Origin of the sequence: Lewinella sp. IMCC34191 (assembly GCF_003390935.1) — a bacterium.
Classification (GTDB): domain Bacteria; phylum Bacteroidota; class Bacteroidia; order Chitinophagales; family Saprospiraceae; genus Neolewinella.
In genome coordinates this window covers 230,687-288,357 of sequence record NZ_QNQZ01000007.1, presented here as the reverse complement: position 1 = coordinate 288,357, position 57,671 = coordinate 230,687, and the positions used below count along the sequence as shown (strand labels likewise).

The following is a 57,671-nucleotide window of genomic DNA, read 5'->3' as shown; positions in this document are numbered from 1 at the left end:
TGAGTATGATTTCGGCCCCGACTTACGATCCGCGTTCGCTACGGATCGGGCGCGATCGTGGCCGCTCCTTCGTCGAGCTACAACAGGATACGCTCCAACCGCTGCTCAATCGGGCAATCAATGGCAAGTATCCTCCGGGAAGCCCTTTCAAAACACTGGTGGCGCTCATCGCCATGGAAACCGGAACGCTGGAGCCCGATCGGGGGATACAGTGCTACGGTGGATTCACGAGCGGCGGGAGAGTACTGCTCGGATGCCACAACCACCCCTATTGCCGATCGGTGGAGGATGCTATCGCCCAGAGTTGCAATGCGTATTTCGTCACCGCCTGGCTGGAAAACATCAATCGGTACGGTAGCCTGACGCCCGAACAAGGCCTCGACGAGTTCAACGAATATCTGTACCAGTTCGGCTTGGGTGAAAAACTAGGGATCGACTTTCCCGGGGAAATCGCGGGTAATGTACCTACCTCCGAATACTACACCAACCGCTTCGCCGAGGATCAATTCTGGCGGGCGATCTGGATCCGTTCGCTGGCCATCGGACAGGGCGAGTACGAGCTGACCGCCCTGCAAACCGCCAACATGGCCGCCGCCATCGCGAACCGCGGCCACTGGTACACCCCCCATCTGGTACGCGAGGTACAGGAAGGTAACCAGGGTTCGGTGCGCGCCATCGAACCCGAACGACACGACATCGATATCCGTCGCGAATACTTTGAAACCGTCGTGCGGGGTATGCGCAAGACCGTCACCGAAGGCACGGCGCGGGTGGCCGACGTGCCCGGCATCGAGATTTGCGGTAAAACGGGAACGATTCAGAATACCTACGGTGACCACTCCAGCTTCGTGGCCTTCGCCCCGGCGGACGACCCCAAAATTGCCATCATGGTCTACGTGGAAAACGGGGGCTTCGGGGGCTCCGTTGCCGCTCCCATTGCCAGCCTGATGATCGAGAAATATCTCCACGGAGAGATCGCCGACAACCGCAAATGGGTCGAGAAGCGCATGCTGGAAAAGGACATGACCCAGCGCGGCGAAAGTACGATCCGCGTCAAGTAGCACTACAAATTTTCGTCGGAGACCGAACGTCTGCTGTATGACTTACGTTATATAGATGTAAATCACGTGACTACGGGGTTTTACATATATCTTATTTTATCATACGTAGGAGACGTTTCTCCTCACCAAAAATTTTTAGTTATGGATACCGTCAGCAATGAACAGACCAAAGGCCTCAATAAACTGATCACCACCCTGTACGACGGGGAGAATGGTTACAAGGAAGCCGCCGAAGAAGTAGACAGTGTGTCACTCGCTACCAAGTTTCGCGAGATGAGCCAGCAGCGCTACAATTTCGGTCATGAGATTAAGCCCTTCATCACCCAATTGGGCGGTAAGGTAGACAAGGGAGGCAGCACCGGCGCAGCCCTGCACCGTGCCTGGATCGACATTAAATCTGCCTTAGCCACCCAGGACGAAGCCGCCGTGCTTCAGGAGTGTATCCGTGGTGACGAAGACGCCGTCGAAACCTACCGGAAAGTCCTTAACAATACCAGCTACAGCAGCGATGCCCGCCAGGTCATTACCCGCCAGTTAGAAACACTGGAGCGTAATGTTGCCGAGCTGAAGCAGCTGAAGCAGACCTACAAGAATGTATAAGGGTAACCACCCTTTCATTTAGCGTAAGCCCCCTTTGCCGATGGCAAAGGGGGCTTCGTTGTTTATAGGCTTGAGCTTTCCGCATTATCTTGTCGCGCTAACCAGCCCCACGTGACGGATACCGCTATACTTCTTATTCATTGTTCCGACCAGCCCGGACTGGTCGCTCAGGTTACGGAATTCGTACATCGCAACCGGGGCAACATCATCAACCTCGATCAACACGTCGACCGGAACATCGGCCAGTTTTTCATGCGTATAGAGTGGGAGCTGGATGATTTCCTGATACCCCGCGAAAAGATCAACGATTACTTCGAAACACTGATCGGCAAAGCTTACGGGATGCAGTGGCAGTTGCACTTTAGCCGGCGCAAACCCAAAATGGCCATCTTCGTCAGTAAGGCAAGTCACTGTTTATACGACCTGCTTCAACGACATGGCACCGGTGAATTCGACTGCGACATCACTGCCATCGTGAGTAATCACCGCAGCCTGGAAGAAGTCGCCGGCCGCTTCGGCATCCCCTTTCATTACGTACCCATTACCAAGAATAATAAAGCGGAGCAGGAAGATGCCACGAATCGCATCCTGACTGAGTCGGAAACGGACCTGATCGTCCTGGCCAGGTACATGCAGATCCTTTCGGATGACTTTTGCCGGAAGTGGTCGCACCGGATCATTAATATTCACCATTCTTTTCTTCCCGCCTTTAAGGGCGCGCGCCCCTACCAGCGGGCCTTCGAAAGAGGAGTCAAATTGATTGGTGCAACGAGCCATTACGTAACCGCCGATCTGGACGAAGGTCCCATCATCGCGCAGTCCGTCGAACCGGTCACCCATCATCACACGATTGAAGACCTTAAGCGGATCGGCAAAGACGTGGAGAAGCGGGTGCTCAGCCAGGCCGTTTATCTTCATTTGCGTCACTTGATCCTGCCCTTTGGCAATCGTACGATAATTTTCAACTGATATGCTGGAGGCAACCAATATCCGTAAAAGCTACGGCGACCTGGACGTACTCCGGGGTGTCGATCTGAGTATTCGCGCCGCGGAAGTGGTCAGTATTGTCGGTAAAAGCGGGGCCGGGAAGAGTACCCTATTGCACATTCTGGGCACCCTCGACCGACCGGACACCGGGCAGTTGACCATCAAAGGGGAAGACGTATTCGGAATGCGCGACGCTCGCTTGGCGGCCTTCCGCAACGAACGGATTGGGTTCGTTTTTCAGTTTCACCACCTGCTGCCGGAGTTCACCGCCCTGGAAAATGTATGTATCCCCGCGTACATCGGCAACCGAGACCAGCAGCTCGCCGAGCAGCGTGGCCGGGAACTACTGTCCTACCTGGGGCTGAAAAACCGCTCCGACCACAAACCGCGACAACTCAGCGGCGGGGAACAACAGCGCGTGGCCGTAGCCCGGGCACTCATGAACGAGCCGGCCATAGTCTTCGCTGATGAACCGAGCGGCAATCTGGACTCCGCCAATTCACGCGAGCTACACGATCTCCTGTTCCGCCTGCGCGACGACTTCGCGCAAAGCTTCGTCATTGTCACCCACAACGAGGAGCTGGCCAGCATGAGTGATCGCCGCTTAGAAATGATCGACGGAATCCTCGTATAGAACCCTAAGTTATCGACGACCAAAGCGGCTAATCGAGAACCGCTCCCACCCCAAAGCAATGGAATCCACCAAGCCGTCAAATAAGGATACGCACGAGCAGGTCACCCCCGGGGAGGGCGGTATCGGGCAGTGGTTCCGGGAATTTCTGGACGTGCGTGAAGGAAGCGACCGGGAATCGGCCGTTGCTTCGATTACGAGTGGCAACCTCATGCGCGGCAGCAACGCCTGGATGCTGGTTTGCTCCATCATGATCGCCAGCCTGGGCCTTAATCTCAATTCCGGCGCGGTCATCATCGGCGCCATGTTGATCTCCCCCCTGATGAACCCGATCCTAGGAATCGGTCTGGGCGTAGGCACGAACGACCGGAATATGCTGATCAATGCCCTGAAGAATTTCGGGGTAGCCGTAATGATCGCCTTGATCACCAGCTTTGTTTATTTCCTCTTTACGCCGCTTGATATCTTCACGCCGGAGATGCGATCGCGGACGGAGCCTACCGTTCTGGACGGTCTCATCGCGGTGTTTGGCGGACTGGCGGGTATCATTTCCGTCACCCGACTTGATAAAACCAATGCGATTCCGGGCGTAGCGATCGCCACGGCCTTGATGCCCCCGCTCTGCGTGTCCGGATACGGTTTGACCGTCGCCATTGAAACGGGCGGCGACTTCACCATCTTTTGGCGATCGTTCTACCTGTTTTTCCTCAACTCGTTCTTTATTGCCGCCACGGCCTACCTGATTATTCGGTTGCTGCGGTTTCCCTTCCGGAAGTACATGAACCGTCGGGAAACCAGGCGCAGCCAGTACGTTATAGCCACGATCAGTTTCCTGATGATCATTCCGGGTTATTTCATCCTGGCGGACGTTCTGGACCGGCAACGGGTCGACCGCTCCGTCGATAAGTTCACCGAACGGTATTTCCCGATGAGTGCCAGTTCGTCCATCTTCGACCGGCGAAACCCCAACGAACCTAAGCTCATTTTCCCGCTGATCGACCGGCCCATCCCGACCGACAGTTTGCAGATATACAGTGAGATCCTGCAGTCGCCTCCTTACGACGTATTCGGTGCCCGGGTGATCGTGGATACCAGCTTCAGTCCCTCCGAAATAGCCGGCATCAAAGGGGAACTGGCCACGCTGGATGACATCAACAACCGCATCCAAAACCTGGAAGAATCCGAGATCAACCGGACACGGCAGCAACAGGAGGTAATCGCGGATCTACGTGGATACCGTATGGACTCCATCGATTTTCTCGACCTCAGCCAGCAATTGATGGTGTTGTTTCCGCAGGTGAATGGCGTGCGCCTCGCTCAGGCTCAAAGCGTGGACCGATTCGGTCCGGATGATGAAGCGCCCTACACGGAGCGGATACCCCTGGTTAGTGTGCGCGGCAGTGCCTCCCGGCTCAGTATTAGCGATCTCAACCGGATGAATGAATTCATCCGACTTCAACTCAAGTTAGATACCCTCATTATTATACGAGAGGCCGAATAGCGACCGGCAAACAAGACATGGGAATGCTGGTTTCACCCCTATGGGTGACGAAGTACGCGATCTCGGTTCCATATTTACGGAAGCCTGGAACCATTTTTTAGAGGCGATTCCGGGAATCATCCTGGCGCTAATCATAATCCTGGTCGGACTTTTCCTGGCCAGAATCATCGCCCGGTTCTTCGGCAGCCGAATTCTCTCCAAAATGGATGACCCGCTGATGGGTCGATTCCTCGTCACTACCCTTAAGGTGCTCATCATTATCGGGGCCATCCTACTAGGCTTACGCGCGGCCGGGCTTGGTGGTATTGCCACCGCGCTCTTCAGCGCTCTCGGGGCCAGCGCCGTCATATTAGGTTTCGCATTCCGGGACATCGGAGAAAATTTCATCTCCGGCATCATTCTGGCCTTCAATCGCCCCTTCAATATAAATGACACCATCGCCGTGGTCGACCACTTCGGCAAGGTCAAAAGCTTGCAGTTTCGCTATACCCACATTAAGACCTTCGACGGGAAGGATGTCTACATCCCTAACTCCGACGTACTAACTCAGCCCGTCCAGAACTTCACGTCTGATGGATACATTCGTTATGATTTCACCGTCGGGATTGCCTACGAAGACGATATACAGGGGGCAAAGGATGTAATCCAGACGGTTCTCGATACGCACTATCGTATTACCCGCGATGCGGAGCACGAGAGCTTCGTGGCGGAGGATGAGCTAGCCGCCAGTACGATCAACCTTAAGGTGTACTTCTGGCTCGACACGAAAGACTTCCGGGCGGGTGCGCTGCAGGTGCGGGGGGAGGTCATTCGCGACATCAAGAACGCCATCGATGCCAACGATTACAACCTCCCGGCAGACATCACCGAAATCAAGCTGTACGGCAGCGAACGCGATATTCCCATTCGCGTGGAGTTCGACGATACGCCCAATTCCGAAGCGGAAAACCTGCCCCCCGAAGAACGGCAGAATAAGAAAAGCCGTTCCCGCGGGCGCGAGAACGGCTGATTCTGATGCGGTAGCTTAGCTACCGGTAATTACCCAACGGCAATCTGACGAACCGGCTTGGTAGCCTCCTCCCGCTTCGGCAGGACGAGGCGCAGGATACCATCGGTATAGGTGGCCTCGATGGCTTCGTCATTAATCACTTCGTTGTTCAGGCGAAACTTGCGGGTAAAATCGCGCAGTTCGAATTCATTACGCAAGTACTCGGGGCGAGTTTCATCGCCGTTTTTCTCAGTGGTGTAGGAAACCTCCAAGACGCCCTCAAAAAAATCAACGTTAAAAAGCTCCTTCTGGCGGCCCGGAGCCAGCATTTCCAGCTCGAACTGCTTATCCCGCTCGATGATATTTACGGCCGGCCGGCGCGTTTGCGTGGCCTGGGTCAGCGCGTCATCGAAGAAGCGGAAAGAAGAAGGGAAGCGGTTATACTTGATCATTTTCATGGTGGTAAACTGATTTAATTGGTTTACCGCCTCAATTTCAATTCTCGTGCCAGATCAAAAGACCGAAACGAAAATGACTAAATGTCAGTACATTTTTCTTTTCGCATGACTTTTTGACATCATGCGATTTCCACCCTCCGAATCCGGAAAATACTATGCGACCGGTCCGCGACCCTTTGGAAAAGGTATAGTCAGGACCTGATCCGGATAGATCTTGTTGGCATCTTCCAATATATCGGTGTTCGCCTGAAAGATATGCTTGTATGCCAGGGGATCTCCGTAATAATCCTTGGCGATCTTACTTAGGCTGTCCCCCCGTTTGACCGTATACTTATCGTAATAGGCGGTATTGGCTACGGTAATGTCGGCTTCAATATCCGATGGATTTTCACCGCCAATCCGCTTGATTTCGTCCCACAACAGATCCTTTTGCCGTTGGGTATCCACTTTAGCGCCCATGCGGAGTTTACCGGCCTCTTCCTTTACGAAGGCGTTTTTTGCGTTGAGCTCCTCGGTCATATTGAGGACGCTGCTATATTTTTCCTGTAAGGTCATCGTGGTAAGCTTGGTGCTCTGTCGCAACGGCGGCCTACCCTAGTTGTTCTCGAGGTCAATCAGTTTTTCCACCTCCCAGTTTGCCCGCAATGCCTCCACCTCAAAGCGCTGTATCGACTCGGGCTGGGTTCCGAACCGCAGGTCACCGGAATCGAAACGTTGGTTGTTATTGCTATCGTAGATGAGTTCTACCAGGTACGTCCCGGGAGGCAGGCTTTCATATTCGGCTACGTAATCGAAGCGTTCCTGAATGTACCTGCGCGTGCCGACGATCACCTCTCCGCTCTCGTCGATCAGACGAAGGATATAGCTCACCGTAGGGTTGATGTTTTGCATGGTCACCGTAAGGCTTCCGAAAGCTTCCAGCGATGCTACGTTCAATGACCGCGTAATGGAGTCCGTATTGGCGGCGCCGTACCAATCCGTGACCGCGCCGGGTAACAATTCCAAATAGTAAGGAGAAGCCTCCGACCATCCCGCCCGGATGCGTAATTCGGCGGGGTAAAGCGTGTCGATCGTGTAGTTGAAGGCAACCGGCTCCGGTAAAGTATCCCGATATAAGCGCATCCGCGAGGTATCCACCGAGGTCAGTGGCCGGTTGAATACGAGCCGGATTCCCTCCCCCGGATTAACCTTTCCGGAGGTTCGATCCACGGTAGTCAGCGGCAATACGGGAGCATCGCCGACTTCGCCGCTGATGTACACCGTATCCGAGTAGAGGCTATCGCGGCCCAGGAGAATCGTGTCGGGCGCCGGCTCGCGGTAGAACAGCCGGATTGTATCCCCGAAGTCGTTGCGCAGGTATTCCCGCCCCGAACTCAGGTCGACTTTGACCGCCGCCTGGTTCATGCCAAGCTTGATGAGGCCGTACTGCCCGGTAACGACTTCGGTGGCCAGGGCGGGAATAGGAATGGGGGAAACGCGCAGCTCGTCAATCGTATTATCACCTTCGGTGACCACCAGGATGCTGTCGCGAAAGCCCACCGCCAGGGGAGGAAAAACCCCGTCGTAGTCGGGGTAATAGCTGGTGGATCCTGGATTGCGCTGCAGGGCGACCACCCGGTACCGGCCCGGGCGGATATTACCGATGGTGTAGGATCCGTCCTCACCGGATATCGCGAAATAGGTTGGATTTTCGGTATAGACGGCCGTATCCGACAGATTATCGAAGAGGGTAACGGTAATGTCTTCCAGCGGCTCACCGGTAAACTCATCGACCACCTGCCCACTGACGGAGGCGGTATCGAGAATGGGTCCGGTGGCAAAAACGAAGCGGAGGTTTTCCGTGGGGTTTCCTTCGTTCAGGTCCTTGATGGCCGAGCCGATATTAACCACGTAGGTCACGCTATCGCGCAGGGGAACATCCTCGAGCGAGATTTCGAGGGTCCGCCGGCGTAGTTGGGGTCGGTGGTCGGCGTCAAGCTCCAACGGAGGACTGATAATGATTTCCTGCTGGAAGTCCAGCTCCACCCACTCATCGAAAGTGAGTTCGATCCGTTCGGGTCGGAAGTTGGTCTGGAAGTTCGGAGTTGATTCTTCGGGTATCAACACCGGACCGAGAGAGTCGATGTCTCCGCCCCGCGGGGGAGTTGGCGTCGCGCACCGCTGCAGCCCAAAAAAGGACGAAGCGAACATAACGACGACGAAGAGCAGCAACGAACAGGTACGAAACAAGGATCGGAAGCTTTTGGGAGAGCTAGAAGGACACTTCAGCACGCTCGAAGGTTGGCGGTCATTCTACCTGCGCTCCGTCGCCCGAATAGGTATCGACGGCAGCCAGTACGGCATAATAGCCGGAAGCCACCAGGCACACGCCACGCCACAACGGACTGGGTTCGGGGTAATACCATACGTTCATCACCGCCGATACGATAAAGGCGACCGTTGCCACCAGGGTCAGGATCCACCAGCGCCCTCCGCGCGAGGGATAGGCGAACAGAACGGGGAGAAAATGCATCAGGGCGAAGGCAAGCACCAACCCGATCATCGCCCACCCCGGCAACCAGGGGACGACAAACACCAGGACGTAGACCACCATATTCCACAGGGCGGGGAAACCGACAAAATGCTGACCCGAAGCGCTGACCATCCCTTCCTTTCCGTAGTAAAGGGCGGCGGAGAGAAGCATGGCAAAGCAGCAGAGCAAGCGAGGCCAGTACGCCAGGTCAATGGCCTCGTAGAACAGATAAGCGGGTAAGATGGCGTAGGAGAAAAAGTCGATGACATAGTCGATCGTCTTGCCGCTTACCCGGGGCAGCACCTCCCCTACCCTCGCCATCCGGGCGAATGTGCCGTCAACTCCGTCGATCACTAGCGACACCAAGATATAGCCCATGGCCAGCCGGTAATCGCCATCCGCAACCGCGAGTAGACCCATGAAGGCCGCGAGCAGTCCCGTAGCGGTAAACACGTGAACGGACCAGGCGGCAAATTTTTGCATACGAAGGCGAAGTGGCTGAAGGATGGCTCAAGATAGGCTTTTAGCCGCCTTCCGCCGCTGGCGGGCCGCTTTGCGCTCGGCCTTGGCCGCCTTCTTTTCCGCCTTACGCTTCTCCTTTTCCGTCATCTGATAACCAACGATATGGAGGTCGCTTTTCTCCCGCAGTACGATCGCGGCCGCCACCGAAGTCACCAGCGGGCCCAGTATCGTACCGACCAGCGGAATCTTCAGCAATAGAAACAGCGGCAACCCGAGCCCCATGCAAATACCGATGTAGTTTTCTCGCAGGTGCCGGATACTTTGCTGGATCGTCAGTTCGAATTGCTCGTTGTAGTTGTCCGCAATAGCGTATCCGAGGATGGTCGACTGGACGCCCAGGGCGAAGATGCCTTCCAACGAATCGGGGAGTACCCCGTCGCCGATGCCGATCAAGATCTCCTGCAGGATCACCGCCATGAAGGAGACCTGAATCATGCGGACCTGCGCGTTTAGGAAGGGTTTGAATTTATGGGCTTCCTCGACCTCTTTATCCAGGATCACCCGCAGCGTCTGCCGCATAAAGTGGTAGATGACCACTTCGAGCAGGACGAGAACTACCCAGTTGAGTACGCCGTCGGATAGGCTTTCGTAGGCTTCGGTCAGCCACTGCCACAGCAGCGATTCACTACCGATGGCCATTGCCGTAAGCGGCTGGTCGGCGTGCTCCTGCAACCATTCGAACACCTCACCGACCATAACCAGGCCCACCAGGACGCCTACGATAACCAGGCCGCGCGCGACCCACCCGTACTGGCGCAGACCCTCCCACAGCCGGTGGTTAATCATGAACCGCCAGGCGCGGGGGAACGTCATGAGCGTATAGAAGAACTCATGAATTCCGTAACGTAAACGCGTCAACCGACTGTCGTCCATTTAGCTGCCGCTTGTGTTCTGACAACGCTCGAGCGCCTCGAGCAGGCGCTCGTTTTCCGCCTGCAGGCTTTGCAGTTCGCTGATATCTACGGCCTCGGTTTCCCCGTTGGCGGGTTCGTCGTAGCGTTCTTCTACCACTTCGCGGTCTTCCATGCCCAGCCACCCCTTCACGTTGGCTACGGGATCCTCGCCATTATACAGGGAGGCAGCCACGTAAATTACGGGTAAGGCAAACAACATAAATAGTAGAAACCGGCTAAATACGGTCAATCTGGTTCTTGGCATGGCTTACTAATTTGTATCAAGATAAGGGCGGCGAGCGCAGGTACAAAGTTAACTCTACCAATGGCGGCTCTGTCAGGACGAGTATCTAACACCCCGGCACCGGATTGCCCATTCCCCGGTCGGATCTCCTTTCGTGGAGCCATAATAGAACGACCCTCCCGGGAATTGGTTAGGCCTTCCTCCCGGCCGGTCTGGCGCACACTCCGCATCACTCATTGTTACCTCAGCCGAAAAAGGTGGGGCATGCACCAATCATTTGTCCCTCGGATGCCTTGTATATTGTCCCACTAATAACCATAGCCCTTGCCGACCGAAGCCTTCATCTACGACGCACTCCGCAGTCCGCGCGGTCGAGCCGCGTTTCCCGCCGATCTTTACGAAGTTAAGCCCATTGAACTCCTAGCCCAGTGCCTGCGCGCCTTTCAGCGGCGTAGCGGACGGGACGACCTGCCGGCTGAAATCGACGACCTGGTCATCGGCTGCAACACGCCGGCCGGCGACCAGGGCTACAACATCGCCCGGGCGGCCTTGCTGTACGCCGGTTGGGGGCAGGCCCGGGGCGGACTCCAGATCAACCGCTTCAACACCAGCGGACTGGAAGCCATCAATCTCGCCGCGGCCCGTATCACGGCCGGTTACGGGGAAACGATCATCGCCGGGGGGCTGGAAGTCATGTCGCGGGTACCCACCTATCTCAATAGCGGCCCGATGATGAACGACCCGGCTACGGTCATCAACAGCCACTATATCCCCCAGGGGGTGGCGGCCGACCTGGTAGCCAGCACGCACGGGTTGCAGCGGGAAGACCTGGATCGTTACGCGCTGAACAGTCACGCGAAGGCAGTGGCGGCCCGGGAGGCGGGCCACTTCGATGCCAGCCTGGAAGCGATCACGGACCAAAGCGGCCTGCCGATCCTCGCGGAGGACACGATCCCGGACGATAGCCTGGACATGGAAACCCTGGCCACCTACGGATCGCGCTTCTCGGAAATGGGGCTGGCCGGCTTCGATGAAATGGCGCTGCATCGATTCCCCCTCGTCGATCACGTCGATCACCGGCACACGAAGGGCAACACCAGCCCACCGGCCGACGGCTGCGCGCTGTGCCTACTCGGCAACCGGGCCGCCGGCGAACGACTTGGCTTTAAGGCCCGCGCCCGTATCCGTGCGGTCGCCATGTCCGCCGTGGATGCGACGCTACTGACCGGTGGGGTGAATGCTTTCAACTTGGTGCTCGAGCAGGCCAAACTGACCCAGAAGGATATCGACCTGTTCGAGTTCAACGAGTCCTTCGCGGCCCCCGCGATCCGCTTTCGCCAGCGGCTGGACATCGACGAGGACAAGATCAACGTCCTGGGAGGAAGTATCGCCCTCGGTGAGCCGCTCGGTGCCGTGGGCGGCATGATGCTGTGCCAGATTCTAGACGAGTTGGAACGCCGCGACCTTACCATCGGCAGCCTCACCATTGACGCCGGAGCCGGGCTGGCCGTTTCCACTATTATCGAAAGACTATGATCCACTACCGCAAGGATACCGACAACATAGCCACGGTCATTCTCGACATGTCGGGCCGATCGGGCAACCTGCTCAACCACGAGATCGTGGCGGCTTTCGCGCCCGTGATCGAGCACCTGAAAGAAGAGAAACAGGCCGGCAAACTCAACGGCGTCATCATAACCAGTGCCAAGCAGGACTTTCTCGAAAGCGGCGACCTCGACTACCTCTACCGTCTTGAGGATCCGGCCCGGGCTTTTGAGGCATCCCAGCAGCTAAAGCAGTTCCTGCGGGATCTCGAGGTTCCCGGCGTTCCCGTTGCCGCGGCCATCAATGGCGATGCGTTGGGAACGGGTTTCGAACTGACGTTGGCGTGCCACTACCGGATCGCGATCGCTGATTCCAAAATGCGCCTCGGGCACCCCGAGGTAAAGATTGGCTTGATTCCCAGCGGCGGGGCGGTCATTCGCCTGATGTGGCTGCTCGGGATCGAACGGGCCTATCCCCTACTGCTGGAAGGGCGGCGGTACAGTCCGCAAGAAGCGCTAAAGGTCGGCCTGGTCGACGAACTTGCGGAAGACAGGTCGGACATGCTGTCCAAGGCAAAGAAATGGTTGTTGGAGCACCACGACGTTCGGCGCACCTGGGACGATCCCGACGGCAAAATCCCCGGAGGAACAGCTGCCGACCCGAATTTAGGCCACCGAATCCGTCTGCTTACCGCCCGTTTATCGGCCAAAACAAACGACCTCTATCCTGCCAAGAGAGCCATTATCGACTTGTTGGCCGAAGGCAGCAAACTCGATTTCACCACCGCCTACCGGCTCGACAGCCGCTACTACGCCCGGGTAGCTACCGACCCGGTGACGAAGAATATGATCTCCACCTACTGGTTCGACAAACAGGCCGTGCGTGGGGGTGTCGGCCGGCCTAAAGGGTTTGGTAAATTCCGTGCGCGCAGGGTCGGGGTGATCGGGGCCGGCATGATGGGTTCCGGCATCGCCTTCCTGTGTCTGCGGAATGGGTTCGATGTTATTTTGAAAGACGTGAGTCAGCCGATTGCCGACCGCGGCAAGGAATACGTCGCGGATAAAATAGATGAGTACATCGAGCGGGGAACCTTCCAGCCGGAAGAACGGGAGAAGCTGCTCGACCGGATCACCACCACGAATAACAGCGATCTGTTCGATAACTGTGACATCGTCGTGGAAGCCGTATTCGAAAACAAATCGGTAAAGACCAAGGTGACCCGGGAGGCGGAGGAGCATCTTGACGAATATTCCATTTTCGGCACCAATACGCTTTCCATCCCCATCACGGAACTGGCGAAAGAAACCCTGCGCCCCGAGAACTACGTCGGCCTCCACTTCTTCTCGCCCGCCGAGAAAACGTCGGTCGTCGAAGTGGTCAAGGGTGAACAGACCAGTGATGAAACCGTGGCCCGGGCTTTCGACTTTGCTATCTCCATCCGTAAGCTGCCGATCGTAGTGAAAGACAGCTGGGGATTCTTCGCCGCCCGCGTGCTGAACACCTATATCCTGGAAGGGGTCACTATGCTTAACGAAGGCTATCCCGCTGCACTGATCGAGAATATGGGTCGCCAGGCCGGCATGAAATCCGGCCCGCTGGCGATGGCCGACGATCTGGGCTTAAAGCTCGTAATGCGCTACGAGCAACAAGCGGCCGATCACTACGGTAAGCGGTACAAACAGCACCCCGCCGTACCGGCCCTCATCAAAGTTAAGGACGACCTCGAGCGAAGTGGCAAGAGTAAGCGGGCGGGTTTTTACAACTACGAGCTCAACGGCAACAGCCGGCTTTGGTCGGATCTGGAGAAGCATTTCCCCGTGACGAAAGATGACTACGACCGGCGGCGCATGAAGCATCGTTTCCTATTCGCGCAAGTGATTGAAGCCGGCTGGTGTCTGCAGGAAGGCGTGATCGAGCATATCGAGGCGGCCAACCTGGCCAGCGTATACGGATGGGGCTTTCCGGGCTACACGGGCGGTGTAATGCGCTACATCTACAGCTACGGGCACGAGAATTTTCTCGACCGTTGTGCAGAACTGAAGGAGCGGTACGGCCAACGGTTCACGGTGCCACGCTACGTGAAAGAATTAGATATGGACAGCCTGACGCCAAAACGCTTATGATATATCCAAATTTTTAGCTCTATAGCCCAAAAATAGACGGGATTTCGTAAATTTGGTAGCTCACCCTCTACTGATGATATCGACCTCTCTTGAGTTAGGTAAAATTTTGGAAACCGTTCCCCTTCCAGGTTTCATTGCCCTGCAGAACGGTAACATCGTCTACGCTAACCGCTCCATGCTTGCCGTCGCCGGACAGCCGGATATGGTGGAGATGGACCGTACGGTATTTGGTCTGGGCATCTTTCACAATCCGGCGGAGTACCGCGGCTTCTTGCAAAGCTTTAAGCACGGTGGCAGCACCCGACGCCTGGTTCTTCCCGTTGGCCGCTTAGCTAATGCCCGTAAACCTCTGGTGCTGTTTGCGACGCGGGTCAAGTACGAGGATCAACAAGCGCTGTGCGGCATCGTCAGCCGTACACGCGTCGACGAGGAACTGATCCGAGACAAAGAGGACGACGAATCGGATGTCATTATAGATAAGATCGATTGCTACGCCATGCGGACCGATGCATCCGGAAAGGCAATCTTTATCAACTTGCCTCTACTGGTAGAGTTAGGACTGGACCGATCGCAACCACTCCCTCATCTCACCGAAATCGATGCGGAGCAGAACGCGCTGGACATCGGTAATCATCTGAGGACGGCAATGGCCCGAGGATCGGCCAGCTACCAGACCTCGTTTCAGCGGAAGAACAATACCCTGGTTCCGGTGAAGGTCACCATTAAGCCTATCCGTAAGATCCAGTACAGGGATCAGTTCATGATCACGGCGTATAATCTGACCCAACGCATATCGGAGGAACGCCAGCGGGAGTCGCTGGAGATCGAGCTGGAGAAAATCACCACGCAACTCGAACGCCGAAGTGTCCTGGTGAACGAGAAGTTCAGTGGCCAGCAATCGTACAAAATCGTCAGCCAAAGCCCGCATTACGCGAAGGTCCTGCAGCAGATCAATCAAGTAGCCACTACGGATAGTACGGTTCTTATTACGGGCGAAACGGGAACCGGCAAGGAGCTGATCGCGCGGGCCATTCACGCGCGCAGTATTCGTGCCGCCCGGCCGCTCGTCATCCTGAACTGCGGCGCTCTGCCGGCGGATCTGATCGAAAGCGAGTTGTTCGGCTATCGAAAAGGTGCCTTTACGGGTGCCCGGGGCGACCATCTCGGTCGATTCGAACTCGCCGACGAGGGGACGCTTTTTCTGGATGAGATCGGCGAGATGCCTATGTTGTTGCAGACTCGACTGCTGCGGGTGCTGCAGGATGGTGAGTTCACTCCGTTGGGCGCGAAGGAGAGTATCCAGACGGACGTGCGCATCATCGCGGCAACCAACCGCAATCTGCGCGAACGGGTGACAGAGGGGACGTTCCGATCCGACCTATACTTTCGTCTGAACGTGTTCCCTATCCATAGTCCCGCCCTGCGGGAAAGGCCGGAGGACATATCCGCTCTGGTAGAACACTTCATCGAAAAGCACAGTCCTCCGGGTGGCCGTAGGTTTAGTGTACGCCCCGAAGATATAGCGCGCCTACGCCGATATCCCTTCGAGGGGAACGTTCGGGAACTGGAAAATATCATACAACGGTCGCTGATCGTCAGTGACGGTGAGTTCCTGGAAATATCACTGGACCGAGCGGTGCCACGAAACAACGATGGGACCTCAAATAAGGAAGCCCTTACGGAACAGAATGTCCTGACCTTTGAGGAAATGCAGCGGCGGCATATCCGGTCCGTTTTGGAATTGACGGAGGGAAAAGTGAGTGGTAAGAACGGGGCGGCGGAACTTTTGGGACTTAATCCACAAACGCTATTCAGCAAAATGCGCAAACTGGAAATTAACCGGCAGTCTGATCGGGACCGTTCATATTAACCGTTTCGAAACTGATAAAGGCCAATTTACCGTCCATGTAAACCGGGCGGTAGAGCACCGTTCTCGCCTGATTGTCGTCGGTGAGTTCCTCCAGGGTAAAGTCAATACGCTCGACCAGGCTTCCGCCCCGAATTTTCTTGACTGCCTTACGGTATTTCTCCAAGCCCCCAGGGCTTACGAAGTCGGATATGCGCTTATTCACGTAGTGGTCGCGTTCGTGTATGTGCCCGCGCATGTGATTGACGTTGATCATACGCTCATCCATGTCCAACAGTCCCGCATCCTGCTGCAACACCGTCAATGCCTGAGCATACTGTGCAATAATGGCGGTCGATTCTTGTCTCTCTTCCTCCACGGTCGTGAAGTCATGAATAATGACCATGACCTGACTGATTTCCGTGCGCTGGTCGGTGACGTCAATCGTATCGGCAATAGGAATGACTTCCAACTTCGTGTAGACGGTTCCTTCGACCTCTGAAGTCAGTGATATGTCCAAATTCGTCACCACATGCTCGTCGAAGCTGGCGCGCAGACACTCGTTGAAGCGGACCTTCTCTTGGTCCGTTCCGATGAGGTCGGTAAAGTATTTACCAATCAGTTCCTTTGCCTGCTGGCCGGCCAGCGGACGGTTGATCTCCTCGATGCGGCTGTTTTCGCGCATGATGGCGATCGTTTCCTCCGTATTATCAAAGATGGCCTCGTACTTATTGGCCATATCGGTCAGTCGACGGCGGGTACGAACCAGATCATTGATGTCGACGAAGGTGATTACGATGCCTTCCACTTCGTCCTGTTCGGTCAGATAGGGCAGCATGCGAAGAAGGAAAAAGTTACCCTTTTTGTCCTGTATTTCCTGATCGTGGCGGATGTTGGTCTTCAGGACGTTGCGACTCAGCGACTCGAGATCCAAATCTTCGAACGGACTGGAGAAGGAGGTGAGCGGGCGCCCCAGGTCGGAATTGTGCAGATCGAATTGCTGCCCCACTCCCGGGGTAAAGCGCCGAATGCGGAGTTGATTATCGACGAAGATCGTACTGATCTGGGTACTCTTCAGTAGGTTGCTTACATCGTTGTTGATGTTATTCAGCTCTTCATTTTTCCGTTGGAACTCGTTGTTTACGGTGTACAACTCCTCATTGACGGATTGCAGCTCTTCGTTGGTGCTCTGCATTTCCTCGTTAGAGGCCAGGAGCTCCCGGTTGCTGGATTGCAATTCTTCATTGGTGGCCTCCAGCTCATTGTAGAGCTTCTGACCGCGCTGTTCGCTGGACATCAACTCTGCTTCCAGCTTACGGATCTTCTCCTTTAGCCGGCGGTCGACGGAATACACCTCTTCACCGTCGGATCTTCCGGCGTCGTGATCTTCATCGACTGGAAAGAACTCAAGCATGGCTACGGGCTGCTCTTCCTGGGCAAACTCGGTGAGACTGAAGCGCACCCGGACGAAGCGTGCTTCCGCACCGGTGTCGGCCACGTTGATCCGCTCGAAAATACCCGAATTCCCGGTTCGGAGTACACGGTCTACGCCGGAGGTTAACAGGCTTTCCGCCTCTTCGCTGACCATCGTATGTAACGACAGCATCGCATTGAACCGGGGTAAGCGCAGCATGCCGTTAAAGTCTCCGTTCAGATACAGTATATCGTACTGCTTATTTACAAAGAGAGTAGCAGGCGCGTATCGTTCCGAAAGGTACCGGGCATAATAATCCATAGTCGCTAGAGGTACGGTAGTCTTTTTGTTTTCCAGATCCAAGGAGCCGCCGTTGTCAGCCCCCGTAAGGTCCGGAGTTATAACAGCTATTCCACTGCCGGGGCGCGAAGATAAATTTTCAATGGCTGGTGTTACAAATTTTCCGGTTGAGTTCTTGCCGCCCATCCGCTTCCGGTACAGCTTCCACCTTCTGTCAATGGTTGTAAAGGCCGACTGCAAACCCCCAAGACTTTCACTCGGTCCGAGCATCAGGCAGGCGGACGGATTTAAACTAAAGTGAAAATTGGAAAGGATCCGCTGCTGGGCCTCCCCGTTGATGTAGATGAGAAAGTTCCGACAAGACAGAAAATCGATGCGAATAAATGGAGGGTCATCGAGCAGATTCTGCACGGCGAACAGAATGTTCTCCTTCAGTTCCGGACGCACCCGGTAGCCGGGCGGCTCGGCTATAAAGTACCTTTGCAGGTAGGGTAAGGGGACATCACCCGCTATGGAATCGTCATAAACACCGGTGGCCGCGGTAATAATGGATTTTCGGTCTACGTCCGAACCAAAGATCTTATAGGTATAGTCGAGGTTATTCGAATCCAGATAGTCTTGCATCAAAATAGCGATGCTATAGGCCTCCTCACCGGTGGAACAGGCAGGAACCCAAATGCGGACTTCCCGATCCTGAACCTGGCTGAACAACATCGGAATGACTTCTTCCCGGATAAGGGTAAAGGCGTCCTGATCTCGAAAAAAGCGGGTAACGCCGATCAGGAAACTCTGCCTGAGGATTTGCAATTCCTCCTCGTCGTCCATGGCGAAGTGAACGTACTTCTCCAGGTCGGAGAACTGCCGGATCAGCATTCTTTTTTCAATACGCCGCATGATGGTAGCCGACCGATAGCGATTGAAATCAATTCGCGCGGAGAGCTGAATCCTTGTCAGGAGATTGGTGATCAGGTCACTCTGCGTGATTGGCTCAAGCCGCTCTTTTACTTCGTTCAGGGTAGAATTACTACGCAGAATCATGGCTAGCCGCGTGGCCAACTCCGCCGGAGGAAGGACCACATCCGCCAATCCCTGACGCAGAGCCGCCTTGGGCATACCGTCGAACTGGGCTGAATCCGGATGCTGAACCATCACTAAACCGCCCCGTGATTTGATTTCCTTGAGGCCCCGGCTGCCATCGGTGCCCATTCCGGACAAGATTATAGCAATGGCCTCCTCCTCTCTCGACTTAGCCAAGCTGAAAAAAAAGTCGTCGATAGGCAGGTAAAGGGCATCGGCCTTTGCCGCTCGTGGAGTAGTGCGTATAGTAAGTTGCTCGACCTCAACGTCGACCTCAGGCATCTTAACGTATACGGTATTTGCCTCGGGTACGGTCAGGCTATCCAGCGACTCTACGTTCAATCGAGTGGCCCGTTGAAGAATGGCGGTCATGGAACTCGCGTGGTCCATGGAAAGATGTTGGACCACTACGAAGGCTACGCCTAAGCCCGTTGGTAATTCGGAGAAGAAGGACTCCAATGCTTGCAACCCACCGGCGGAGGCTCCTATTCCAATAATTCTCACTGCCATAAGGAGTCAGAATTTACGTGTTGTAAGTCGATTACCATGAGAGAACACAATAGTAGCAAACATTCCCTTACCGGTCGGCTAGAAAGAATGAGCCCCCCTCGCTAAAATAGAGCGAAGGGGGGTCTCATCATTAGGTATGTCTCAAAGCTGTGTTTAAAAGTGTCGCGTTCGGGCTGGATTAGTATGTATAGTTTGTCCAAATTGCCTGCCACCGGTGGAGGTAGCGTCCGTCTTTACACGTATCGCTGATCATCATAGCCCCCAGTTTAACCTGGTAGGAAATGACTTCGGGAAGCAGCGCGTTGTGCAGAACTTCCAATTCCTTTCTGAATTCACCGTCGGCGCGTTCAAGTTCCCGGCGAAAGTAAGCCAGCTTCTGTCGCGTGATCCGCCAGGTTTGCAGTAATTCGGAACGCAAAGCCTGAGGCATGGGAATATCTTCAGCCATGGCTACCACTTTTGCGGATTGGCTGTCCAGTCGGTTGATATAGGCGATGGTTTTGTTTTGAAAGTCGGGAGAGGTGTCTTGAAATACGGACATAAGGGCAGTGTTTACGTCCATCATAATCGCAAATACCGTGCCACTATTCTAACAAACTGGTTATCAGTTTCTTACAAATTAGTTAAATTTATCAAAGACACAATTTGTTAAATCTAATGAGATGACACAGCGAAAATTATTATATGTCGTTATTTATTAAATGAGATGATTCCGCCTGCTCTTTGTTCTCTGCCCCTAGATATTCATCGGCAGACAGGTCGGATAGCTCAATGACTCGCTGCACCTCCTTTGCTTTTCGCTGCAGGCTTTTCGCCTGCTCCTTCAAGTTCTCGGCGGTAGATGACTGGCCGTGCGCCTCCATTTTTTGGGCCATCTTGTTGAGTAACAGGTTGCTTTCCTCTAGGCCCCGCATCACCTCCCACATGCTTTTCTCTACATTATCCTTTATGCTGGCCAGTAAGGATTCGGCCGTATGCGCGTGCCCCGTATGGCAGCGATAGCGCAGCAGTTTCCCTTCTTCGAATTGCGTTAACGCACCGTGACATTCCGGACAGGCTAAGGCGGAAGGCTTGCCCTGTTCCAGGATTCCCATATTTAAACCATTTTTTCCTTTAGCAATCTCGAGTTCAATCTCCAGCAGCTTTTCTTCCGAAATTCCGATCTCCCGCTGTGACTCCACGATTTGCCGGCGAGACACCTCCCCTATTTTCTTCCCTATGTCTGCCGCAGAGAGTACGTAGTCAACGTCAGTGTACCGCATTACGCCCTGCGGCATGTCCGGAAACATAGCTTCCTCCGGATCCTGGACGATTGCCGTTCCACCATACCGCTTTATGGACCACATGCCGGAGGTTCCGTCGTTCAATGCACCGCTCAGGACGACACCGATCACCCGCTCTTGGTAGGCATTGGCGGCAGAACGAAACAGCGTGTCCACCGCCGGCCGGAACCGGTTTTCCCGGGGACCCTTGGAAACGATCACCATCCCGTCCTCAACCATTAAGTGCCGGTCGGCGCGGGCGACGTAAATCGTTCCGGGCATGATGGGTTCCTGATCCTCCGCTTTCTTGGTGTGAAAAGAGGTATGATTGGCCAGTACCTTGTGCAGGTTACTTTTGGAATAAGCGGGGATGTGCTGGACGACGAAAACGGCGACTCTCGCATCTTCCGGTATGTTCTTGATGACTTCCAGGATAGCCTCCACCCCGCCGGCCGAAGCACCTATCACGACAATGTTCCGGTAATTTGCGTGCAATTGCGACATAAAACAGTTTCAGGTAATAAGGTGGAATAATAAAATTAACAATTTCTTCCGTATTCCTTCGGACCTAGTCTATGTACCTATGCGTCAACATCCATCATGTTCCCTCAAACTGCATAAATGCGCGTTCGCGAAATTACCCTTTTCCCGCTACGAATCAAGCTGATCGAGCCTTTTGTTATCTCGCTTGGGCCGCTCACCCACGCTGAGAACCTGTTCGTGCGGATCCGTACCGACACCGGTATGGAAGGCTGGGGTGAGGCAAGCCCCTTTCCCACCATACACGGCGAAACATTGGACGGAGCGCTGGCCATCGGACGCTTTCTGGGTCGCCTGCTATTGGGGTCTCCGATCAATAACCACTCCGTAATTACCACCACACTCAACCGCGCGATTCACGGAAATTACGCTATCAAGTCCGCTTTCGATATGGCCCTCCATGATTTGGCGGCCCAGGAGAGCCAGCAACCGCTTTACCGGTACCTCGGAGGGACTGAAAACCGGGCTTTGCTGACCGACTATACCGTTAGTCTCGGCTCCAGCGAGGAGATGGCCGCCGCGGCGCGCAAAATCGTCGACCTAGGGTTCTCGGTCGTGAAGGTAAAATTGGGCAGGGGGGCCGAAGAAGACATCCGACGCATGGAAGCGATATCCGCAGTTGTCGGACGGGATATTCCCCTGCGTATCGACGCCAACCAGGGATGGACCTTTGAGGAAGCCGTGGTAGCACTTAGCGGAATGGAGCGATTTAATATTCAGCACTGCGAGGCGCCGATCGACCGTTCCGAATGGACACAATTACCTGCGCTCCGCCGCAAAACTTCCATCCCCCTTATGGCGGACGAGAGCTGCTGGACCGACGGGGATGCACGCCGCTTGTGCGCCATCGATGCGGTTGACCGGATCAACATCAAGCTTAGCAAATCCGGCGGATTATACACTGCCGGTCGCATAGTAGCCGGCACTACCCTCCCCCTGCAGGTGGGTGGATTCCTGGAGTCCCGACTGGGATTCTCTGCGGCCGCTCACTTCGCCCTTAGTGATCCACGGATTACGTTTTACGATTTCGACACTCCCCTCATGTTCTCCGAGGACCCGGTGGAAGGTGGTATAATATACGGAGAGGGCGGTTCGGTCCGCGTTCCGGAGACCCCGGGACTGGGCGCCCGACTACGCCCGGAATATCAACTACCTTCGCGCTCGCAAAATATCATACAATGAACACCCGTCAGGAAAAAGACAGTATTGGAACGATTGATGTTCCAGCCGACCGCTACTGGGGCGCCCAGACGCAACGCAGCTTCACCAACTTCGAAATCGGAGGACAGCAAATGCCCATCGAAATTATCCGGGCATTTGCAATCCTTAAGAAGGCGGCCGCCCGCACCAATGCTTCCCTGGGGGTGCTGGAGAATGACAAAAGTGACCTCATCGGCCGGGTAGCGGATGAAATACTGGCCGGTGACCTGGACGACGAATTTCCGCTGGTCGTTTGGCAGACCGGCTCCGGCACGCAGTCGAATATGAACGTTAACGAGGTCATCGCCAACCGCGGCCACGTCCTTTCCGGCGGGGCGTTAACCGATGCTAAGAAGGTCCTGCACCCCAACGACGACGTCAACAAGAGCCAGTCCAGCAACGACACCTTCCCCACGGCAATGCATATTGCCGCGTACGAGATGGTCATTACGAATACCATCCCCGGGGTAGAGCAACTTCGCGACACGCTGCGGTCCAAGTCCGAAGAAATGGAGTCCGTGGTCAAGATCGGCCGGACCCACTTCATGGATGCTACTCCCCTTACGCTGGGCCAGGAATTCAGTGGCTACGTCAGCCAACTGGATCACGGCCTGAAGGCACTACGGAACACCCTGGATCACCTGGCCGAACTGGCGCTGGGTGGTACGGCGGTGGGCACCGGCCTCAACACCCCAGCGGGATACGCGGAAAAGGTTGCCCAAGAAATTGCCGACCTGACGGGCCACCCCTTCCGCACCGCGGAGAACAAATTCGAAGCACTGGCCGCCCACGACGCCATCGTCGAAGCACACGGAGCCCTCAAGACCCTGGCTGCCAGCCTGACCAAGATCGGCAACGACATCCGGATGCTCTCCAGCGGACCGCGCTCCGGGATCGGAGAAATTAATATTCCCGCCAACGAGCCCGGCAGCAGCATTATGCCCGGCAAGGTCAACCCCACGCAGAGCGAAGCTCTGACCATGGCGATGGCCCAGGTGATGGGTAATGACGTAGCGATCAACATCGGGGGAATGACCGGCCACTTCGAATTGAACGTCTTCAAGCCGCTCATGATCTTCAACTTCCTGATGAGCGCCCGGTTGATCGGCGATGCCTGTCGGAGCTTCGAGCAGAACTGCGCCGCCGGGATCGAGCCGAATCGCAACCGCATCAAGGAGCACGTGAATAACAGCCTGATGCTCGTAACCGCACTGAATACCAAGATCGGCTACGACAAAGCCGCGACCATTGCCAAGAAAGCCTACGCAGACGAAACCACCCTCAAGCAAGCCGCGTTGGACCTGGGCTACCTGACGGCAGAAGAGTTTGATGCCTGGGTTCGGCCGGAGAGTATGATCTAGTCCCTTAGCCCAACCTACTGATTACTACCGTACTAACCATGTCCTTCCTATTTCCTTCCTTTCTATGGGCCCTGGGCTTGGTTGCCGTTCCGGTGATCATTCACCTGTTCTATTTCCGGAGGTTTCGGAAAGTCTACTTCAGTAACGTGCGGTTTTTGCGGGAAGTGAAAGAGGAAACCAGCATGAGGAGCCGGCTGCGCAATTTGCTGGTCCTGCTGCTACGGTGCCTGGCGGTAATTGCGTTGGTTCTGGCCTTTGCCCAACCCTTCATTCCGCTGGAGGAAGGCGTCCTGCAGGGAAGCAAAGCGGTCAGCATCTACGTCGACAATAGCTTCAGCATGGCCGCCGAAAGCGACCGCGCCCCCCTTTTGCAGGTAGCTCGCGACCGCGCCCGGGACATCGTGGAAGCGTACGGACCGGAAGACCGTTTCCAGGTGCTCACGAATGCTTTTAGCGGCCGAAACCAACGGCTCGTAGGAAAACAGGAGGCGTTGGATGCCATCGAGGAAATACGCGTCGGCCCGGAAAGTCGACTCCTCAGCCGGGTGCTGGCGCGCCAGAATTCCGTTTTGACTACCGGTAACGCGGAAAACCGGATCGTATACATGATTTCCGACTTCCAGCGGAACATCACCGACCTGGAACAAGCCGACAGCACCTTGTCCGTCAACCTGGTCCCTTTAAAAGCCGTGCAGGAGCGGAACGTGGCCATCGATTCGGCCTGGTTCGATGCGCCGGTTCCCCAACTTAACCAGAATAACTTGCTGCTGGTCCGGGTCAGGAATTACGGTGACGAAGATTTGGATAACGTCCGGTTGAGCAGCAGCTACAAGGGTCAAAGCAAACCGGAAGGGACCCTGCGCATTCCCGCCGGTGGGAACGTGATAGACAGTGTCTATCTAAACATCAGCCAGCCTGGTTCCGGATCCGCCCAGTTGCGTATTACCGACTACCCAGTAGAGTTTGACGATGTATACGAGTTGGCCTTCCGGACCATTGACCGGGTTCGGGTACTGCACATCGACGGAGACAATAGCAGCGACCGCAATCTGAGTGCCGCCCTCCAGCTGGCGGTTTTCCAGGCTACGGAGGTTACCGCTCAAAATATAGACTACGGGAACCTGGGGAACTACGATCTGCTCATCCTGACCGACCTGCCTTCCATTGCCAGCGGACTGGGAGAACAGCTCCGGCAATACATCAACGGCGGAGGTAACGTCCTGCTCTTCCCGCCCGCTAATGCCGATCTGACGACTTATAATAACTTCCTTTCCGTGCTACCCGCCGACGAATTGCAAGCTTACGAGGAGCGCCAGCGGGAGGTCAGCGGACTGAACGATGAGGAGTTCATTTTCCAGAATGTGTTCCAGGAGCGGCAGAGCGCCCTCAACCTGCCTTCTTCGCAGGGTAACTATCCGCTTACCCGCTACGGAAACCGCGGCCAGGAGGCATTGCTTACTTACCGTGACGGAAGTACGGCACTGGCCAAGTATAGCAGCGGCGATGGTAACCTGTATCTGAGTTCCGCACCCCTCGACCCCCAAGTCAATAACATTGCGCTGAACGCCGAAGTATTCATACCCATGCTCTACAAAATGGGGATCAGCAGCGGGCGCCGGCGGCCCCTGGCCTACGTCATCGGTCGGGACGAAGTGGTGGAAACCAGCCGACGCCAATCATCAGCGGAGATCGTATACAAGCTCAGGGGGCCCGGCGGGGAATTCATTCCGCAGCAGCGTGTCATCGGCGGCCGCGTCGCCCTCAGCCTCGGCGGTCAGGTGCCGGAAGCTGGGGTTTACGAACTGGTCATCGACGAGGAAACCGTGGAATCCTTCGCCTTCAATTACGACCGCACGGAATCCGATCTGAACTATTCGACGGAAGGTGACCTGCAGGACATTCCCGCGGTTACGGTGCTCGATGCCGACTCCCAGGCGGCCCTCGTCAGTGATATTCGCGAGCGGACCGAAGGCAAGCCGCTCTGGCGTTACTTTATCTGGGCGACACTCCTTTTCCTACTGGCGGAAGCACTGGTCCTCCGGTTTTGGAAAGTGTAACGACCGGACGGTCGGCTAAAGCTCCGGGCCGGAAGGATTATGCGATTTATGGCTAAATGATACCTTTGCCCCGCCATGCTCCTCCGCTCAGTAACCATCACCGACCCTAACAGTCCCTTTCACCGAAAAACGGTGGACGTGCGGATCGAATCCGGAACAATCAAGGAAATCGAGGCAGGCTTGGAAGCCGGCGAGGGCGAGGAGGTTTTTCACCGGGAGGGCGCCCGGTTAGCCCCCGGATTCGTGGACATAGGCGCTTACCTCGGTGACCCCGGTCATGAGGAGAGGGAGGATATCGACAGCCTGGTCGCCTCCGCACGGGCGGGGGGATACGTGGCCGTAGCCGTACTACCCAACACCGTGCCCGTGCGGCAAACGGTTGCGGATATGGCGTACCTCCGTAGCCGTAATCAGGGAAGCGCGGTTCATCTTCTCCCCCTGGCAGCGCTGAGTCACGATACCGACGGCCGAGACCTGACCGGGATGATGGAACTCAACGAAGCCGGTGCCGTGGCCTTTACCGACGGCCCCGGACGATCGCTTGCCGGCAGCCTGCTGAAGCGGGGCCTCGAATACAGCAAAGGCTTCGGTGGCCTGATCATAGAAAGTCCGTACGACAGCGATCTGGCAGAAGACGGACAGATGCACGAAGGAAACACCAGCGTTCAGTTGGGCCTGCGGGGTATTCCGACCATGTGTGAAACCATTCCGTTACGTCGTGCCCTTAGTATCCTTACCTACACCGGTGGCCGGCTGCTGTTGCACCTGATCTCGAGTGCGGAATCGCTCCGCTTGATCCAGGATTATGGCACCGACCCAACGGGGCTAACGGGTTGCACGGTCGGCGCGCACCACCTGAGCTTTACCGAGGAAGAACTCCAGGGTTTCGACCCCAACTTCAAAGTACTTCCCCCCATCCGCGGCGAGGAAGACCGGCGTGCCCTGCGACAGGGGGTGCTGGACGGAACCATTACGGCGGTGGCAAGCAACCACCGGGCGCTCCACCGCGAGGAAAAGGACCTGGAATTCAGCTATGCCGCTTTCGGCGCGCTCGGACTGGAAACCGCCTTCCGGCAGCAATTAGCCTGGGTGGATGGCGAGGATGAACTCGATCGGCTGATCGCGGCATTCACCTCCGGGCCGAGGGGCTTGCTGGGACTGGAGCCCGTCCGCATCGCTCCCGGAGAGGCAGCTGCCCTCACCCTCTTCGCCACTACGGGTACCGAACGCTTCACGCAAGCCGATCTGCGGGGAAAAACCCGTAACAGCCCCCTGCTCGACCGCGACCTTCCCGGCATGATTCTGGGAACGGTGAACAACGACCGCCTATGGACATCAGCGTAGTCGTTCCCTTATTCAACGAGCAGGAGTCGCTCCCGGAGCTTACCTCCTGGATCGACCGGGTGATGCAGGCCCACGATTTCAGCTACGAAGTATGGCTGGTCGATGACGGAAGTACCGACGACAGCTGGCGCGTTATTACGGAGCTCGCCGCCGCCAACGACTGCCTGAAGGGCATCAAGTTTCAGCGCAATTACGGAAAAAGCCCGGCCCTTAACGTCGGCTTTCAGTACGCGAGCGGGGACGTGATCATCACCATGGATGCAGACCTGCAGGACAGCCCCGACGAAATACCCGCCCTGTACCGTATGATCAAGGAGGATGGCTACGACGTGGTATCGGGCTGGAAGAAGAACCGGCAGGACCCGATCGGCAAGACCCTGCCTTCCAAGTTTTTCAATTACGTGACAAGAAGGGTAAGCGGCATTCGGCTGCACGATTTCAACTGCGGCCTGAAAAGCTACCGGCGCAACGTGATCAAGTCGATTGAGGTGTACGGCGATATGCACCGCCACATGCCCCTCCTGGCGAAGTGGGCCGGCTTCCGCAATATTGGCGAGAAGGTAGTGGAGCACCGCCCCCGAAAGTACGGGACTTCCAAATTCGGGCTCAGCCGTCTGGTAACGGGCTTTCTAGATCTCCTCTCCCTGATGTTCGTGGGTAAATTCGGTAAGCGGCCGATGCACCTCTTCGGAACGATCGGCACGATCATGTTTCTGATCGGGTTGATCTCCTCGATCGTGATCGGCACCACCAAGGTGTACGCCCTGGCCAACAATATGCCCATGGTGTTGGTGACGAACAACCCGTGGTTCTACATCAGCCTGACGACCATGGTGATGGGTACGATCCTGTTCGTAACGGGATTCCTGGCGGAACTGGTTGCCCGCTCCAACCCCGACCGCAACCTTTACCTGGTAGAAACGGTGCTCGATGCTTGAGGTGTACGACGATGCGTACTTCATGCGGCAGGCCCTTGCCCAGGCGCGACTGGCGGCGACCATCGGGGAAATTCCCGTTGGAGCGGTAGTGGTCTCCAATGGCCGCATCATTGCCCGTGGCCATAACCAGACGGAACGGCTAAATGACGTAACCGCCCACGCCGAGATCATCGCCCTTACCGCGGCGGCTAACCACCTCGGAGACAAATACCTTCGGGACTGTACACTGTACGTTACCCTGGAGCCCTGTCCGATGTGCGCCGGAGCGCAGGCGTGGGCCCAACTCAGCAGACTCGTGTATGGCGCCAGCGACGACAAGCGGGGCTTCATGCGCTTCGGCAGGGAACTGCTGCATCCGAAGACCAAACTGGAGTTCGGCGTCCTGCACGATGAATGCGCGGAAGTGATGACGACCTTTTTTCGGACGCGGCGTTAAACTTGGCTTAATCCCGACGCGCATTACACCTGCGCTCCGCCGCCCGGCGTATTATAGATCACCAGCAGCCGATGGCCAATTATGATCCGAATCCTTACGCTACTTTCCCTTACCGTGCTCTGTTTTACCTCCTGCGGGCCCAAATTGAGCCCCTTCACGCAGCGCCTCTACGAGGAGCAGAACTGGGGAGAAGAGGACCTTCGGCGCATCCAGTTTTACCTTTCCGAGGATGTGATCCTGCAACGGGAACTACGGAGCGGAAACTCGCAGATCCGCAACGGTACGGTACGGGTCATCAATGGGCGAGACATCGAGCAGGTCGTATTCCGGCGGAATACCCCCGGCGTCTTCACCTTCAGCCCGAAGACGCAGCGGATAGCCATCTCCTTCGAGGATGACAGCGATAATTTCCTGGTGTTCGGTCCTAACCCTAAGAACGGTGACCGCTACACCCTATTGGCCAGTGACTGGGAACGGGACAGTGGCATTATCACGTATGCCGGCCGCGAGTGGCGGGTAAGCAGCGCGGACGCATTTGCCAGCCTGCTGATCCCCCTCAAGCGACTCCGGCAGGAGGAACGCCGGGGCCGGGTGGTCGGCGGGCGCAAGATTTAGTCCGCTAGAAACTCACGCGTGACGAGTTCCGCCTCCGCCAGCGCGGTGGGCAGGTCGTCGTTGACGAGTATCCGGTCAAAGGAATCGGCGTAACCCAGCTCTACCCCCGCCCGCTCAATGCGGACGCGTAGGCTTTCTTCGTCTTCGGTGCTCCGGTCGCGCAGGCGCTGGAAGAGCACCTCCCGGGTCGGGGGGGATACGAAAACGGCCAGGCTATCCTCCGGATACTGCCGCTTGATTGTCGTGGCGCCCTTCACTTCGATGTCGAAAACGACGGTGCGACCGGCTTCCCAGATCCGGTGGACCTCTGAGTGGAGCGTTCCGTAGAAGCGACCCGGATACACTTCCTCGTATTCGACAAAGGCACCGGCCTCTACGCGGCGCGCGAATTCCTTGCGGCTGAGGAAGTGGTAGTCCACGCCGTCTTCCTCCCCGGGGCGGGGCGGACGGGTGGTGGCTGAAACGCTGAAGGCGAGTTCACCGTATTTCTTGAGCAGGTGGCGCACGATCGTGGTCTTGCCCGCCCCCGACGGAGCCGTAAAAATGAGGAGTTTACCGTGGGGCGGCTCAGGCAACATTCGCAAGCTGTTCTTTGATCATTTCGAGGTTCTCCTTCATGTTAACGACCAGTTTCTGCAGATCGGCGGAGTATGATTTCGCTCCCAGGGTGTTTATCTCCCGCCCCATCTCCTGGCTGATGAATACGAGCTTACGCCCCTTCACGTCGTCCTCGTTGTTCAGAATTTCGAGGAAGTACTCGCAGTTCTGGGCCAATCTGACCTTCTCCTCGTTGATGTCCATCTTTTCCAGATAGAACAGCACTTCCTGTTCGTAGCGATTTTTGTCTACGTTGGCCCGTCCGAGATAGTCCGCGAGATGGCGCTCCATACGTTCCCGCACCGCGGAGATCCGCTGCTCGCTGTAGTCGTCTACCCGGCTTAGCAGGTCAAGGATCTCCCGCACGCTGCCGCTTAAATCGCCGGAGAGCGCGTCACCTTCCTGGGTCCGGTAAGCCAACAGGCGGTCCAGGGCATCCGCAACGGTAGCCTGCAAGTGATCCCAGTCATTGTCGACCAACTGACCGGCACCCGATTCGATGATGCCGGGCGTACGGAGCAGTGCCGGCACCAGGCCGTCCATGGTGTGTTCGGGTAGTGGTCGGCTGCCGTGGCTGTTGAGCCGGAAGTACACCTCCTGGCTGATGGCCGAAAGCAGGGGCAGGTCGACCTTTACTTTTTGGGACCCGGTTTCGTCATCTATATCGACCGACATTTCCACCTTGCCGCGCTTGGTTGCGGCCAGGACCAACTTGCGGAGCTCCATCTCGTGGGCCTGCAAGTTGAGATTGGTGCGCAGCCGCAGGTCGCTCTGCTTGCTGTTGAGGGCTCGTATTTCGGCGGTGTAGGTTTTGCCGCCTTCGGTGCGACTGGCGCGACCGTAACCGGTCATGGATAAGAGCATGGGTGGGATTTTCGGAAGGTGCGAATATAGGAGGAAAAGGCCAGGGCGCGCTAACACCCGTATTCACTCCCGGAACGGAGGTATAGACCACTCCCACGAAAGTCCGGTAACGGGAAGGTCAATTTTGTAAGTGACTGATTTTAAAAGAAATAGTTTTTATAATTGGGCAAAACCCGCAGAAAAAGCAGATATTTGCACCGCTTTTGATAACCCGTTAAGGGAACAAAAACTACAGAATGAGAAAAGCTGATTTAGTGGCAAATATTGCCGACAAGACAGGCATCGCGAAAGTCGATGTTCTGGTATCCCTGGAGAGTTTTTTCAAGGAAGTAAAGGGAAGCCTGGCCGAAGGAGAGAACGTTTACATACGTGGGTTCGGGTCCTTTGTCGTAAAGAAGCGCGCCAAGAAGATCGGTCGCCATATTCAGGAGAACCGGGCGATTGAAATTCCCGAGCACTACATTCCGGCCTTCAAACCGGCCAAAATTTTCGTGGAGCAGGTCAAGGATAAGGTGTCTAGCCTGCCCGATGACGAAAGTGATTACGACTAGATGCGAAAAACGCAGTGGATTACCGCCGGAATTGCTCTCCTGTTGGTGCTGGTCACCTACTGGGGCTGTCCGGTGCGTCCGCCCGAGATGGAGGCCGGCTTCCAGCGGGGCCCCGTGCAGGCAACCGGTATTGAAAGCCTGATTCGGGAGGCCCACGCGGATCTGTCGCCCGCCGCCGCCGCTACCATCAGTACGCTGGAAGCGCGGCTGGAGGGGCAGGACGACGACAGCCTGCGGGTAGACTTGCTCCAGCAACTGGCCGGCGAGTGGTACCGCGCCGGGCAGCCGGCGATCTCCGGAGCCTACGCCGCCCGCATCGCCGAGATCCAGAACACCGAGGATGCGTGGGCCATTACGGCCACCACCTTCAGTTTATGCCTGAAGCAGGAAGGGATTGACGACAAGGCGCGGCAGTTTTGCAGCGCCGAGGCGGAAGCCGCTTACCAGGCCGCGATCAGCCTCAACCCCGATAACGCCGAGCACCGGATAAACCTGGCGCTCACCTATACCGACAATCCGCCACCGGACAATCCCATGAAGGGTATTCTGATGCTGCGCGAACTGGAGGAACGGTACCCCGACAATCCTCAAGTATACATTACGCTGGCGCAGCTCGCCATCCGAACCAATCAGCTGGGTCGGGCCGCCGAACGACTCGAGAAAGCCAATGCGCTGCAGCCCGGAAATCCCGACGTGGTCTGCCCCCTAGCCAAGGTGTACGAGAACCTGGGACGGAACGAGGAATCCGGCCTGTTGGCTCAGGAATGCGGGCGTTTGCTGCAGAATGCCTCCAAGTAAGAAGGGTGAGAAGGCAGGGATTCACGGCCGATTTGGCCCATCTATTCCTTTTTACCTTACCTTTGCAGACTAATGCCCGATAGAGACCTTCAATCGGACAACTTATAGAGCCTCCAATTTGTATTAATTGGTGAGTTCACTACTCAAATTGCTAACATTTAAAACGATCCAATATGCCGTGTGGAAAAAAACGGAAGCGTCATAAAATTGCCACCCACAAGCGGAAGAAGCGTCTGCGCAAGAACCGCCACAAGAAAAAGAACCGCTAGTCTTTCTAGCATCATACCCTGCGGCCGGTAGGAACCTCTCAGTAGGTACTACCGGTCGCGTACGGTTTAGAAAGCCGCATACATTAGCCTCCGCCCATTTACTTGGTAAGCGGTCCTTTTCTTGTGACCGGTTTAATACTTACCGACCCTGCTAATCCCATTTTAGTTGTCGCATTGATGGCCCAAGCCCAATGCTTCCACCAAGAAATTTCCACCACACGCCGTGGTGCGATCGCCAGGGCAACACCTTTTAACCGTTTTCAGGGACACGGGCCAAGCGTAGCTTTTCGATTACCGAACCGTGGTATGTCTTAATTGACCGGATGCACCCGCATCCCTCCGCCACCCTACCCGGCGGGGGGTATTCGTGTATCTATGTAACCCTGTTGAACAGTGGAAAAAGAAATGATCGTCTCCAGCACGGGCAAGGAAGTTGAGGTTGCCTTGCTGGAAGACGGAAAACTGGTGGAGATTCACCGACAGCGCTCCACCGACCAATTTACCGTTGGTGACGTATTTCTGGGGCGTGTGAAACGCGTTACGGCTCCCCTCAACGCCGCCTTCGTCGACATCGGACATAAGAAGGATGCATTTTTGCACTACACCGACCTGGGCCCGAAGGTTAAAACGCTACAGAAATATGCCGATCTGGCCGTCAAGGGGAAATTGAAGTCTTCCAAACTCGACAATGTCAAGTACGAGCCGGAGATCGTCAAGACCGGGAAAATCGACGAAGTCTTCAGTAAAAAGCAGGTTGTCCTGACCCAGGTACTCAAGGAACCGATCAGTACCAAGGGGCCTCGATTGAGCTGTGAGATTACTATTCCCGGTCGCTACCTGGTAGTTACTCCCTTCAGTGAAGCGGTAGCCGTCAGTAAAAAGATCAGCACCAGCGAGGAGCGTAAGCGTCTACAGCTGCTGGTGGAAAGTATCCGGCCCCAAAACTTTGGCGTGATCGTACGCACGGCCGCCGAGGGCAAAGGCGTCGGCGAACTGCTGGAAGAGATGAATGCCCTGATTGAGAAATGGCAGACCATCGTCGATACGGCCAAAAACGCCACCCCGCCCGCTAAGCTTCTCAGTGAGGTAGATAAGACTACCGGTCTCTTGCGAGACTTACTTACCCCTGACTTCACCAAGATCGTGGTCGACGACAAAAATCTGTTCGACACGATCAAGGATTATGTAAAGGATATCGCCAAAGATCGGCCCAACCTGGTTCAGTTCCACAAGTCCAGCAAGCCCATCTTCGACGCCCACGGCGTGACGAAGCAGATAAAGAGCAGCTTCGGCAAGACCGCCACCATGGCCAGCGGTGCTTACATCGTTATCGAGCATACCGAAGCGATGCACACCATCGACGTGAACAGCGGCAATAAAATGCCCAGCCAGAACCAGGCAGAGGCCGTCCTGAAGATCAACCTCGAGTCCGCCGAAGAGATCGCCCGCCAACTCCGGCTACGCGACATCGGCGGCATTATCGTGGTCGACTTCATTGATATGCGCGACGCCGAACACCGCAAAAAACTGGCGCAGACGATGCGTAACGCGATGAAGAACGATCGCGCCCAGCATACCATCCTACCGTTAAGCAAATTCGGGTTGATGCAGATCACCCGGCAGCGCGTACGTCCGGAAGTGAAGATCACGACGGCCGAAAAATGCCCCACCTGCAACGGAACGGGAAAGGTCAACGCTACGATCCTCCTGACAGACGAGATCGAACGCGACCTGAACTTCATCATGGAAGCCCGGCCGAAAGCCAAACTCAAGCTGAAGGTCCACCCCTACATCTCCGCCTACCTCAAACGGGGCCTGCCCAGCGCCCAAATGAAGTGGTACATGAAGCACTACCGCTGGCTGGACATTCAATCCGACAATGACTTTCCCATCACCACCTTCAAGTTTTTCGACGGGAAGGATGATGAGATTAAGCTGAAGAATTAAGGTAGGGTTGGGGTTGTGGGTTGTCGGTTGTCATATAAGCGACAACCGACAACCAAAAACCACCAACTCCTACAACGGACGCTTAGCCAGTTGGTCGCGGATTTGCAGGAGGATATCCTTTTCGGACGGTCCGGGATCGGGAGCGGGTGCCTTGGGCTTCGGTTCAGCCGTCATGCGGTTGTAGCTGCGGATGATCAGGAAGATGACGAAGGCGATAATCAGGAAGTCAATGACGGTCTGGATAAACTGACCGTAACGGATCGCGGCGCCTTCCTCTATCACGTTACCATCGGCATCGAGCACCGGCTCGGAGAGGGTGATGGCTAACTCGGAAAAATCAACGCCTCCTAGTGCCATCCCGATGGGCGGCATGAGGATATCATTGGTCAGGGAGGTAACGATGGCTCCAAAGGCTCCGGCGATAATGACGGCCGTGGCGAGCTCGAGCACGTTACCCTTCATAATGAAGGCCTTAAATTCCTTTAACATAAACTAGTGGTATTGAACCGATGGGTTCGGGTGAGGGGAATAAACCCGGCCCCCACTATCGCAAGCGATCGGCACTTCGCACCAGTCGCTCGTCCTTGCGGATGTAACGGGAAGCCAGAACAGCAAATATGACGGTTAAAATCGGTAAAGTCACACCAAATTGAGCGCCCGCCTGCTCGGCAGCAACGTCCTGTGACCACAGTAATCCGCCGTACGCGGCATAGGCCACCGTCAGCAAAATCGCTACCGTACATAGGATACCCTGTAATTTCCGGTTGCGGAACAGAAATATCGCGAGCAACAAGACCGCACCCGCTGCTACCACGCCACCGATGAGGACGGGGCTGTCGTATACGGTGAGCTGCGCGTCGGCAAATACATCGCTGGCGGCAACCGGGGCCGGGGTTTCGGCGGCATCGGTACCGAATAGCCCGAAGGAACAAAAAGCGGCCAGGGCCAGAAAAATGGATTGAATGCGTTGAATCATCGTTTATGGTTTGGGGTCGGCAAAGGTATTATCTTACCGCTTCTCTGAAATTTATTCCTAAATCTCCATGCTTTACCGATTTGTAGCCGCAATAGTTCTTGGTCTGGGTTTGCTGGCCTGCATCCCGCCGTCCGAGGAAACGGAAGAGCAGCCGGTGGTCGTCGACTACCAGGATCCGGTGGTCAAAAGACTGTACGAACTACAGAATGACCGGGCGGAGGATAGTCTGCGCGCGTATTTGAATGCTCCGCAAGTTACCTACCGCTACCTTGCGGCCCGGGCGCTCGGTAGCTTCCCCCGGCTCAGCCCGGCCACGATCGACAGTCTTGCCGCCCGCCTGAGCGACGAGTCGGCCGTCCGGACGCAGGCCGCCTACGCTCTCGGACAAACGGAGTCCGAACGAGCGGGCGGAATACTTGCCGGTGCCTTTGACCGCTCGGGCAACTACCTGGATTACAACGCCGCCGTACTGGCCGCCGTCGGTAAAACGGCAACGGAAAAACAAGCGCGTCAACTAGCCGGCATCACCACCTATACCGTTCAGGACACCGCCCTCATGGCCGGACGCCTGTGGGGTTTGTACTATGCGGCCCTACGCGGATACCATGGCCCGGAAGCCGATCGGGCGGTACTGGACGTCATCCGGGATCCCGCCGCGGCACCGGCGCTCCGACTGCCCGCCGCACATTACCTTTTTCGTATAGAGGTCCCCCTAGACACCGCCACCGAAGCCGAACTGATGGACATGCTCCGGCGGGAAACAGACGCCGATGTCGCTATGGGTATTATCCGCAGTGTAGGCCGTAGCGGCAACGCTTCCGCCCGGGCCGGACTGCTGCGTCAGTACGAGCAAACCGATGATTGGCGCCAGCGGGTAGAAGTCCTTCACGCCTTCCAATCCTACGAATACACTACCGTTCGCGAATCCGTGCTGGAAGCCCTGCGCGACCCCCACCCCCTGGTAGCGCGTACAGCCGCCGAATTCCTGCTGGACCAGGGTATCCCCGCCGATGCGCCCTTGTACATCCAGATGGCGCAGGACGACCTGCCACACGAACTCAGCACCCTGCTCTACCGGGCCGCCAACCGCCACCTGGCCCTCTACCTGACGGATTACCGCGATCGCATCAACAACGAACTAAGGGCCCGGTACGTCGCCGCGACGGACCCTTACGAAAAGGCCGAGATCCTGCGCGCCCTCGGTGAATTCCCCTGGATGTACCGCATCGTGTATACCTACTATCGGGATTCGGAAGAGCCCGTAGTGCGCACGGTTGCCGCCGAGACGCTGCAGGCCATCAGCGACCGGGAGGATTTCGCGGAGTTCTTCCGCGGCAGCAGCCGGCGGGTCCGTGCCGACCTGGGGCGCTACTTCCAGGAAATGATGGAAAGCGGTGAAGACGGTCCCGTCTACCACGCCGCCCAGGCCGTAGCCGCCAATCCTGACGCCTACCAATCCATGAACCAACAACGTGCCTGGATCGACGACGCCCTCAACGGGCTGCAACTGCCCAGACAGGTAGAAGCCTACCGGGAGATTTTCACGGCGCGGAATGCCCTGCGCGGTACGGATACCGCGCTGCCGGAATTAACTACAAACGATGTCCGTGCCCTCGATTGGGAAGTCGTGGCCGCCGAGGATGATCCTACCGTCAGTATCGCTACTCCCGAAGGCGATATCCGGCTCCGTCTCTGGCCCCGGGAAGCTCCGGAAACGACCGGCAGCTTTCTGCAACTCGTGGAGGAAGGCTACTACGATGGCAAGCATTTCCACCGTGTCGTGCCCAATTTCGTAGCGCAGGGGGGCGGCCCCCGCGGCGATGGTTTCGGGGCGGAAGATTTCAGCCTGCGCACGGAAACCCCCGGCCTGCACTGGGACCGGCCCGGACTGGTCGGCATGGCCAGCGCGGGGAAGGATACCGAAGGCGTGCAATTCTTCATTACCCACCGGGCTACGCCCCACCTCGATGGTAAGTATACCATTTTCGGAGAGGTAGTGGAAGGACAGGAAGTGGTCGACCGGCTCGTTCCCGGTTCACCGATCAATCGTATCAGTCGTCGCTAATTCCCATGGCCGATCCGCTCGAGCATTCCTGGCAGTTAAGCCCGCAGGACGCCGTCGACCTGCAACGCAAACTCCGGCAACGCATCGAGCTTCGTGCGGCTCCCAACCCCATCCGGTTGATTGGCGGAGCGGACATTTCCTTCAACCTGTATTCCGACGTATTCTACGCCGGGATCGTCGTGCTGGATTACGAAAGCCTGGAAGTGGTAGAAACGGTGCTGTATAAGGAAACGGTGACCTTCCCCTACATCCCCGGTTTGCTTTCCTTCCGGGAGATTCCTACCCTACTGAAGGCCTGGGAAAAGCTCGAGCGGAAACCGGACGTCACCATCGTCGACGGCCACGGCATCGCGCACCCCCGACGCATGGGCATCGCCACCCACTTCGGATTGGTCACCGACTCCCCTACCCTGGGCTGCGCGAAAAAGGTGCTGACCGGCCGGATAGCGGAAGTGGGTAAGGAAGCAGGCTCCGTCAGTCCCATTATGGATAAGAATGAATTGCTCGGCTACGCGATGCGGTCCCGGTTACGCAGTAACCCGGTATACATCTCGCCGGGTCACCTGACCGATCCGGACGGCGCGCTGGCCATCGCCCGTCACTGTCTGCGCGGCTACAAGCTGCCGGAGCCCACGCGACTGGCGCACGAAGCCGTGAATACCTTCCGAAGAAGCCAGCTGCCAACCGACGGCGAGTAGCGGTCGTCCCTAATTACGTAGGTTTACCGCCAGAAATAATCCCCGCCCACCGTGTCCCAAGATCTCCGCTCCCGCGTCCGTGACCTGGCCGCAGCAAACGCGCCCGCTACCCTGGCGGACCGCCGCCACCTGCACGCGCACCCCGAGCTCAGCTTCGAGGAGCACGAAACGGTAGCCTACGTAGCCGGTCGACTCGAAGAGATGGGTATTCCCTACCGCGGCGTGGCGGGCACCGGCCTCGTGGCAGAGATCGAGGGCGGTGGCCCCGGCCCCACCCTGGCGCTGCGTGCCGATATGGATGCCCTCCCTATCCAGGAAGCCAATGACGTAGCCTACCGGTCTACCAAACCGGGCATCATGCACGCCTGTGGTCACGATGTCCATACGGCATCCCTCCTGGGAGCGGCCCGCATTCTTAGCGGATTGAAAGAAAACTTGTCCGGTACCGTGCGCCTGCTCTTCCAGCCCGGGGAGGAGAAACTGCCGGGAGGGGCCACGCTGATGATCCGCGACGGCGCACTTAAAGACCCCGCTCCGGCCGCCATCTTCGGTCAGCACGTGCACCCGCCCCTGCCGGCGGGTACCGTGGGTTTCCGGCCGGGCATCTATATGGCGAGTACGGACGAACTCTTCCTGACCGTCCGCGGCCGGGGTGGACACGGCGCCATGCCCCACCAGGCCGTCGACCCAATCGTGATCACCGCGCAGATCATCACCGCCCTGCAGCAACTGGTCAGCCGTGAAAGCGACCCGACCCTGCCCGTCGTGCTCACCTTCGGAAAGATTGAAAGCGAGGGCGGGGCTACCAATGTCATTCCGAACGCCGTCCGCCTGGAAGGCACCCTGCGCACCCTCGACGAGGCCTGGCGAAAAGAACTGCACCAGCGGCTGCGCCGTACCGCCGAGGGTATGGCCGCCGCCCTGGGGGGAAGCGCCAAATTGCGCGTGGCACATGGCTACCCCTTCCTCAAAAACGACGAGCCCCTCACCAACTGGGCACAGTCCGCCGCCCGCGACCTGCTCGGCGACGATAAGGTCGTCGACCTGCCCATCCGCATGACGGGCGAAGACTTTGCTTTTTACACCCACCACGTGCCCGCCTGCTTTTACCGGCTGGGAGTCGGCAGCCCCTCCCCCGTCCACACCGATACCTTCGACGTCGACGAAGCCTGCCTACAGACCGGCAGTGCCCTGCTGGCCTGGCTGGCCATGGAACGGCTCAGGCAACCTGCTGCTTCCAGTCCAGAATGAGGTAAACACCCTCGTCGGCCGTGACGAACAGGTGGTCTCCGACGACGGCCAGGTTCACAGCCGTACGGTCGAGCTTAATCTTTCCCCGTAGCTGCCCGTCCAGATCGGCGACGTAAATGCCGTCGCCACCGCCTACCAGTAGCGAATCCTCGGTGGTCTCGCTACCGTCCGGTACGCCCTTGTCCGTAGAGAAAGCATAGCGGTGATTGCCCAGGATCTCCCCCGTCGCCGGGTTGAAGTCCAGGGCGTACACGCGATGGCGGCGGTTGAGCTCGGCCTTGTCATGCGCGCCGTCGTTACTGGTATCGGTTACGAAGAGCGTGCGTTCGTCCGGCGAAAGGGCCAGCCCGTGTGGCATCTCCAGCTCCCCACGGTAGACGACCGGACGTCCGTTCTTAGGCAGGACGTACAGACGTGGGGCCAGAGCCGGGGGCGGCCGGAAACCCTGCCGGAAACCGTAGTCGGGGTCACTGATCACCAGGTGGCCTACCTGACTCTCAATTACTTTATTCGGACTGTTCAGCGGCATATCGGCGTAGCGGTCGAAAACGACCGTCCGTTGCTTATCCGCCAGTTCGATGCGGGAGATAGCCGCCCGGGTCTTCTTGCTCCCCTGCTCGGCAACGAGCAGGGCCAGACCGTCCTGGGTCAGGCATAGGCTGTTGGCCATATTGGCATCCTCGATCCAGGTCAGGGCTTCCATCGATTCAATACCATCAATGCGGTCGCGCCAGTTCCCGTCGCGGGCTAGGTCGTAATCACTGAAATCGAGATAACACAGCCCTACCCGCGTTTCGTCCAGTTTTTTGGTGGTCGAGAAGTACAGGCGGTTTTGCGTTGCCACCCAAACGCAACCCTCGTGGGCGTCACAGGGAATGAAATAGGTTTCCTTCATACTGCTAATAGACCCGCGGGCGGTACAGGTTCGTTGCGGCGGAGCGCAGGTATAATGTTAGGTCAACAAGCTTGGGCACATACAAGGTTTCCGATTCCCGGCCCGTGCCACGCCGCTTTGTAGCTTCCGGGAAGGCGTACCTTCGCCCTCATGCGCGCGAAGAAGTCCTACGGCCAACATTTCCTCACCAACGAGCACTATGCCCGGCAGATCGCCGAGGCGCTGACGCTAACCGACACCTACGACCACGCGCTCGAGGTGGGCCCGGGACAGGGCATGCTGACCAAGTATTTACTGGAACGCAGCGCTGCCTTCAACCTGAAGGTAGCCGAGGCCGACCGCGATATGGTCACCTACCTCAACGTCCATTACCCCCAATTGTCCAACGACATCCTGGAAGGGGACTTCCTGCGCCTCGACCTAGAGGAGACTTTCGCGGGCCGACCCTTCGGCTTGGTCGGTAATTTCCCCTACAATATCTCCAGCCAGATCCTGATCAAATTGCTGGACAACTACCACCTCATTCCGGAGATGGTGGGCATGTTCCAGAAGGAGGTGGCCGACCGGGTCATCGTCGGCCACGGCACCAAGACCTACGGCGTGATCGGGGTGCTCGTCCAGGCGCGCTACGAGCCAAGTCTGCTCCTGAACGTCAGCAAGGGCAACTTCGCTCCGCCCCCCAAAGTAGAAAGCGCGGTGATCCGGCTGGTCCGGCGCGATAAGCCACTTATTGTCGATGCCAATTACGGTCTGTTCAAGCACGTGGTCAAATCCGCCTTCGGAAAGCGACGGAAGATGCTGCGCAACAGCCTCAAATCGATCTTCCCGGCGGAAGTCATGGCGGAAGACGAGCTCTTCCAGCGCCGCCCGGAGCAGGTCAGCCTGGAGGATTTTGCCGATCTGACGCGGCGGGCGGCAGATCTGGAACAACATAAATAGTTCGTATCCAGGGCAATACGCCATATTCGCGAGATAAAAGAGCGTCCGTTATGGGGAACGCTTTCGAAAGAAGCGTCCCTGGAAGGGATACTATGGGTGTAGATATTTGTCAGTACAAAAGGGGGAGATACTCCCCGCTACTACTGACACGATGAATAAGCACCTAAACACCCGTTTTTTTCTAGCAAGTTGCCGCGTCGGAATTCAGGCGGACGTTCGCCTGGGTTCTCCGCGGTTTTCCGACTGCCGGGGTGTCGGCATCTGCGCCATTCTCCTGGACGGTATTCCCGAGGGTCGCGGCAACTGTCGCGACTGGTGCCAGGCCAACCTGGTTGTCGACGGCCCCACCGGCCGCTTACTGCTCCAGTTCGTGCGGGGGACGATCTCGGAGCGAACGTACGATCATCACTTCGCCAGCGGCTACCTGAAAGTGCAGGAGCCCTATCGCCTGCCCATTGGCGTCGCCTCCCGGCTCGGTCTTACGGATACAGACCTGGCCATTACTCCGGGCAGGTATCCGGCACTGGACACCGGGGACACCTTACTTGTCTCCTGCCGACTGAGTGCACCGGCGGTCCGGAGCATGCCACTCGCCGCGAAGGCCGCCTGATTTCGAATTTCTTCTTACCTGCGCTCCGCCGCCCCATTTTGCCGCGGTCCGGAAGTACGCCTAAAATCCTGAATTATGTCTGCCGAAGCGCCCCGGCTCTTCCCCTTCCCGCTCGTGGAGGGGGTCGAGGGCCTCTACGCCCGCCACTCCCGCACGGGACGGGCCATTTATCTCACGCTCGTACTGGGCCTTTTGGTGGCGGTGGCCGCCCTGCCCCTCATCGAGGTCGAAGTGAACAGCCAGAGCCGGGGCTTCCTGCGGCCGGCCATGAAGCTGACACCCGTCACCTGCCCGGTAGGGGGCCGGGTTACCCTGGCCCGCCTGGAAGAGGACCGGTCCGTTTGCGCAGGGGACACCCTACTGATCGTGTCCACAGCCGAACTGGACGGGGAAACGGACCACCTGCAGGAGCAGCGGAGAGAACGCCACCTGGCTATCAAGGATCTTCGGCAATTGACCAGTGGCGATCTTACCACCCTCCCCCAATTGCATACGGCGGTATACCAGCGCGACCACCGCGACTATCAGCGCCGCCACGACGAGCTGGAATTGAAGCTCGACCACGCCCGCCGGCACCTGGAGCGGCAGACCGAGCTGCTGGAGACCGGCTCCGTGGCCCGCATGGACCACGAGCAGGCGCAATTTGAAGTCGAATTACTCGAGGGGCAACTGCGCCAACTGTCGGAGCAACAACGGCACCAATGGACGCAGGAACTGCAACGCATCCGCCGTGAGTCCGCCGAACTGACCCGCAACCTGCGGCAGACGGCCGAGCGATCCAAACAGCACGTAATTACCGCTCCCGTAGACGGTCACCTCACCCAGACCGGCGGCCTGCAGGTAGGCGGATACGCCGGTGCCGGTCAGACGCTGGCCCAGATCAGTCCCGACGGTGACCTGCGGGTGGAAGCTTTCGTAAGCCCCTCCGATATCGGGCTGCTGCGAGAGGGGCTGCCGGTGCGCCTACAACTCGATGCCTTCAACTACAACCAGTGGGGACTGGCACGGGCTACCCTCAGCGAGATCAGCCGTGACGTCACCGAAGTGGACGGACAGGCCGCGTTCCGGGTACTGTGCACGCTCCACGATGCCGAGCTGCAGCTGCGGAACGGCTACGTGGGTCGCCTGCGAAAGGGCATGACCCTGACGGCCCACTTCACCCTGGCCCGACGGAGCCTCTTCCAACTCCTCCACGACAAGCTCGACGACTGGTTCAACCCTGTATACCACTAAGCCATGAAGAAAACGATCAAGCAACACGACATCACGGACTGCGGCGCCGCCTGTCTGGCCTCCATCGCCGCCCACTACCGGCTGGCCCTGCCCATTGCCCGCATCCGTCAGCTGGCGAGTACCGACCAAAAGGGCACCAACCTGCTGGGCATGATCCAGGCGGCCGAGAAGCTGGGCTTCACCTGCCAGGGCGTGCGGGCGGAAGAAGAGGCTTTCCGTAAGGAAGCGGAATTTCCGGCGGTGGCCCACGTCGTCGTGAATAAGCGCCTGCACCACTTCGTAGTCGTCTACCGCGTGACGGACAAGTACGTCCAGGTCATGGACCCCGCTAACGGGCGCATGCAGAAACGCAGCTGGGACAAATGGCGGGAGGAATGGACCGGCGTGCTGTTGCTCATCGCACCGGGCGACAACTTCGAGGCGGGCAACCGGCGGGTATCGACTTTCGCGCGCTTCCGGGCCTTGCTGCAACCCCACCGCTCTACCCTGCTGCAGGCGCTGGTCGGGGCCGTCATCTACACCGTCCTCGGCCTGAGTACCTCGATCTACCTGCAGAAGATCACCGACTTCGTCCTGATCAATCAGAATACCCGGCTGCTGAACTTGCTGAGTATGGCAATGGTGGCGCTGCTGGGCATGAGCATCTTCATCGGGGCGACCAAGTCGGTGATGGTGATGAAGTCCGGCCAGTTGATCGACGCCCGTCTCATCCTGGGCTACTACAAGCACCTGTTGCGTTTGCCGCAGCGCTTCTTCGATACGATGCGGACGGGGGAGATCATCAGCCGCATCGGCGATGCCGTGAAGATCCGGGCGTTCATCAACGACGTGGCGATCAATCTGCTGGTCAATGTCTTCATCGTCGTTTTCAGCTTCGGCCTCATGTTCACCTACTACTGGAAACTGGCCCTGGTGCTGCTGCTGGTGGTACCCTGCTACGTAGCGATCTACTGGCTTACCAATCGGATGAACCGCAAGCGGGAACGCGAACTCATGGAACGGGCGGCCGACCTGGAAAGCCAGCTGGTCGAGAGCGTCAACGCGGTGCGGACCATCAAGCAACTCGGCCTGGAGGATCACGCCAATCGTAAGACGGAGACCCGCTTCGTCCGCCTGCTGCACACCACCTACCGCTCCGGCATGACCGGGATTTTTAGCGGTAATGCCTCGGAATTGGTGAGCCGTCTGTTCACCATCATCCTGCTGTGGGTGGGGAGCTACTACGTCATCGAGGGGGTCATCTCACCGGGTGAGCTACTGGGATTCTACGCGCTCATCGGCTACTTCACCGGACCGGCCAAGGGCCTGATCGGCATGAATAAAACCATACAGAACGCCCTGATCGCGGCGGACAGACTATTCGAGATCATCGACCTGGAAAGCGAGGAGGAGGCCATCGAAGGTATGGCCCTTCAGCGCGAAATGATCGGCGATATACGCTTCCGCGGGCTGGAATTCGCCTACGGTTCCAGAAAGAAAGTATTCGAAGACTTCGACCTGACCATCCCTGCCGGCCAGATAACCGGGCTGGTAGGGGAAAGCGGCTCGGGGAAGTCGACGCTCGCCGCCCTCCTACAAAAGCTCTATCCCCCCTCCGCCGGCAAGATCGTGATCGGCGACGCCGACCTGAGCTACGTCACCAACCAAAGTCTGCGCGCCCGCATCGGGGTCGTGCCCCAGGAGCTGAGCCTCTTCGCCGGCAACCTGATCGAGAACATTGCCGTAGGCGATTACACGCCGGATATGCAGCGCATTCTGACGATCTGCAAGGAACTCGGCCTGCTTTCCTTTATCGAAACCCTACCCGAAGGATTTGCTACCTACGTGGGCGAGCACGGTGCAACCCTCAGCGGCGGGCAACGGCAACGACTGGCCATCGCCCGTGCTTTATACCGCGATCCCGACATCCTGATCCTGGACGAAGCCACCTCCGCCCTCGACAGCGCCAGCGAGGAATTCGTGCAGCAAACGATCCACCGTTTGCGGGCCGCGGGCAAGACGATCATCATCATCGCCCACCGCCTCAGTACCATCATGGACGCCGACAAGATCGCCGTACTGAAAGCGGGCAAACTCATTCAGGAAGGCACACACGACACCCTGCTTGCGGAGGAGGGAACGTACCGCGATCTCTGGAATAAGCAGTTCCCGAGCCGCGTCGTTCGCCGTTTGGCAGCCTGATGAAGAGGAACACTCGCCGGTCGTACCGACACTCCGAGGTTCCGGAACCGACACAGAACTACACCGGCCAATGGCCATCCTCAATCTTTAAACACCACCCAATCATGAACAAGCAACTGGAACGGATTAAAAGAATGCACACGCTCATTAAATTCAACCGTACCGGCACGCCGGCGGAGTTTGCCGAACGACTGGGTATCTCCCCGGCAGGCCTTTACCGGACGCTGGCCATGATGAAGGAAATGGGCGCGCCGATTCACTTTTGCCAACGCCGACAGAGCTATGGTTACTACGAGAGCGTGGAACTGCGCATTGATTTCGTACGGGTAGAGAATAGTCGGAAAGACCAAAGCCGGGTTTCTCGTGGCCAGGCCTGCATCCGCCCCTTACACACTCCAACGAGCAGTTCCGTAGCCGCATCCTGACATGGAAGATCAACTAGCAAACTGTTCGGGAGAACCCGCGTGGCTAGCCGACGCCGGGGGCATTATCGGATGGCTCGTGTACCTCAGCGGCGTGGCAATCCTGATGGGTTTGGTACGACTAATACGCTGGATGTTGACCGCTATCTGGAAGCGACTGGCATAAAGAAACCGGGACGCGCTATCACAGAGCACGTCCCGGTTAGTCAGGAGCATATTCCGGCTTCGGCTTACCGGATCAGTACCGGCAGTACATCACGTACGTAGCCATCGGCCTGCTCCACCGTGACGATCACGAAGAAAGAGTTCTGACCGCGGCCGCTGATTTGGCTGATGTCCAATCGGTGATCGGCACCGCCGCTGATCTGCATGCGATCGCGCAGCCGCACCCTACCCAGTACGTCGATGACCTGCACGTCGGCCGTACCCCGCACACCCTCGCTGAAGTTCAGCATCAGGAAGCCACTCTCGGCGGGGTTCGGGTAGGCCTTCACCAGACCGGACACCCGTTTCGGAGCTTCGCGTATTGCACTCGGCCCGCTGCAGTCCACCGTATCGAGCATGAGCCCGAGGACCCTTTCGTAGAGGATCCGGTGACCGCCGTCGTTAAGGTGGACCCCGTCACCACTGTCGAGGGAGTCGATAATGAATCCGTTCTCGTCGGCAATGCCCGTCCAGAAATCGATGGCCATATCGCCGTAGATCTTCAGAATACTATCCCGCACCTCGATCTGGTCATCCACTCGGGCGGTTTCGGGGAAGTTGCGCGGCTGGGTAGTAGCGATGTAGATCATCGTGCCTTCTTCCCGCGCGGCGTTGGCGATGGCCGCGAAATTTTCCAACTGCGCCTCCGGCGTGAAACCGCGAGCGGCGTCGTTGGACGGCATATTGACGATGATTGCGAAGGGGTCGTAAGTCAGCGCCTCCGTCACGTTACGATTAAGATCGGGCACGATCCCTACCCCGGCCGGAATCTCCGAACCCGTCGGCAGGATGTGGTAGGTAGTGTATCCACCACGGGCAAGGTTCACCACCTCGTACCGCGTATCGTCGGCCAGGTAAGCCCGGTAACGCCCTACCCAACTGCTGTCCTGGCTGGAAGCCCCCGTTCCTTCCGCCGTCGAGGAGCCGATGACGACGATCGTACAGGTCGTCGTGTCGCTGCTGATGGTGAAGGTCGAATCGCTGGTATCGAGCAGGGTATCGGAGGTGATCCGGATCAGCGCCTCATCGGTGTCTTCGTTCGGTACCGTCCAGGCGTACATCCCCCCGACGGCGGCAACCGTATCGATGACGGTCCAGTTGGTGCCGTTATCGGTGGAGTATTCCAGGCCTACCTCCTCCAGGTTTCTCGACATCCAGGTGATATCAGCCGTTTTACCCGCCTGCCAGTACTCTCCTCCGTTGGGATTCGTCAGCATGAGCTCAGCCGCGCCGGCAGGGTCCATGTCCGGATAGATCAACCGCAGCACACCAAGATAGTAAAAACCCAGGCTGTTCTGATTATTCGGACCGGAACTGGCCGTGACCAGAATGCGACCCGTTTCGTCCGGCTGCATATCCGCCATGACCGTCCGGGACGTATTGGACGAGATGTTGAGGTAAAGCGTATCCACCGTAGCTCCCTCGACGACGTAGCGCGTTTCCCGCAGTTCGGAGGTGGCCCGGGATGCGAACAGTTCGACGGAATACGTAACCATCGGGTCGAGTCCGTCCAGTTCAACGGCGGCGCTCGGCTGAACCTGTCCGCCGAACTCCCCAATGTTCCCGAAGAAACTATCACCCGTGGCGCTGCCCGCCAGTTCGAGTCCCTCGTCGGGGCTGGCGGTACCGTCCGTATTGATGTTGTTAAAGGAATCGACGACGGCGATCGAGTAGCCGGTGTAGAAGCCGGCGGTATTCGTCAGGTCAGTCACCGTGCCGGCGTTCGGATCCGTGATGTTGTTGTAGGGGGCCGGGGTCGTATTGGTACTGCTCCCAAAATCCACGATCACGGTATCGAGCGTGGCTACCGCCATCTCCTCCCCGTAGATTTCCATTGCTCCCAGATAGTAGAAGCCCAGGCTATTCTCGTTGTTGGGCCCCGGGCTGACGGATATCGTCAGTGTGGAGTCCCGGCCGGGGAATACTGTCGCCATCGCTACGTCCCCGGTATTATCCCCGGCGTTCAGATACACGGTATCGGACATCACCCCGTCCAGCACGTACATCGCCTCGCGATTCTCCGTGGAGACACGGGAAGCGAAGATCCGGAAGGTGTAGCCCATGCGCGGGTCGAGCCCGCTCAGCCGTACCCCGGCCGTCGGCTGCATCTCCCCGTTGAAGTCACCGGTATTCCCGAAGAAGGAATCGCCGGTGGCTGAAGCGGGGAAGCCGAGGTCTTCATCGGGGGTCGTGGTGCCTGCCGTATTCACCCCGCGAAACGCATCTACCACCGTGAGGCGTACGTCCGTTTCCGCCCCCACCTGATTCATTAGGGTGACCATGGCCCCGGAGTCAAAACTGGTGACGTTGTTCCAGGGAGAGGGGGAAGGGGTAGTTCCAAAATCTAACAGGAAGGTGTCGGCCTCCACCTCCGCTACCGGGGGCGGCTCCTCCATATCGTAGTTCACGATGAGCGCGCCCAGGTAGAAAAAGTCTTCGGCGGTATCGTTGTTGTCTCCCGCTTCGACTTCGATCACGATGGTGTTCTCCGTCCCCGGCGTCATGGTACTGCGGACCACGTCCCCCGTGTTACCGCCGGCATTCAGCAGCACGGTATCCCGGCTTGCGCCGATAACAATGTAGCGGGTTTCCCGGGTCTGGGTTCCGGTGCGGCTGGCGAATAGGGTCAGGTCGTACTCCTTGTCCGCCTGCAGGTTCGTCAACGTGACCGCGCCGCGCGCCTCGACCGAGCCGGTCCATTCCTCGCCGTTACCGAAGAAGCTGTCGCCGGTTGCGGTAGCCGGCAGTTGCAGATCGCCGGTGGGCTCAGTGGTACCGCCCCGGTTGATGTCGCGGAAGGCGTCGGTGACGGCAATCCCGTAGCGCGTCGGGTCACCCAATGTGTTGGTGAGCACCTCGATGGCGCCGGCATTGGCATCAACCAGGTTGTTCCAGGGGGCGGCGGAAAGGTTATCCCCGAAGTCTATCAGGATGGTATCCTGCATCTGGGCCGCCATCCGCGAAGTCGCGAACAGGCAGCACAGGCCAATGAGTAAGGTAAAGTAACGTCTTTGCATGATCGATCGATTTAAGCGCCGGCTCAAGGGTGAGCGGACGCGTAGCAATATAGAAATCCGGTCGCTATTGACAACCATATTCCCATTTCTCCCTGGAAATGTCGTAGGAAACGGAGAGCTGTCGAGTGGGCAGGAAAGGTGGGGCGTCGGAGCGCAGGTAAAGTGTGCGCAACGGGAAGTATTCTGCCGATTACCCAGATTCCCGGTCAACAGCAAGCGAAAATTTCCGCATTGCGACAGATTTAATACCACTCTCACCTCATGCGAGTGCCCCACCCGATTATTGTACCATAATTAAATCGCGATACCGGAACGCCGGTCGCGCAAGCTTTCCCCTTGACCCTTCGGATGCGGCAAAATTAATTCCTGCTTGACGGCAGATTTAACACCACTCTCACCCCATGCGAGTACGCCACCCGATCATTGCACTGAAATTAAAACGCGATACCGGAACGCCGGTCACGCACACTTTCCCTTTGACACTTCGGATGCGGCGAAATTAATTCCTGCTCGACGGCAGATTTAACACCACTCTCACCCCATGCGAGTACGCCACCCGATCATTGCACTGAAATTAAAACGCGATACCGGAACGCCGGTCGCGCACGCTTTCCCTTTGACATTTCAGATGCGGCGAAATTATTTCTTGCACACTAGTAGATTTAACACCACTCTCACCTCATGCGAGTACGCCGCCCGATCATTGCACCATGAAAGTATAACACCGCTTCTCGTAGCAAGAACCCCTGGTTAGCCACTTGAAGTACCAACCCAATACTATGAACGACAATCTATTTATGGAGGAATTCGAATCGGAAGATCCCTCCTTCCCCCACCTGCCCCTCGACTGGAACGAAGACCTCTCCCTGGAGGAATACCTCGAGCGGATGGAGCGGCAGAGCGACAAGATTAAGAACGCTATTTAATTCATCACCCTTAATTCTTTACTTATGTCTACTGAGGATTTTCGGTCCGTTTCTGGCGGATTTAAAATACAACTTAATTGTGTCTTTCCAAAAATCGACACGATACTTCGTGAATACACAGTACAGCATTTTGACGCTTCTTCAATCTATTACAATCAAAAAATTTCTTTAACCTTATAGAACAAACTACCATGAAAACTTCAACTCTAACCCCTCTAACCCTTGAAGAGGTCAGCTCTACTGAGGGAGGCTTTGTACCAGTTGTCATCTTTGGCGCGGCATTCGGTGCAAAGACCGTCGCAGCAGTGGCGGGTGCCACCGCTGCTGCCATCACCTATTTCTTTACTCATTAAATTCATAACATGAAGATTCTTAATCAATCCCAACTTTCGGACATTTATGGTGGTCTGCCACCGCTAGCATGGTTCCTGATAGGTTATGCTGTAACTTATGCTGGATGTGCATTAACCAGCTCCGAAGATGCTCACAAAGGAATTAACGATGGAAATGGAAACTGTGATGACCAATAATTCGATGACCTTCTTAGATTCTAACGCCCTAAGATCAGTATACGGCGGCAAAGATCCTTGTAAATACGACCCACCTGAAGGATTTTTTAGATCTTTAGACTACTTAATCGGCTACACATTTACCAAACTCCGTATTTCGGTTACGGGTTAAGTTAAGAATCTCTGCTGGCAACCTCGCTAGTGGAGATTCTCTTTTACATTCGTTATGACTTTATACTTAATCCTTTATGCAATCGCGACTACGTTTGTCTCGGTATATATTAGTGATAGATATTTTGAGAATGACTATTCAGCATTCTTGCTCAGCAAGTGCCTGCTCCTAACACCAGTTTGCATTGCTCTGATTAAAGTTACGAGGGTAAGTCCATCGATTCGGCCACTCAATAAATATATATTGCTAGGAATATCAGCAATTTGGATTACATATTACTTTGCGATTCCAACTATACATACTCCCATAACTTGGTCACCCCCTAATTTTATATTGGGATGCGTATTTACAATTATATTGGTGCTGTTCGAGGAACTTATATTTAGAGTTTTACCCTTCAAAAATTTTAATTCGAATAACTATTCAATCAATAAACACTACAAATACGCAGGGCTTTTTGCCGCTGCGCATATGTCAAATTTTCTATATACAGGAAGCTTACAAACCACTATAAACCAAGTTTCAATATCTTTTGGCTTAGGCCTAATCCTATCAGGTTTATTCATCCGAACGAAAAGCGTTATTTTGGTTGTTTTGCTTCATTTTTTTGTCAACGTAGGCCAGGAATACAATGCAATAATGCAACACAAGATTTTAACTTATGCTGCATTTAGCCATATCGATTTGTCTTTAAATGCCAGTACTGCTTTTGTTTTTGTATACACTTGCCTGATGATTACAATCGCTGAAGGAATTCTCCCCCGAAAAGGGATAGGCGAATAAAAATATTCCAACCTAAGCGTAACTCTATGCCGTCAGGCAAACGATTTCAGTGTGAAGCTGTATTTTTTTACAGTTAAGTACCATTAATAACGCCTAGTTCACAGGTGGCGCTAAAATGCGTGCCGCTTGCTTGATTTCTGCTGAGGCTGAATATTAGGAAAGTCAAACAGCGATCAACTGATTATGCCATATCGGTTCCTGACTGCTAAAAGTATTTGCCCACTACTGAAGTCAACCACTGCATCAAACAGCGCGGTCGGAGACCGCTTCCTACCGCAGCAACCACCGCCACATCCGCTCCACCTCGCAAACCGTAAAGTGAACCTGCGAGCCATAACCCATGACCAACTGCCGCGGGCTCCCGCCGAAGCAGTTGACTTTATCGCTGCCGTGATTGTGGTCGACGCACTCACCGTAGCACTCCTCGAGGGGGTCGAAGCCCTGGCCGGCGCAGGGGTTGTCGCATTTGAAGGTGTGGTCGAGGGATAAGGTGTGGCCGATCTCGTGGGCCAGGTAGCGGCCCGGCGACCAGGTGTCGGTGCCACCGTCCAGGTAGCCCTGCAGGGTGTTGTAAATGCGGATGGTCCGGCTACCGATGCCGCCGGTGGAGGCGCTGGGGGGCCGGGGACCGGGGTGTGGCTGAAAGACAACGTTGTATACCCCGGGAACGGATCGCAGCCGCTCGCCGTGGGCATAGAAGTAGGCCCGCTCGATGGTCTTATCCACCTGCCGCGCATGGGCGAACCGGATCTTGGTGTCTTTGCTGGCTTCGTAGTCCAGCATGCCGCTGCGGAAGCGCTTATTGAGTTCCTGCAGGGTGTAGTAAATGAGGATGTCGGCCCGTAGCCGCTCGTTGTTTCCGTAAGCGAGCAGCAGGCTATCCTGGTCCTCGGCGAGGAAGTTGCGGCCGTCGGGTAGCCCGACGAAGTGGAACGCCAGGCGCAGGGTGGTGTCCGGCAGCTGTTGGATATCTTCGATGGTGAGCGGAGCTACGGTATCGGTCTGGCCCCGGAGCGGACCGCCGCTCCATAATCCGATCACCAGCAGGGCAAGCATCCGTATAGTAGCCAAAGGCTTCATTCATCCAAAGGTAAGTCACCCCGGGGCCGCCGGCCGTTGCCCGCACGACGCACCGCTCACTTTTCCCGGGCAGCCCGCTTTCAACCTTATCGCCGCTGTCACCTTCTACCCACGTATCCGCTCAAACCGCACCATGGACGAATTCAACCTGGCCGATGGTCTGCTCTTCCTGATTCCGGTGGCGACCTTTCTCGCCATCTGCTACTTCCTGTTCAAATTCCTCTACCAGAACGGTCGCCGGTAACGACTGCCGGCTAGTCGATCACACCGCGTTCGCGGGCGTAGCGGACCAGATCCATGGCCCGTTTGACCCGGGCTTTCCGCATCATTTTCTTCCGATGGGTCGAAACGGTGTTGTAGGTAATGGAAAGCTGACGGCCGATCTCCCGGCTGCTCATTCCCTGGGCTACTAGCCGGAGTACGTCTAACTCCCGGTCCGAAAAAATCAACTCTTCCCTGGATTGATAAGCTACCGTTTCGAGCGTGGTGCTGCCGCCGTGCTCATCGGCCAAAGTCACGGATAGTACCCCCGAAACTCGGGGCTGGAAAGCGGTAATGTCGGTTACCACCACGACGTCGGCCAGCAAGTGACCGGAATTGTCCACGCAGAGGACCGTCTGGTGGAAGGCCAGCCAAAGGATGCGTTCGTCACTGGCCTGGCAACGCAGGGTATAGGTGAAGTGCAGGTCCCGCTGCCTATCCGCCGGCGTGGTCCGGACCGTATTCCGTATGTGCTGCCGGATTTTCAGGAACGAACGCCGGTCCTGCGGGGATACGGCCGCGGTAACGGCTTCGATCCCCCGCCGCTGCCACTGGTCATGTCGGTAGCCGAGCAAGCGGCTGATGCCCTTGCTGAGGTACTTAAAGCGCTGGGTACGGTAGTCGGTGGCGTAGACCAGCACGTGGGACCGATCAATAACGGAAGCGAATTGCCCGATCTGTTCGGATCGCAAATCGCGGGAGGTAAGGCACTCGTATTCGTTATCGCTCTTCCGGCCGGGGAAGTCTTGATGCATAGTGTCGTGGTCTTTGTATCCGCCCCGCTTTCAAGGCGGTGACGCTCGGTTCGGCGCGGCTCGTGTTCGAACCGCCCAACCGTTCATGCCAACCCCGGCCTATAGGTTACCCTTGAAATCTACTTTTTAACCATATATCTTTCCAGGCACTCGAAAAAGGCGCCCACCTCCCGGCCGTCCATCAGGGCATGGTGGCCGTGTACCGACACCGGCATACCCATCCGGCCCTCCCGGCGGGTCATCTTGCCCACGCTGATCTTCGGGCAACTATCGGGGTGACGGTACTGGCGGGCGTGACTGAGGGAGCTGAAGTCCAGCCAGGGGACCGCGCTGAAGTGGATCACGTCGTCACCGGCTACCCCCGGATTCAGGCCCGTCGTAGCGGCGATGCGGTCGATCTCCCGTCGGGCCCCGAGCGTAAATGCTTCGAAATCCGGCTCGAAGGGGATCAGCGAGAAATCGAAGGTGCCATCATCCCGGTTGATGGTCGCCGAGGCGTGGATGCTGTCGTGAATCACCACCTGCTCCCCCCTGATCCGGTAGCGAAAGGCCTCCACCTCATTGACGGCGCACATCACCGCATGCAGGTAGGTAAGAAAGAAGGACTGCCCCCGCTCCCTGGCCCGCGCGTAAGCATCCGTACAATCCACGCGCACGGTAAGACCGAAGAAAGGTTCCTCGAACTGCCGGAAGAAGGCAAAGTGATTACGTCGGTTCCAACGATCGATGTCCAGTACGGTCACGGCAGTAGTTTGAAAATATCGGTAATCGCCCCGGCTTCCAGGAGTCGGGGGTTCGCATCGTCGTAGGTGGCCTCCTCGTGGGCCCAGGTCGTATGAAAGGGTACGTGCACGGCGTATCCGCCCAGTTCCAGCACCGGCAGGATATCTGACTTCACCGAATTCCCGACCATCATGAACTCTTCCGGCCGGCAGTCGAGGTGGGCGATAAGCCGCTCGTAGTTGCCGCGCTTTTTGTCGCTCATCACCTCGATGTGGTGGAAGTGCTTTTCCAGGCCGGACTTAGCCAGCTTTCGTTCCTGGTCGAGCAGGTCACCCTTGGTAGCAAGTACTAGGCGGTAGTTGGGCGAGAGTCGGGTCAGCGTTTCCTCTACCCCGTCGAGCAATTCCACGGGCTTTTGCAGCATGTCCTTCCCTATGGCCAGGGCCCGTTCGATCAGGACCGCCGGGGCCTTGCCCTCCGTCACGTTCAGGATGGTTTCGACCATCGACAACGTGAAGGCCTTTATGCCGTAGCCGTAGAGCGGCAGGTTGCCGATTTCGGTGGCAAACAACTCGCGGTGGACGGTATGGTGGGGCAGGTAATCCTCGAGCAGGCCGCAAAAGGTCTCTTCCGCCTCCCGGAAGAACGACTCGTTCACCCAAAGGGTATCATCGGCATCGAAAGCGATGGTGCATATCTGGTCCATGCCGAAATGTAAGCAGAAGGGGAAAATCCGCCCGTGCAGCCTAGCCGGCCGGGACGAGACATTCGGCCTCTCCTTCTTCCAGCGCCAGGTGGGGCAGGGCAACTGCATCCTCGATGTCCGGCTTACCGAGGTTTAGCCGATCGATCCAGGACCGCAGGCTTTGGGCGGCACCGACGACCCATTGCATTTCGGCCCGGGACAACTCCAGCAACAGGGTTTGCGCGTTACGGAAGATGGAATAGGGCGTAGCGCTTAGGCCGCCCGGTGACCACCAGCCGGTCATACAGGTTTGAAGGGTACTTGCCGCAAGCCGGCGGCAGGCGCATTTCCGGCAGGCGAATTCCGTACGGTCGCCGATCCGATGCCGAATGACCAGCGCCGTGACCTTTCTGATCTTGTAGCTGATCAGTTCATCCTCCCGACGGCAGTATTGGCAGGTCGAGGTACGGATACATTCCATCACCTCCTGGAATTTCCATTCTTCCTGCGCTCGCCGCAAAAATGGACGATCGACCGGTGGGGCGTCAGCACCTCCCGTTTCCAGGTAAGCACTTTCGAGCTTACACCGCAGCTGCGGCGTAAGCTCGATTTGTTTGGGCTGTTTTCGCAGTATGCGCGAAACGGTAAATAAATTGGTGTAAGAAAAGCGTGTAAAATCAAGACGTTTCATGAGAGACAACTGGTAGATAGAAAACTTGTCTCGGATCGCCCGCCGCCGGCCATACTCCTACCTATCCACCCACCCTTTGCCGGCGTACGCGGGTGCGGACGCTGGTTTTGAGTAAATGTTTTGCTGGAGGATACGACTAGAGTAAGTTCGGCAACGGATTACCGTCGACTGCTTGGCTAAGATAAAGGCGTGTCCGACCAAAAACCTAAAATTTCCCGGCCGTATGATGGAACGGTCGCCTTATCGGCGGGACCGGTCACCGACGTATCTTCGGCATTTCGTGATTCCTATGCGCATTGTTCTCTTTCTGTTTGTAGCCGGTATCAGCCTGTTTTTACTGAAGTCATGTTCCCCCGAGCCCGACGAGCAAAAGCTGTTTACCTCGATGTGTGGCAGCTGTCACCAGGTCGTCGATCCGTCGTTACTGCCGCGAGCCATCTGGGAAAAGCGAGTCCTGCCGGAAATGGCGGCCCGGATGGGCATCCGGGCGGTCGACTACAACCCGGCCAATTATTTACCGCCGGGGGAGTACGAACTCGCCCGCGCCCACGGCTTCTACCCGGAGATGCCGACCGTCGATCGGGAAGATTGGCAAACCGTCCGCCAGTACATTCTGGACCGCGCTCCCGATAGCCTGACCTTGCCGCCCGTAGGGGAGCTCGCTCCCCTGGAAGGCTTCGTCGCCCGTCCGCTGTCCCTGGACGACCGCGACGGTTCCCTCGTTACCTACATCGGCAAGGGAGAGGGCGGATTGAACGTCGGGGATGGCTACGGCCAGCTCACCCGCCTCGCCGTGAACGACCGAGTCGATACACTGCCCGGACTACGCTTTCCCCTGGTCCACTTCACGGCATCGGGAACGGATTCCCTGTTGCTCGAAATCGGCAATATCTACCCGACGGAGGCCAGCAACGGAAAACTATACCGGCTTACCGACGGCAATCCGGAAGTCGTGCGCGACAGCCTCCACCGGCCGGTGCATCATCTACAGACGGATATCGACGGCGACGGACAAAAGGAAATCGTGATCTGCGAGTACGGCAATTACTCGGGCGTGCTCTCCATCCTCGATCCCGACGCAAACGGTGACTATCGCTACCGCCGCCTGACGGGCACGCCGGGGGCTACCCGCGTCGTGGCCGACGACCTGAACGGCGACGGACTACGGGATCTCATACTGCTGCACGCCCAGGGTGACGAGGGCATCGACGTACTCTACCAGCAGCCCGACCACACCTTCGAGCGCGAAAGCTTACTCCGTTTTCCCGCCGTGTACGGAACCAGCTGGTTTGACCTGGTGGATATCGACGGAGATGGTGACCGGGATATCATCACCGCTCACGGGGATAATGCCGACTACAGCAATATTACCAAGCCATACCACGGCGTCCGCATCTATACCAACGACGGCTCGAATCAATTTACGGAGTCTTTCTTCCAACCCCTGCCCGGCGCGACCCGGGTGGCCGCCCGCGACTTTGACGGCGACGGCGACGTGGATATCGCGGTCGCCTGCAATTTCGCCGATTTCGGCCGGCAACCGGATGCCTCCTTCGTTTACCTGGAGCGCCGCTCCCCTACCCTCTCCTTCCGGGCAGCCACTACGCCGATGGCCCTGGATGGACGGTGGCTCATTCTGGATACCGGCGACTACGACGACGACGGGGACGTGGATATCGCGCTGGGCTCCTTCACGCTCAATCCGGCCCCGGTGCCCGATACCCTGGCCCGGCGGTGGCGGCAAAGCCGTACCGACGTACTCCTGCTGGAGAACACCCTCGAAGCAACCCGCTAACCGCGGCCGGCGCTATCTTACCGGAAAGTCTTCGACATGCGCTACCTGATTCCGATCCTGCTATTCCTGGGCTGCACCGCCACGGAACAACCCCTGCAAGAAGCCGAGGCGGGGACGGCGGTGGGACCGCGGTATTCCCTCGGCCAGTGGTCCTTTCACCGGGCATTATTCGACGGTGAGATGGACAACTTCGAGTTCATTGCCACCGCCGGGGAGATGGATTTCGCCGGCGTAGAGCTGGTCAACCAATTCTTCGCCGACCGGGCGAACGACCGAGATTTTCTGGATAGCCTGCGCACGGCGGCCGACGAAGCGGGTATCGCCCTCACGATGCTCCTCATCGACGGCGCGGGCAACCTGGCCTCCTCCGATCCCGCCGAACGGGACTCCGCCGTCGCCCGCCATCTGGAGTGGGTAGCGGCAGCCGAGCACCTCGGCATCCGGGACCTGCGGGTCAATGCCCACGGTGACGGCAGCTATGAGGAGGTGTTGGAAGCCGCGACCGATGGGGTCGGTAGGCTGGCGGAAGCCGCCCGGGCCAGCGGCGTCCGCATCCTGGTGGAGAACCACGGCGGGTGGAGCAGCAACGGGGCCTGGCTCACCGAGATGCTCCGGCGCCTTTCCCCCTCCGGGGTCGGCGCGGTGGCCGACTTTGACAACTGGTGCTACCAGCGCGACAACGGCCAGCTGTGGGGCGGAAACTGCACCCAGCGCTACAATCGCTACGAGGGCACGCAGGAGTTGATGCCCTACGCCGGCGGGGTCAGCGTGAAAGCCTTCAACTTCACCGCCGACGGGCAGGAACCGGA

Annotated in this window: 53 protein-coding genes (2 of these 53 running past the window's edge); 33 read left to right on the top strand and 20 right to left on the bottom strand. The window is 57.1% G+C overall.

Annotation, left to right across the window (positions count from 1 at the left end):
• The 6 genes from mrdA to DRW39_RS15045 all read left to right on the top strand — a co-directional run.
• Positions 1-1,061 carry the 3' portion of a penicillin-binding protein 2 gene (mrdA, locus tag DRW39_RS15070; protein WP_116107885.1) on the top strand. It extends 820 nt beyond the left edge of the window, so only the last 1,061 of its 1,881 coding nucleotides appear in the window; the start codon falls outside the window, past its left edge; the stop codon is at positions 1,059-1,061.
• A gap of 141 nt (positions 1,062-1,202) precedes the next feature.
• Complete coding sequence (locus tag DRW39_RS15065; protein WP_116107884.1) at positions 1,203-1,661, top strand: ferritin-like domain-containing protein; 459 nt, start codon at positions 1,203-1,205, stop codon at positions 1,659-1,661.
• Positions 1,662-1,772: 111 nt separating this feature from the next.
• Positions 1,773-2,630, top strand: coding sequence for a formyltetrahydrofolate deformylase (gene purU / locus DRW39_RS15060; protein ID WP_116107883.1), 858 nt, complete (start codon positions 1,773-1,775; stop codon positions 2,628-2,630).
• A gap of 1 nt (position 2,631) precedes the next feature.
• Positions 2,632-3,282, top strand: coding sequence for an ABC transporter ATP-binding protein (locus DRW39_RS15055; RefSeq protein ID WP_116107882.1), 651 nt, complete (start codon positions 2,632-2,634; stop codon positions 3,280-3,282).
• A 58-nt stretch (positions 3,283-3,340) separates the two neighbouring features.
• The gene (locus DRW39_RS15050) at positions 3,341-4,780 is read left to right on the top strand and encodes a DUF389 domain-containing protein (RefSeq protein WP_116107881.1); all 1,440 of its coding nucleotides are present in this window, start codon (positions 3,341-3,343) and stop codon (positions 4,778-4,780) included.
• Positions 4,781-4,820: 40 nt separating this feature from the next.
• Positions 4,821-5,789, top strand: coding sequence for a mechanosensitive ion channel family protein (locus DRW39_RS15045; protein WP_116107880.1), 969 nt, complete (start codon positions 4,821-4,823; stop codon positions 5,787-5,789).
• A gap of 29 nt (positions 5,790-5,818) precedes the next feature.
• Here DRW39_RS15045 and DRW39_RS15040 read toward each other — a convergent pair whose 3' ends face one another.
• The 6 genes from DRW39_RS15040 to DRW39_RS15015 all read right to left on the bottom strand — a co-directional run bounded on the left by DRW39_RS15040 (position 5,819) and on the right by DRW39_RS15015 (position 10,418).
• Positions 5,819-6,226: an Hsp20/alpha crystallin family protein gene (locus DRW39_RS15040; protein ID WP_116107879.1), complete on the bottom strand. Its 408-nt coding sequence runs from the start codon at positions 6,224-6,226 to the stop codon at positions 5,819-5,821.
• Positions 6,227-6,379: 153 nt separating this feature from the next.
• Positions 6,380-6,781 carry a LysM peptidoglycan-binding domain-containing protein gene (locus tag DRW39_RS15035; protein WP_116107878.1) on the bottom strand — a complete coding sequence of 134 codons (402 nt, stop codon included), beginning with the start codon at positions 6,779-6,781 and terminating at the stop codon, positions 6,380-6,382.
• Between the two features lie 39 nt (positions 6,782-6,820).
• Positions 6,821-8,455 (bottom strand): Ig-like domain-containing protein, encoded by a 1,635-nt coding sequence (locus tag DRW39_RS15030; protein ID WP_157976143.1) that lies wholly within the window; start codon positions 8,453-8,455, stop codon positions 6,821-6,823.
• Between the two features lie 58 nt (positions 8,456-8,513).
• A complete protein-coding gene (locus tag DRW39_RS15025; protein WP_116107876.1) occupies positions 8,514-9,221 on the bottom strand; it encodes a CDP-alcohol phosphatidyltransferase family protein in 708 nt (235 codons plus the stop codon).
• Between the two features lie 27 nt (positions 9,222-9,248).
• Positions 9,249-10,073 carry a hypothetical protein gene (locus DRW39_RS15020; protein WP_157976142.1) on the bottom strand — a complete coding sequence of 275 codons (825 nt, stop codon included), beginning with the start codon at positions 10,071-10,073 and terminating at the stop codon, positions 9,249-9,251.
• Positions 10,074-10,133: 60 nt separating this feature from the next.
• Positions 10,134-10,418: a hypothetical protein gene (locus DRW39_RS15015; protein WP_157976141.1), complete on the bottom strand. Its 285-nt coding sequence runs from the start codon at positions 10,416-10,418 to the stop codon at positions 10,134-10,136.
• 303 nt (positions 10,419-10,721) lie between these two features.
• Between DRW39_RS15015 and DRW39_RS15010 the strand changes: the two genes are divergently transcribed.
• From DRW39_RS15010 to DRW39_RS15000, 3 genes are all read left to right on the top strand, one after another.
• The gene (locus DRW39_RS15010; RefSeq protein WP_116107873.1) at positions 10,722-11,933 is read left to right on the top strand and encodes an acetyl-CoA C-acyltransferase; all 1,212 of its coding nucleotides are present in this window, start codon (positions 10,722-10,724) and stop codon (positions 11,931-11,933) included.
• On the top strand, positions 11,930-14,065 hold the full coding sequence (locus tag DRW39_RS15005) for a 3-hydroxyacyl-CoA dehydrogenase NAD-binding domain-containing protein (RefSeq protein ID WP_116107872.1): 2,136 nt from the start codon (positions 11,930-11,932) through the stop codon (positions 14,063-14,065). Before DRW39_RS15010 ends, DRW39_RS15005 begins: the two co-directional genes overlap by 4 nt.
• Before the next feature lie 73 nt (positions 14,066-14,138).
• On the top strand, positions 14,139-15,935 hold the full coding sequence (locus DRW39_RS15000; protein ID WP_116107871.1) for a sigma-54 interaction domain-containing protein: 1,797 nt from the start codon (positions 14,139-14,141) through the stop codon (positions 15,933-15,935).
• On the opposite strand, the gene DRW39_RS14995 is transcribed toward DRW39_RS15000, so the two are convergent.
• The 3 genes from DRW39_RS14995 to DRW39_RS14985 all read right to left on the bottom strand — a co-directional run bounded on the left by DRW39_RS14995 (position 15,901) and on the right by DRW39_RS14985 (position 20,978).
• Positions 15,901-19,212 (bottom strand): chemotaxis protein CheB, encoded by a 3,312-nt coding sequence (locus DRW39_RS14995; protein ID WP_116107870.1) that lies wholly within the window; start codon positions 19,210-19,212, stop codon positions 15,901-15,903. The two genes, DRW39_RS15000 and DRW39_RS14995, sit on opposite strands and share 35 nt — an antisense overlap.
• 178 nt (positions 19,213-19,390) lie before the next feature.
• Entirely contained in the window at positions 19,391-19,753 is a 363-nt protein-coding gene (locus DRW39_RS14990; RefSeq protein WP_116107869.1) for a hypothetical protein, read from the bottom strand.
• A 139-nt stretch (positions 19,754-19,892) separates the two neighbouring features.
• Positions 19,893-20,978 carry a chemotaxis protein CheB gene (locus tag DRW39_RS14985; RefSeq protein WP_116107868.1) on the bottom strand — a complete coding sequence of 362 codons (1,086 nt, stop codon included), beginning with the start codon at positions 20,976-20,978 and terminating at the stop codon, positions 19,893-19,895.
• Positions 20,979-21,095: 117 nt separating this feature from the next.
• On the opposite strand from DRW39_RS14985, the gene DRW39_RS14980 reads away from it, so the two are divergent.
• The 7 genes from DRW39_RS14980 to DRW39_RS14950 all read left to right on the top strand — a co-directional run bounded on the left by DRW39_RS14980 (position 21,096) and on the right by DRW39_RS14950 (position 28,965).
• A complete protein-coding gene (locus tag DRW39_RS14980; RefSeq protein WP_116107867.1) occupies positions 21,096-22,196 on the top strand; it encodes a dipeptide epimerase in 1,101 nt (366 codons plus the stop codon).
• Positions 22,193-23,575 (top strand): class II fumarate hydratase, encoded by a 1,383-nt coding sequence (gene fumC, locus DRW39_RS14975; RefSeq protein WP_116107866.1) that lies wholly within the window; start codon positions 22,193-22,195, stop codon positions 23,573-23,575. The genes DRW39_RS14980 and fumC overlap by 4 nt, the downstream gene beginning before the upstream one ends.
• A 38-nt stretch (positions 23,576-23,613) precedes the next feature.
• A complete protein-coding gene (locus tag DRW39_RS14970) occupies positions 23,614-25,632 on the top strand; it encodes a vWA domain-containing protein (RefSeq protein WP_116107865.1) in 2,019 nt (672 codons plus the stop codon).
• 75 nt (positions 25,633-25,707) lie between these two features.
• Entirely contained in the window at positions 25,708-26,976 is a 1,269-nt protein-coding gene (locus DRW39_RS14965; RefSeq protein ID WP_116107864.1) for a dihydroorotase, read from the top strand.
• The gene (locus DRW39_RS14960) at positions 26,961-27,914 is read left to right on the top strand and encodes a glycosyltransferase family 2 protein (RefSeq protein ID WP_116107863.1); all 954 of its coding nucleotides are present in this window, start codon (positions 26,961-26,963) and stop codon (positions 27,912-27,914) included. The genes DRW39_RS14965 and DRW39_RS14960 overlap by 16 nt, the downstream gene beginning before the upstream one ends.
• Positions 27,907-28,350 carry a nucleoside deaminase gene (locus tag DRW39_RS14955; RefSeq protein ID WP_116107862.1) on the top strand — a complete coding sequence of 148 codons (444 nt, stop codon included), beginning with the start codon at positions 27,907-27,909 and terminating at the stop codon, positions 28,348-28,350. Before DRW39_RS14960 ends, DRW39_RS14955 begins: the two co-directional genes overlap by 8 nt.
• Positions 28,351-28,431: 81 nt before the next feature.
• Positions 28,432-28,965, top strand: a complete 534-nt coding sequence (locus DRW39_RS14950; protein ID WP_116107861.1) for a hypothetical protein — start codon at positions 28,432-28,434, stop codon at positions 28,963-28,965.
• Here DRW39_RS14950 and gmk read toward each other — a convergent pair.
• Entirely contained in the window at positions 28,962-29,543 is a 582-nt protein-coding gene (gmk, locus tag DRW39_RS14945; RefSeq protein ID WP_116107860.1) for a guanylate kinase, read from the bottom strand. The two genes, DRW39_RS14950 and gmk, sit on opposite strands and share 4 nt — an antisense overlap.
• Positions 29,533-30,426, bottom strand: coding sequence for a YicC family protein (locus tag DRW39_RS14940; protein WP_116107859.1), 894 nt, complete (start codon positions 30,424-30,426; stop codon positions 29,533-29,535). The genes gmk and DRW39_RS14940 overlap by 11 nt, the downstream gene beginning before the upstream one ends.
• Positions 30,427-30,662: 236 nt before the next feature.
• On the opposite strand from DRW39_RS14940, the gene DRW39_RS14935 reads away from it, so the two are divergent.
• The 3 genes from DRW39_RS14935 to DRW39_RS14925 all read left to right on the top strand — a co-directional run bounded on the left by DRW39_RS14935 (position 30,663) and on the right by DRW39_RS14925 (position 33,991).
• Entirely contained in the window at positions 30,663-30,977 is a 315-nt protein-coding gene (locus DRW39_RS14935; RefSeq protein WP_116107858.1) for an HU family DNA-binding protein, read from the top strand.
• Positions 30,978-31,775 (top strand): tetratricopeptide repeat protein, encoded by a 798-nt coding sequence (locus DRW39_RS14930; RefSeq protein WP_116107857.1) that lies wholly within the window; start codon positions 30,978-30,980, stop codon positions 31,773-31,775.
• A gap of 662 nt (positions 31,776-32,437) precedes the next feature.
• Complete coding sequence (locus tag DRW39_RS14925) at positions 32,438-33,991, top strand: Rne/Rng family ribonuclease (protein WP_116107856.1); 1,554 nt, start codon at positions 32,438-32,440, stop codon at positions 33,989-33,991.
• 69 nt (positions 33,992-34,060) lie between these two features.
• Here DRW39_RS14925 and mscL read toward each other — a convergent pair whose 3' ends face one another.
• The gene (gene mscL / locus DRW39_RS14920) at positions 34,061-34,480 is read right to left on the bottom strand and encodes a large-conductance mechanosensitive channel protein MscL (protein WP_116107855.1); all 420 of its coding nucleotides are present in this window, start codon (positions 34,478-34,480) and stop codon (positions 34,061-34,063) included.
• Positions 34,481-34,535: 55 nt separating this feature from the next.
• Positions 34,536-34,967: a DUF4293 domain-containing protein gene (locus DRW39_RS14915; RefSeq protein ID WP_116107854.1), complete on the bottom strand. Its 432-nt coding sequence runs from the start codon at positions 34,965-34,967 to the stop codon at positions 34,536-34,538.
• 67 nt (positions 34,968-35,034) lie between these two features.
• On the opposite strand from DRW39_RS14915, the gene DRW39_RS22525 reads away from it, so the two are divergent.
• The 3 genes from DRW39_RS22525 to DRW39_RS14900 are packed head-to-tail and all read left to right on the top strand — an operon-like array spanning position 35,035 to position 38,981.
• Entirely contained in the window at positions 35,035-37,032 is a 1,998-nt protein-coding gene (locus tag DRW39_RS22525; protein ID WP_198664902.1) for a peptidylprolyl isomerase, read from the top strand.
• Between the two features lie 5 nt (positions 37,033-37,037).
• On the top strand, positions 37,038-37,730 hold the full coding sequence (gene nfi, locus DRW39_RS14905; RefSeq protein WP_116107853.1) for a deoxyribonuclease V: 693 nt from the start codon (positions 37,038-37,040) through the stop codon (positions 37,728-37,730).
• 51 nt (positions 37,731-37,781) lie between these two features.
• Positions 37,782-38,981: a M20 family metallopeptidase gene (locus DRW39_RS14900; protein WP_116107852.1), complete on the top strand. Its 1,200-nt coding sequence runs from the start codon at positions 37,782-37,784 to the stop codon at positions 38,979-38,981.
• Here the strand turns inward: DRW39_RS14900 and DRW39_RS14895 are convergent.
• Complete coding sequence (locus tag DRW39_RS14895; protein WP_116107851.1) at positions 38,950-39,876, bottom strand: SMP-30/gluconolactonase/LRE family protein; 927 nt, start codon at positions 39,874-39,876, stop codon at positions 38,950-38,952. The two genes, DRW39_RS14900 and DRW39_RS14895, sit on opposite strands and share 32 nt — an antisense overlap.
• 150 nt (positions 39,877-40,026) lie before the next feature.
• On the opposite strand from DRW39_RS14895, the gene rsmA reads away from it, so the two are divergent.
• The 5 genes from rsmA to DRW39_RS22520 all read left to right on the top strand — a co-directional run bounded on the left by rsmA (position 40,027) and on the right by DRW39_RS22520 (position 45,264).
• Positions 40,027-40,815 (top strand): 16S rRNA (adenine(1518)-N(6)/adenine(1519)-N(6))-dimethyltransferase RsmA, encoded by a 789-nt coding sequence (rsmA, locus tag DRW39_RS14890; protein WP_116107850.1) that lies wholly within the window; start codon positions 40,027-40,029, stop codon positions 40,813-40,815.
• Positions 40,816-40,966: 151 nt separating this feature from the next.
• Positions 40,967-41,425, top strand: coding sequence for a hypothetical protein (locus DRW39_RS14885; RefSeq protein WP_116107849.1), 459 nt, complete (start codon positions 40,967-40,969; stop codon positions 41,423-41,425).
• Positions 41,426-41,500: 75 nt separating this feature from the next.
• Positions 41,501-42,658, top strand: coding sequence for an HlyD family secretion protein (locus tag DRW39_RS14880; protein WP_116107848.1), 1,158 nt, complete (start codon positions 41,501-41,503; stop codon positions 42,656-42,658).
• A 3-nt stretch (positions 42,659-42,661) separates the two neighbouring features.
• A complete protein-coding gene (locus tag DRW39_RS14875; RefSeq protein WP_116107847.1) occupies positions 42,662-44,839 on the top strand; it encodes a peptidase domain-containing ABC transporter in 2,178 nt (725 codons plus the stop codon).
• A 104-nt stretch (positions 44,840-44,943) separates the two neighbouring features.
• Complete coding sequence (locus DRW39_RS22520) at positions 44,944-45,264, top strand: HTH domain-containing protein (RefSeq protein WP_198664901.1); 321 nt, start codon at positions 44,944-44,946, stop codon at positions 45,262-45,264.
• Between the two features lie 227 nt (positions 45,265-45,491).
• On the opposite strand, the gene DRW39_RS14865 is transcribed toward DRW39_RS22520, so the two are convergent.
• Complete coding sequence (locus DRW39_RS14865) at positions 45,492-48,482, bottom strand: GDSL-type esterase/lipase family protein (RefSeq protein WP_157976140.1); 2,991 nt, start codon at positions 48,480-48,482, stop codon at positions 45,492-45,494.
• A gap of 779 nt (positions 48,483-49,261) precedes the next feature.
• Between DRW39_RS14865 and DRW39_RS22305 the strand changes: the two genes are divergently transcribed.
• The 4 genes from DRW39_RS22305 (at position 49,262) to DRW39_RS22905 (ending at position 50,872) form a co-directional block, all read left to right on the top strand.
• Complete coding sequence (locus DRW39_RS22305; RefSeq protein WP_157976139.1) at positions 49,262-49,408, top strand: hypothetical protein; 147 nt, start codon at positions 49,262-49,264, stop codon at positions 49,406-49,408.
• Positions 49,409-49,599: 191 nt separating this feature from the next.
• Positions 49,600-49,761 carry a class IIb bacteriocin, lactobin A/cerein 7B family gene (locus DRW39_RS14860; RefSeq protein ID WP_116107845.1) on the top strand — a complete coding sequence of 54 codons (162 nt, stop codon included), beginning with the start codon at positions 49,600-49,602 and terminating at the stop codon, positions 49,759-49,761.
• A 9-nt stretch (positions 49,762-49,770) separates the two neighbouring features.
• A complete protein-coding gene (locus DRW39_RS22300) occupies positions 49,771-49,938 on the top strand; it encodes a hypothetical protein (protein ID WP_157976138.1) in 168 nt (55 codons plus the stop codon).
• Between the two features lie 205 nt (positions 49,939-50,143).
• The gene (locus tag DRW39_RS22905; protein ID WP_116107844.1) at positions 50,144-50,872 is read left to right on the top strand and encodes a CPBP family intramembrane glutamic endopeptidase; all 729 of its coding nucleotides are present in this window, start codon (positions 50,144-50,146) and stop codon (positions 50,870-50,872) included.
• Between the two features lie 270 nt (positions 50,873-51,142).
• On the opposite strand, the gene DRW39_RS14850 is transcribed toward DRW39_RS22905, so the two are convergent.
• From DRW39_RS14850 to DRW39_RS14830, 5 genes are all read right to left on the bottom strand, one after another.
• Complete coding sequence (locus DRW39_RS14850) at positions 51,143-51,952, bottom strand: M43 family zinc metalloprotease (protein ID WP_116107843.1); 810 nt, start codon at positions 51,950-51,952, stop codon at positions 51,143-51,145.
• A 254-nt stretch (positions 51,953-52,206) separates the two neighbouring features.
• Positions 52,207-52,968: a helix-turn-helix transcriptional regulator gene (locus DRW39_RS14845; protein WP_116107842.1), complete on the bottom strand. Its 762-nt coding sequence runs from the start codon at positions 52,966-52,968 to the stop codon at positions 52,207-52,209.
• A 119-nt stretch (positions 52,969-53,087) separates the two neighbouring features.
• Entirely contained in the window at positions 53,088-53,711 is a 624-nt protein-coding gene (locus DRW39_RS14840) for a chloramphenicol acetyltransferase (protein ID WP_116107841.1), read from the bottom strand.
• A complete protein-coding gene (locus DRW39_RS14835) occupies positions 53,708-54,397 on the bottom strand; it encodes an HAD family hydrolase (RefSeq protein WP_116107840.1) in 690 nt (229 codons plus the stop codon). Before DRW39_RS14835 ends, DRW39_RS14840 begins: the two co-directional genes overlap by 4 nt.
• Before the next feature lie 40 nt (positions 54,398-54,437).
• Complete coding sequence (locus DRW39_RS14830) at positions 54,438-55,067, bottom strand: hypothetical protein (RefSeq protein WP_116107839.1); 630 nt, start codon at positions 55,065-55,067, stop codon at positions 54,438-54,440.
• A 289-nt stretch (positions 55,068-55,356) separates the two neighbouring features.
• Between DRW39_RS14830 and DRW39_RS14825 the strand changes: the two genes are divergently transcribed.
• Both DRW39_RS14825 and DRW39_RS14820 read left to right on the top strand, forming a co-directional pair.
• Positions 55,357-56,862, top strand: coding sequence for an FG-GAP repeat domain-containing protein (locus DRW39_RS14825; protein WP_198664900.1), 1,506 nt, complete (start codon positions 55,357-55,359; stop codon positions 56,860-56,862).
• Positions 56,863-56,898: 36 nt separating this feature from the next.
• Positions 56,899-57,671 carry the 5' end (the start) of a serine hydrolase gene (locus DRW39_RS14820; protein WP_116107837.1) on the top strand. Its footprint extends 1,339 nt past the window's final position, so 773 of the gene's 2,112 nt are visible here — the first part of the coding sequence; the start codon lies at positions 56,899-56,901; its stop codon lies beyond the right edge, outside the window.

What these genes read in the sequence shown, in the direction of transcription:
- DRW39_RS15065 (WP_116107884.1), top strand. Translation starts at nt 1,203, where the DNA reads ATGGATACCGTCAGCAATGAACAGACCAAAGGCCTCAATAAACTGATC.
- DRW39_RS15055 (WP_116107882.1), top strand. Translation starts at nt 2,632, where the DNA reads ATGCTGGAGGCAACCAATATCCGTAAAAGCTACGGCGACCTGGACGTA.
- DRW39_RS15050 (WP_116107881.1), top strand. Translation starts at nt 3,341, where the DNA reads ATGGAATCCACCAAGCCGTCAAATAAGGATACGCACGAGCAGGTCACC.
- DRW39_RS15045 (WP_116107880.1), top strand. Translation starts at nt 4,821, where the DNA reads ATGGGTGACGAAGTACGCGATCTCGGTTCCATATTTACGGAAGCCTGG.
- DRW39_RS15040 (WP_116107879.1), bottom strand. Translation starts at nt 6,226, where the DNA reads ATGAAAATGATCAAGTATAACCGCTTCCCTTCTTCTTTCCGCTTCTTC.
- DRW39_RS15035 (WP_116107878.1), bottom strand. Translation starts at nt 6,781, where the DNA reads ATGACCTTACAGGAAAAATATAGCAGCGTCCTCAATATGACCGAGGAG.
- DRW39_RS15025 (WP_116107876.1), bottom strand. Translation starts at nt 9,221, where the DNA reads ATGCAAAAATTTGCCGCCTGGTCCGTTCACGTGTTTACCGCTACGGGA.
- DRW39_RS15020 (WP_157976142.1), bottom strand. Translation starts at nt 10,073, where the DNA reads ATGACGTTCCCCCGCGCCTGGCGGTTCATGATTAACCACCGGCTGTGG.
- DRW39_RS15015 (WP_157976141.1), bottom strand. Translation starts at nt 10,418, where the DNA reads ATGCCAAGAACCAGATTGACCGTATTTAGCCGGTTTCTACTATTTATG.
- DRW39_RS15005 (WP_116107872.1), top strand. Translation starts at nt 11,930, where the DNA reads ATGATCCACTACCGCAAGGATACCGACAACATAGCCACGGTCATTCTC.
- DRW39_RS15000 (WP_116107871.1), top strand. Translation starts at nt 14,139, where the DNA reads ATGATATCGACCTCTCTTGAGTTAGGTAAAATTTTGGAAACCGTTCCC.
- DRW39_RS14995 (WP_116107870.1), bottom strand. Translation starts at nt 19,212, where the DNA reads ATGGCAGTGAGAATTATTGGAATAGGAGCCTCCGCCGGTGGGTTGCAA.
- DRW39_RS14990 (WP_116107869.1), bottom strand. Translation starts at nt 19,753, where the DNA reads ATGTCCGTATTTCAAGACACCTCTCCCGACTTTCAAAACAAAACCATC.
- DRW39_RS14985 (WP_116107868.1), bottom strand. Translation starts at nt 20,978, where the DNA reads ATGTCGCAATTGCACGCAAATTACCGGAACATTGTCGTGATAGGTGCT.
- DRW39_RS14980 (WP_116107867.1), top strand. Translation starts at nt 21,096, where the DNA reads ATGCGCGTTCGCGAAATTACCCTTTTCCCGCTACGAATCAAGCTGATC.
- fumC (WP_116107866.1), top strand. Translation starts at nt 22,193, where the DNA reads ATGAACACCCGTCAGGAAAAAGACAGTATTGGAACGATTGATGTTCCA.
- DRW39_RS14970 (WP_116107865.1), top strand. Translation starts at nt 23,614, where the DNA reads ATGTCCTTCCTATTTCCTTCCTTTCTATGGGCCCTGGGCTTGGTTGCC.
- DRW39_RS14965 (WP_116107864.1), top strand. Translation starts at nt 25,708, where the DNA reads ATGCTCCTCCGCTCAGTAACCATCACCGACCCTAACAGTCCCTTTCAC.
- DRW39_RS14960 (WP_116107863.1), top strand. Translation starts at nt 26,961, where the DNA reads ATGGACATCAGCGTAGTCGTTCCCTTATTCAACGAGCAGGAGTCGCTC.
- DRW39_RS14955 (WP_116107862.1), top strand. Translation starts at nt 27,907, where the DNA reads ATGCTTGAGGTGTACGACGATGCGTACTTCATGCGGCAGGCCCTTGCC.
- DRW39_RS14950 (WP_116107861.1), top strand. Translation starts at nt 28,432, where the DNA reads ATGATCCGAATCCTTACGCTACTTTCCCTTACCGTGCTCTGTTTTACC.
- gmk (WP_116107860.1), bottom strand. Translation starts at nt 29,543, where the DNA reads ATGTTGCCTGAGCCGCCCCACGGTAAACTCCTCATTTTTACGGCTCCG.
- DRW39_RS14940 (WP_116107859.1), bottom strand. Translation starts at nt 30,426, where the DNA reads ATGCTCTTATCCATGACCGGTTACGGTCGCGCCAGTCGCACCGAAGGC.
- DRW39_RS14935 (WP_116107858.1), top strand. Translation starts at nt 30,663, where the DNA reads ATGAGAAAAGCTGATTTAGTGGCAAATATTGCCGACAAGACAGGCATC.
- DRW39_RS14930 (WP_116107857.1), top strand. Translation starts at nt 30,978, where the DNA reads ATGCGAAAAACGCAGTGGATTACCGCCGGAATTGCTCTCCTGTTGGTG.
- mscL (WP_116107855.1), bottom strand. Translation starts at nt 34,480, where the DNA reads ATGTTAAAGGAATTTAAGGCCTTCATTATGAAGGGTAACGTGCTCGAG.
- DRW39_RS14915 (WP_116107854.1), bottom strand. Translation starts at nt 34,967, where the DNA reads ATGATTCAACGCATTCAATCCATTTTTCTGGCCCTGGCCGCTTTTTGT.
- DRW39_RS22525 (WP_198664902.1), top strand. Translation starts at nt 35,035, where the DNA reads ATGCTTTACCGATTTGTAGCCGCAATAGTTCTTGGTCTGGGTTTGCTG.
- nfi (WP_116107853.1), top strand. Translation starts at nt 37,038, where the DNA reads ATGGCCGATCCGCTCGAGCATTCCTGGCAGTTAAGCCCGCAGGACGCC.
- DRW39_RS14895 (WP_116107851.1), bottom strand. Translation starts at nt 39,876, where the DNA reads ATGAAGGAAACCTATTTCATTCCCTGTGACGCCCACGAGGGTTGCGTT.
- rsmA (WP_116107850.1), top strand. Translation starts at nt 40,027, where the DNA reads ATGCGCGCGAAGAAGTCCTACGGCCAACATTTCCTCACCAACGAGCAC.
- DRW39_RS14885 (WP_116107849.1), top strand. Translation starts at nt 40,967, where the DNA reads ATGAATAAGCACCTAAACACCCGTTTTTTTCTAGCAAGTTGCCGCGTC.
- DRW39_RS14880 (WP_116107848.1), top strand. Translation starts at nt 41,501, where the DNA reads ATGTCTGCCGAAGCGCCCCGGCTCTTCCCCTTCCCGCTCGTGGAGGGG.
- DRW39_RS14875 (WP_116107847.1), top strand. Translation starts at nt 42,662, where the DNA reads ATGAAGAAAACGATCAAGCAACACGACATCACGGACTGCGGCGCCGCC.
- DRW39_RS22520 (WP_198664901.1), top strand. Translation starts at nt 44,944, where the DNA reads ATGAACAAGCAACTGGAACGGATTAAAAGAATGCACACGCTCATTAAA.
- DRW39_RS14865 (WP_157976140.1), bottom strand. Translation starts at nt 48,482, where the DNA reads ATGCAAAGACGTTACTTTACCTTACTCATTGGCCTGTGCTGCCTGTTC.
- DRW39_RS22305 (WP_157976139.1), top strand. Translation starts at nt 49,262, where the DNA reads ATGAACGACAATCTATTTATGGAGGAATTCGAATCGGAAGATCCCTCC.
- DRW39_RS14860 (WP_116107845.1), top strand. Translation starts at nt 49,600, where the DNA reads ATGAAAACTTCAACTCTAACCCCTCTAACCCTTGAAGAGGTCAGCTCT.
- DRW39_RS22300 (WP_157976138.1), top strand. Translation starts at nt 49,771, where the DNA reads ATGAAGATTCTTAATCAATCCCAACTTTCGGACATTTATGGTGGTCTG.
- DRW39_RS22905 (WP_116107844.1), top strand. Translation starts at nt 50,144, where the DNA reads ATGACTTTATACTTAATCCTTTATGCAATCGCGACTACGTTTGTCTCG.
- DRW39_RS14850 (WP_116107843.1), bottom strand. Translation starts at nt 51,952, where the DNA reads ATGAAGCCTTTGGCTACTATACGGATGCTTGCCCTGCTGGTGATCGGA.
- DRW39_RS14845 (WP_116107842.1), bottom strand. Translation starts at nt 52,968, where the DNA reads ATGCATCAAGACTTCCCCGGCCGGAAGAGCGATAACGAATACGAGTGC.
- DRW39_RS14835 (WP_116107840.1), bottom strand. Translation starts at nt 54,397, where the DNA reads ATGGACCAGATATGCACCATCGCTTTCGATGCCGATGATACCCTTTGG.
- DRW39_RS14830 (WP_116107839.1), bottom strand. Translation starts at nt 55,067, where the DNA reads ATGAAACGTCTTGATTTTACACGCTTTTCTTACACCAATTTATTTACC.
- DRW39_RS14825 (WP_198664900.1), top strand. Translation starts at nt 55,357, where the DNA reads ATGCGCATTGTTCTCTTTCTGTTTGTAGCCGGTATCAGCCTGTTTTTA.